This window comes from Paenibacillus hemerocallicola, assembly GCF_006265175.1.
In the GTDB taxonomy this organism is placed as follows: Bacteria; Bacillota; Bacilli; order Paenibacillales; family NBRC-103111; genus Paenibacillus_AB; species Paenibacillus_AB hemerocallicola.
Genome location: NZ_VDCQ01000006.1, coordinates 63745 through 121415 on the forward strand (window position 1 = coordinate 63745; position 57671 = coordinate 121415).

The 57671-nt window shown below is 54.8% G+C and carries 56 protein-coding genes and 1 pseudogene (1 of these 57 running past the window's edge); 41 read left to right on the forward strand and 16 right to left on the reverse strand.

What is annotated here, in order from left to right; translation table 11 throughout:
* Positions 1-255: the end of a dihydroxy-acid dehydratase gene (ilvD, locus tag FE784_RS06145; RefSeq protein WP_139601259.1), read on the forward strand. It extends 1437 nt beyond the left edge of the window; the window shows 255 of its 1692 coding nt (coding positions 1438-1692); its start codon lies off the left edge, out of view; the stop codon is at positions 253-255.
* A 285-nt stretch (positions 256-540) separates the two neighbouring features.
* Positions 541-1356 carry a TetR/AcrR family transcriptional regulator gene (locus FE784_RS06150; protein ID WP_139601260.1) on the forward strand — a complete coding sequence of 272 codons (816 nt, stop codon included), beginning with the start codon at positions 541-543 and terminating at the stop codon, positions 1354-1356.
* Between the two features lie 62 nt (positions 1357-1418).
* Here the strand turns inward: FE784_RS06150 and FE784_RS06155 are convergent, their stop codons facing one another.
* Together FE784_RS06155 and FE784_RS06160 are read right to left on the reverse strand one after the other, a co-directional pair.
* Positions 1419-2204, reverse strand: a complete 786-nt coding sequence (locus tag FE784_RS06155) for an ABC transporter permease (protein ID WP_139601261.1) — start codon at positions 2202-2204, stop codon at positions 1419-1421.
* The gene (locus FE784_RS06160; protein ID WP_139601262.1) at positions 2201-3088 is read right to left on the reverse strand and encodes an ATP-binding cassette domain-containing protein; all 888 of its coding nucleotides are present in this window, start codon (positions 3086-3088) and stop codon (positions 2201-2203) included. Before FE784_RS06160 ends, FE784_RS06155 begins: the two co-directional genes overlap by 4 nt.
* A gap of 379 nt (positions 3089-3467) precedes the next feature.
* Between FE784_RS06160 and FE784_RS06165 the strand changes: the two genes are divergently transcribed.
* The 5 genes from FE784_RS06165 to FE784_RS06185 all read left to right on the forward strand — a co-directional run bounded on the left by FE784_RS06165 (position 3468) and on the right by FE784_RS06185 (position 7653).
* Complete coding sequence (locus tag FE784_RS06165; protein WP_139601263.1) at positions 3468-4436, forward strand: helix-turn-helix transcriptional regulator; 969 nt, start codon at positions 3468-3470, stop codon at positions 4434-4436.
* A gap of 78 nt (positions 4437-4514) precedes the next feature.
* The gene (locus tag FE784_RS06170; RefSeq protein ID WP_139601264.1) at positions 4515-5120 is read left to right on the forward strand and encodes an SRPBCC family protein; all 606 of its coding nucleotides are present in this window, start codon (positions 4515-4517) and stop codon (positions 5118-5120) included.
* A gap of 121 nt (positions 5121-5241) precedes the next feature.
* Positions 5242-5664: a VOC family protein gene (locus FE784_RS06175; RefSeq protein WP_139601265.1), complete on the forward strand. Its 423-nt coding sequence runs from the start codon at positions 5242-5244 to the stop codon at positions 5662-5664.
* 113 nt (positions 5665-5777) lie between these two features.
* Positions 5778-6665: an AraC family transcriptional regulator gene (locus FE784_RS06180; protein WP_176705998.1), complete on the forward strand. Its 888-nt coding sequence runs from the start codon at positions 5778-5780 to the stop codon at positions 6663-6665.
* A 142-nt stretch (positions 6666-6807) separates the two neighbouring features.
* Entirely contained in the window at positions 6808-7653 is an 846-nt protein-coding gene (locus FE784_RS06185; RefSeq protein WP_139601267.1) for a phytanoyl-CoA dioxygenase family protein, read from the forward strand.
* On the opposite strand, the gene FE784_RS06190 is transcribed toward FE784_RS06185, so the two are convergent.
* The 3 genes from FE784_RS06190 to FE784_RS06200 form a co-directional block, all read right to left on the reverse strand.
* Positions 7654-8565 (reverse strand): c-type cytochrome, encoded by a 912-nt coding sequence (locus FE784_RS06190; protein WP_139601268.1) that lies wholly within the window; start codon positions 8563-8565, stop codon positions 7654-7656.
* A 136-nt stretch (positions 8566-8701) separates the two neighbouring features.
* Positions 8702-9283: a hypothetical protein gene (locus tag FE784_RS06195; protein ID WP_139601269.1), complete on the reverse strand. Its 582-nt coding sequence runs from the start codon at positions 9281-9283 to the stop codon at positions 8702-8704.
* 114 nt (positions 9284-9397) lie between these two features.
* Positions 9398-10021, reverse strand: coding sequence for a YktB family protein (locus FE784_RS06200; protein ID WP_139601270.1), 624 nt, complete (start codon positions 10019-10021; stop codon positions 9398-9400).
* Between the two features lie 191 nt (positions 10022-10212).
* On the opposite strand from FE784_RS06200, the gene FE784_RS06205 reads away from it, so the two are divergent.
* Positions 10213-11142, forward strand: a complete 930-nt coding sequence (locus tag FE784_RS06205; RefSeq protein WP_139601271.1) for a stalk domain-containing protein — start codon at positions 10213-10215, stop codon at positions 11140-11142.
* Between the two features lie 12 nt (positions 11143-11154).
* On the opposite strand, the pseudogene FE784_RS06210 reads toward FE784_RS06205, so the two are convergent.
* A pseudogene (locus FE784_RS06210) lies at positions 11155-11342 on the reverse strand (response regulator transcription factor); the annotation flags it as partial.
* A gap of 204 nt (positions 11343-11546) precedes the next feature.
* On the opposite strand from FE784_RS06210, the gene htpG reads away from it, so the two are divergent.
* The 7 genes from htpG to gndA all read left to right on the forward strand — a co-directional run bounded on the left by htpG (position 11547) and on the right by gndA (position 20792).
* On the forward strand, positions 11547-13427 hold the full coding sequence (gene htpG, locus FE784_RS06215) for a molecular chaperone HtpG (protein WP_139601272.1): 1881 nt from the start codon (positions 11547-11549) through the stop codon (positions 13425-13427).
* A gap of 388 nt (positions 13428-13815) precedes the next feature.
* Positions 13816-14412 (forward strand): hypothetical protein, encoded by a 597-nt coding sequence (locus FE784_RS06220; RefSeq protein WP_139601273.1) that lies wholly within the window; start codon positions 13816-13818, stop codon positions 14410-14412.
* Between the two features lie 186 nt (positions 14413-14598).
* Positions 14599-15609, forward strand: coding sequence for a LacI family DNA-binding transcriptional regulator (locus FE784_RS06225; protein WP_139601274.1), 1011 nt, complete (start codon positions 14599-14601; stop codon positions 15607-15609).
* Positions 15610-15636: 27 nt separating this feature from the next.
* Positions 15637-16908, forward strand: coding sequence for a nickel pincer cofactor-dependent isomerase, group 22 (locus tag FE784_RS06230; RefSeq protein WP_139601275.1), 1272 nt, complete (start codon positions 15637-15639; stop codon positions 16906-16908).
* Positions 16905-18467 carry a gluconokinase gene (gntK, locus tag FE784_RS06235; RefSeq protein WP_139601276.1) on the forward strand — a complete coding sequence of 521 codons (1563 nt, stop codon included), beginning with the start codon at positions 16905-16907 and terminating at the stop codon, positions 18465-18467. Before FE784_RS06230 ends, gntK begins: the two co-directional genes overlap by 4 nt.
* A 66-nt stretch (positions 18468-18533) precedes the next feature.
* Positions 18534-19301, forward strand: a complete 768-nt coding sequence (locus FE784_RS06240) for an SDR family oxidoreductase (RefSeq protein WP_139601390.1) — start codon at positions 18534-18536, stop codon at positions 19299-19301.
* A 78-nt stretch (positions 19302-19379) separates the two neighbouring features.
* On the forward strand, positions 19380-20792 hold the full coding sequence (gene gndA / locus FE784_RS06245) for an NADP-dependent phosphogluconate dehydrogenase (RefSeq protein ID WP_139601277.1): 1413 nt from the start codon (positions 19380-19382) through the stop codon (positions 20790-20792).
* A 7-nt stretch (positions 20793-20799) separates the two neighbouring features.
* Here the strand turns inward: gndA and FE784_RS06250 are convergent, their stop codons facing one another.
* A complete protein-coding gene (locus FE784_RS06250; protein WP_139601278.1) occupies positions 20800-21111 on the reverse strand; it encodes a hypothetical protein in 312 nt (103 codons plus the stop codon).
* A 217-nt stretch (positions 21112-21328) separates the two neighbouring features.
* Between FE784_RS06250 and FE784_RS06255 the strand changes: the two genes are divergently transcribed.
* On the forward strand, positions 21329-21835 hold the full coding sequence (locus tag FE784_RS06255; protein ID WP_281287027.1) for a shikimate kinase: 507 nt from the start codon (positions 21329-21331) through the stop codon (positions 21833-21835).
* Positions 21836-22061: 226 nt separating this feature from the next.
* Here the strand turns inward: FE784_RS06255 and FE784_RS06260 are convergent, their stop codons facing one another.
* Positions 22062-22364: a rhodanese-like domain-containing protein gene (locus tag FE784_RS06260; protein WP_139601279.1), complete on the reverse strand. Its 303-nt coding sequence runs from the start codon at positions 22362-22364 to the stop codon at positions 22062-22064.
* A gap of 124 nt (positions 22365-22488) precedes the next feature.
* On the opposite strand from FE784_RS06260, the gene crcB reads away from it, so the two are divergent.
* The 11 genes from crcB to FE784_RS06315 all read left to right on the forward strand — a co-directional run bounded on the left by crcB (position 22489) and on the right by FE784_RS06315 (position 32648).
* Positions 22489-22884, forward strand: coding sequence for a fluoride efflux transporter CrcB (gene crcB / locus FE784_RS06265; RefSeq protein ID WP_139601280.1), 396 nt, complete (start codon positions 22489-22491; stop codon positions 22882-22884).
* Positions 22885-22890: 6 nt separating this feature from the next.
* Positions 22891-23247 (forward strand): fluoride efflux transporter FluC, encoded by a 357-nt coding sequence (locus FE784_RS06270; RefSeq protein ID WP_176706009.1) that lies wholly within the window; start codon positions 22891-22893, stop codon positions 23245-23247.
* A gap of 45 nt (positions 23248-23292) precedes the next feature.
* Positions 23293-24585: a 3-phosphoshikimate 1-carboxyvinyltransferase gene (aroA, locus tag FE784_RS06275; RefSeq protein WP_139601282.1), complete on the forward strand. Its 1293-nt coding sequence runs from the start codon at positions 23293-23295 to the stop codon at positions 24583-24585.
* A gap of 47 nt (positions 24586-24632) precedes the next feature.
* Complete coding sequence (locus FE784_RS06280) at positions 24633-25442, forward strand: C39 family peptidase (RefSeq protein ID WP_139601283.1); 810 nt, start codon at positions 24633-24635, stop codon at positions 25440-25442.
* Between the two features lie 24 nt (positions 25443-25466).
* Positions 25467-25892 (forward strand): CoA-binding protein, encoded by a 426-nt coding sequence (locus FE784_RS06285; protein ID WP_139601284.1) that lies wholly within the window; start codon positions 25467-25469, stop codon positions 25890-25892.
* 134 nt (positions 25893-26026) lie between these two features.
* Positions 26027-26680, forward strand: a complete 654-nt coding sequence (locus FE784_RS06290; RefSeq protein WP_139601285.1) for a hypothetical protein — start codon at positions 26027-26029, stop codon at positions 26678-26680.
* Between the two features lie 68 nt (positions 26681-26748).
* Positions 26749-26976 (forward strand): hypothetical protein, encoded by a 228-nt coding sequence (locus FE784_RS06295; RefSeq protein WP_139601286.1) that lies wholly within the window; start codon positions 26749-26751, stop codon positions 26974-26976.
* Positions 26977-27000: 24 nt separating this feature from the next.
* Positions 27001-27336: a spore coat protein gene (locus tag FE784_RS06300; RefSeq protein ID WP_139601287.1), complete on the forward strand. Its 336-nt coding sequence runs from the start codon at positions 27001-27003 to the stop codon at positions 27334-27336.
* A 95-nt stretch (positions 27337-27431) separates the two neighbouring features.
* A complete protein-coding gene (locus FE784_RS06305) occupies positions 27432-29345 on the forward strand; it encodes a glucose PTS transporter subunit IIA (protein ID WP_139601288.1) in 1914 nt (637 codons plus the stop codon).
* On the forward strand, positions 29338-31062 hold the full coding sequence (ptsP, locus tag FE784_RS06310) for a phosphoenolpyruvate--protein phosphotransferase (protein WP_139601289.1): 1725 nt from the start codon (positions 29338-29340) through the stop codon (positions 31060-31062). Before FE784_RS06305 ends, ptsP begins: the two co-directional genes overlap by 8 nt.
* A 230-nt stretch (positions 31063-31292) precedes the next feature.
* Positions 31293-32648, forward strand: coding sequence for a neutral/alkaline non-lysosomal ceramidase N-terminal domain-containing protein (locus tag FE784_RS06315; RefSeq protein ID WP_139601290.1), 1356 nt, complete (start codon positions 31293-31295; stop codon positions 32646-32648).
* Positions 32649-32736: 88 nt separating this feature from the next.
* Here the strand turns inward: FE784_RS06315 and FE784_RS06320 are convergent, their stop codons facing one another.
* The gene (locus tag FE784_RS06320) at positions 32737-33261 is read right to left on the reverse strand and encodes a type 1 glutamine amidotransferase domain-containing protein (RefSeq protein WP_139601291.1); all 525 of its coding nucleotides are present in this window, start codon (positions 33259-33261) and stop codon (positions 32737-32739) included.
* Between the two features lie 121 nt (positions 33262-33382).
* On the opposite strand from FE784_RS06320, the gene FE784_RS06325 reads away from it, so the two are divergent.
* The 5 genes from FE784_RS06325 to FE784_RS06345 all read left to right on the forward strand — a co-directional run bounded on the left by FE784_RS06325 (position 33383) and on the right by FE784_RS06345 (position 36790).
* Positions 33383-33799, forward strand: coding sequence for a VanZ family protein (locus tag FE784_RS06325; RefSeq protein WP_139601292.1), 417 nt, complete (start codon positions 33383-33385; stop codon positions 33797-33799).
* A gap of 99 nt (positions 33800-33898) precedes the next feature.
* Complete coding sequence (locus tag FE784_RS06330) at positions 33899-34318, forward strand: hypothetical protein (protein WP_139601293.1); 420 nt, start codon at positions 33899-33901, stop codon at positions 34316-34318.
* A 179-nt stretch (positions 34319-34497) separates the two neighbouring features.
* Positions 34498-34857, forward strand: a complete 360-nt coding sequence (gene ytxJ / locus FE784_RS06335) for a bacillithiol system redox-active protein YtxJ (RefSeq protein ID WP_139601294.1) — start codon at positions 34498-34500, stop codon at positions 34855-34857.
* A 102-nt stretch (positions 34858-34959) separates the two neighbouring features.
* Positions 34960-35964: a catabolite control protein A gene (gene ccpA / locus FE784_RS06340; protein ID WP_139601295.1), complete on the forward strand. Its 1005-nt coding sequence runs from the start codon at positions 34960-34962 to the stop codon at positions 35962-35964.
* A gap of 127 nt (positions 35965-36091) precedes the next feature.
* Entirely contained in the window at positions 36092-36790 is a 699-nt protein-coding gene (locus tag FE784_RS06345) for a 5'-methylthioadenosine/adenosylhomocysteine nucleosidase (protein ID WP_139601296.1), read from the forward strand.
* 422 nt (positions 36791-37212) lie between these two features.
* Here the strand turns inward: FE784_RS06345 and FE784_RS06350 are convergent, their stop codons facing one another.
* Together FE784_RS06350 and FE784_RS06355 are read right to left on the reverse strand one after the other, a co-directional pair.
* Complete coding sequence (locus FE784_RS06350) at positions 37213-38394, reverse strand: acetoin utilization protein AcuC (protein WP_139601297.1); 1182 nt, start codon at positions 38392-38394, stop codon at positions 37213-37215.
* A 19-nt stretch (positions 38395-38413) separates the two neighbouring features.
* Positions 38414-39046: a GNAT family N-acetyltransferase gene (locus FE784_RS06355; RefSeq protein ID WP_139601298.1), complete on the reverse strand. Its 633-nt coding sequence runs from the start codon at positions 39044-39046 to the stop codon at positions 38414-38416.
* Positions 39047-39276: 230 nt separating this feature from the next.
* Here FE784_RS06355 and acsA point away from each other — a divergent pair, with 230 nt between their 5' ends.
* Entirely contained in the window at positions 39277-41001 is a 1725-nt protein-coding gene (gene acsA / locus FE784_RS06360; RefSeq protein WP_139601299.1) for an acetate--CoA ligase, read from the forward strand.
* A gap of 81 nt (positions 41002-41082) precedes the next feature.
* On the opposite strand, the gene FE784_RS06365 is transcribed toward acsA, so the two are convergent.
* Positions 41083-44283 carry a transglycosylase domain-containing protein gene (locus FE784_RS06365; protein WP_139601300.1) on the reverse strand — a complete coding sequence of 1067 codons (3201 nt, stop codon included), beginning with the start codon at positions 44281-44283 and terminating at the stop codon, positions 41083-41085.
* Between the two features lie 465 nt (positions 44284-44748).
* Here FE784_RS06365 and tyrS point away from each other — a divergent pair, with 465 nt between their 5' ends.
* On the forward strand, positions 44749-46005 hold the full coding sequence (tyrS, locus tag FE784_RS06370) for a tyrosine--tRNA ligase (protein WP_139601301.1): 1257 nt from the start codon (positions 44749-44751) through the stop codon (positions 46003-46005).
* A 50-nt stretch (positions 46006-46055) separates the two neighbouring features.
* On the opposite strand, the gene rpsD is transcribed toward tyrS, so the two are convergent.
* Positions 46056-46655 (reverse strand): 30S ribosomal protein S4, encoded by a 600-nt coding sequence (gene rpsD / locus FE784_RS06375; protein WP_139601302.1) that lies wholly within the window; start codon positions 46653-46655, stop codon positions 46056-46058.
* A 366-nt stretch (positions 46656-47021) separates the two neighbouring features.
* Here rpsD and FE784_RS06380 point away from each other — a divergent pair, with 366 nt between their 5' ends.
* From FE784_RS06380 to FE784_RS06405, 5 genes are all read left to right on the forward strand, one after another.
* The gene (locus FE784_RS06380; RefSeq protein ID WP_139601303.1) at positions 47022-48929 is read left to right on the forward strand and encodes a GGDEF domain-containing protein; all 1908 of its coding nucleotides are present in this window, start codon (positions 47022-47024) and stop codon (positions 48927-48929) included.
* A gap of 85 nt (positions 48930-49014) precedes the next feature.
* Positions 49015-49896, forward strand: a complete 882-nt coding sequence (locus FE784_RS06385; protein ID WP_139601304.1) for a hypothetical protein — start codon at positions 49015-49017, stop codon at positions 49894-49896.
* Positions 49897-50105: 209 nt separating this feature from the next.
* Positions 50106-50798: a TVP38/TMEM64 family protein gene (locus tag FE784_RS06395; protein WP_139601305.1), complete on the forward strand. Its 693-nt coding sequence runs from the start codon at positions 50106-50108 to the stop codon at positions 50796-50798.
* Between the two features lie 17 nt (positions 50799-50815).
* Positions 50816-51931, forward strand: a complete 1116-nt coding sequence (locus FE784_RS06400; RefSeq protein WP_139601306.1) for an aminopeptidase — start codon at positions 50816-50818, stop codon at positions 51929-51931.
* A gap of 171 nt (positions 51932-52102) precedes the next feature.
* A complete protein-coding gene (locus tag FE784_RS06405) occupies positions 52103-52351 on the forward strand; it encodes an HPr family phosphocarrier protein (RefSeq protein WP_139601307.1) in 249 nt (82 codons plus the stop codon).
* 70 nt (positions 52352-52421) lie between these two features.
* Here the strand turns inward: FE784_RS06405 and ald are convergent, their stop codons facing one another.
* Together ald and FE784_RS06415 are read right to left on the reverse strand one after the other, a co-directional pair.
* Complete coding sequence (gene ald, locus FE784_RS06410) at positions 52422-53531, reverse strand: alanine dehydrogenase (protein ID WP_139601308.1); 1110 nt, start codon at positions 53529-53531, stop codon at positions 52422-52424.
* 100 nt (positions 53532-53631) lie between these two features.
* Positions 53632-54879, reverse strand: a complete 1248-nt coding sequence (locus FE784_RS06415; protein WP_139601309.1) for a PucR family transcriptional regulator — start codon at positions 54877-54879, stop codon at positions 53632-53634.
* A gap of 172 nt (positions 54880-55051) precedes the next feature.
* Here FE784_RS06415 and FE784_RS06420 point away from each other — a divergent pair, with 172 nt between their 5' ends.
* Positions 55052-55345: an Fpa/YlaN family protein gene (locus tag FE784_RS06420; protein WP_139601310.1), complete on the forward strand. Its 294-nt coding sequence runs from the start codon at positions 55052-55054 to the stop codon at positions 55343-55345.
* A gap of 607 nt (positions 55346-55952) precedes the next feature.
* Here the strand turns inward: FE784_RS06420 and cax are convergent.
* Positions 55953-57011 (reverse strand): calcium/proton exchanger, encoded by a 1059-nt coding sequence (gene cax, locus FE784_RS06425; protein WP_139601311.1) that lies wholly within the window; start codon positions 57009-57011, stop codon positions 55953-55955.
* Between the two features lie 183 nt (positions 57012-57194).
* On the opposite strand from cax, the gene FE784_RS06430 reads away from it, so the two are divergent.
* On the forward strand, positions 57195-57575 hold the full coding sequence (locus FE784_RS06430; RefSeq protein ID WP_139601312.1) for an Asp23/Gls24 family envelope stress response protein: 381 nt from the start codon (positions 57195-57197) through the stop codon (positions 57573-57575).
* The last annotated feature ends 96 nt before the right edge of the window (positions 57576-57671 follow it).

Below are 57671 nucleotides of genomic sequence, written 5' to 3' on the forward strand. Positions count from 1 at the left end.
CACGGCTTCGTAGTCGGACACGTTGCGCCGGAAGCGCAAGTGGGCGGACCGATCGCGCTTCTCGACAACGGAGACAGCGTCACGATCGATAGCGAAACCCAGGAAATTTCTTTCCGGGTCACGGAGGAAGAAATGGAGAAGCGAATCCGGGCTTGGAGTCGGCCGCCGTTGAAGGTGACTGCAGGGGTTCTGGCCAAATATGCGCGATTAGTATCGTCCGCCTCCAAAGGCGCCGTTACCGACTTGTTCGAGTAGACCTTTTCGGAGCATGAGGCATAAGGCAGTACAATCATTAGGCAAGTCAAGGAACGTGGCCGAATCGGCTGCGTTTTTTGTTGAAATGGAACATGTATATTCAGCGGAGAGCTTCGCGGTCCTGGCTTATAAACTCCAGCAGGATGTGCATGCGCATGTACTGCGCGTTTTTTCGAACTGTCAGTTATGGTATACTGTTTATCAGGTAAACAGTTTATCGGACGATCATTTTGCGGAGCAGCGACGAAGCATTCAAGGGAGCTAGCTATGGAGGGACATGGAATCATGCAGAACGGCGATCGCCTTGATCACGAGGCGTTGGAAAATTTCCCTAACGGAGCAAAGCTCAGCTGGGGAATAGTGAAACAGCCGAAGAGAGGCCCGAAGGGCGAACTGAGCATCAAAAAAATCGTCGAAGCGGCAATTGCAATAGCCGATAAGGACGGGCTATCCGCTGTCTCGATGAACCGGGTTGCGGGATCGTTGGGATTTACGACCATGTCCCTCTATCGATATATTTCCAGCAAGGACGATCTTATGCTGCTTATGCAGGATGCCGTATGCGAGATGGCGATTCCTCCGGAGAAGGCGGAGCCGGATTGGCGCGAAGAGATGAGGGAGTACGTGAGGGTATGCATTGAAGTTTTTTGCAAGCATCCCTGGTTTGGCGACATTCCGATTATGGGTATTCCGGTAACGCCGAATAATTTGCAGATTGTCGACTGGGTGCTTAGACCCATGCGCAGCTTTCCCCTTAACGATTACGAAAAAATGTCGATTGTCCTTCTGCTGAGCAGCTACTCGCGGTCAACCGGGATGATCCAACGGGACATGCTTCGGGCTATACAGGCGGGAGGAAGTGCGAATACCTTTAGCGGATTGAACTATAGCGCGGCTCTCAAGCACTTGGTCAAACCGGAGCGTTTTCCGAATCTGCATCCGATCGTGATGTCCGGCGCATACACGGGGGAGAATGAGAGCGAGAATACGGTAGGTAATGATTTCGATTTCGGTCTGGAGCGGATTCTTGACGGCATTCAGCATTATCTTGACTTGAAGCAAGCACAACAGTCGGATAAGATAGGAAGATTAGATTTTTGAATTAAAAAGAACAATGGTTCGGCAATTGCCGAACCATTGTTCTTTTTTCTGTATGATTCCGGCTATCGGCGCGCATTCCGATGAAAGGCCATGAAGCTCCAGGCGATGGCGACTAGAAGGATGGCCATACACCAACCGATTGCCCACCAAGCGTTATTATGGATCGATGTACCGGTCAGAAGTCCGCGAATCGTTTCGATGACCGGCGTGATCGGCTGATGATTCGCTACTCCTTGCAGCCAGCTTGGCATCGTGTTCGTCGGGACAAAGGCGCTGGATAGATAGGGGAGGAATAACAAGATGAACCCGTATCCGCTGGCTGCGGACGGACTGCCCGTAACCAAACCAATGGCAGCGAATAGCCAGGTGAATGTAAGAATAAACAGAATAATGACGCCTAAAGCCGCTATCCACTCCAGCGCACTGGCGGTCGGCCGGAAACCGACGAGCAGCGCGAGTCCGATAACGACCGCGGTTGCCAGCAGATTGCGGGCAAGGCTTGCGAAAACATGACCCGTGACAACGCTCATGCTTTGGATCGGCATGGTGCGAAACCGATCGATAATGCCGTTCGTCATGTCTTGAGCGACATCGACCGCCGTGCTGGCAGAACCGAAACCGGCACAGAGCAAAATGATTCCGGGAACGACGTAGTTCACATAGTTGCCGCTCGGATCGATTGCTCCGCCAAATACATAGGTGAAGAGCAGCATGAGCATGACGGGAAGCATAATGGCCATGATCAATGCCTCGGTGTTTCGCAAGCTAAGCCGGATGCTGCGCCCGATAAAGACGGCATTCGTCGTGCCGAAGGAGGCGGTCTTGGACATAGAACCGGGAGTCGTCATGATAAGGATCTCTCCATTTCCTTTGTAGTGAGGGCGAGAAACACGTCATCCATGCTCGGTTTCCGGATGCTTACCCGCAGATCCTGCGGAACCATGGAGGCCAACTCATTAAGCGTTTGTCTGATGTCCAGCATACTTCCCGTGGTCGATACCGTTCGGATCAAGTCGTCGTTTCCGTTTCTTAATTCGATGACTTCGTCACCCACACGCGACTTCAATTCCTTGGCAGTTCCGGTCGCGACGACGTGTCCGTCGTCTATTACAGTGATGATATCGGCCAATTGATCCGCTTCCTCCAAATACTGGGTCGTTAGAAATACGGTGATGCCTTGATCTTTCAGTCGATTGATGATTTCCCACAGGGAGCGCCGGCTAATGGTATCAAGACCCGTCGTCGGTTCATCCAGGAACAGGACAGGCCGACTGGTCACGAGGCTGATGGCGATATCGAGCCGTCGGCGCATTCCGCCCGAATAAGTTTTGACACGTTTCTTGGCCGCGGCATCGAGGTCGAAATAGTGAAGCAGTTCCTCGGTTCGAGCTCGAGATTCCGCAGACGTAAGACCGGAAAGTCTGCAAATCATCCGCAGATTCTCTTCGGCGGTCAGTACGTCGTCGACAGCCGCAAATTGTCCGGTAAGGCTGATGGACCGTTTTACCATGTTCTTGTCGGAAACTACATCGTACCCCGCTACCCTCACGGATCCTTCGTCCGGAGCGACCAACGTGGACAATATGTGGATCAGCGTAGTTTTTCCGGCGCCGTTTGGTCCGAGAAGCGCATAAACCGTGCCCGCTGGAACAGCGAGATCAATACCGTCAAGCACGATCTGCGCGCCGAATCTTTTACGCAGTCCTTTAACTTCAATGGCGAGCTCACCCATGTTTGTCATCCCTCCGTTTCAAAACTGTGTTCTACATAAACAGTATATATAGTACACTGTTATTTCACAACCAAAAAATTGCGAACAAACTAAAATTTTAAAAGTTATTGGTGGATGCCAACGAGACGATTTATCGGGTAACGATCGCTCCCATTATGAGAGGGGGGCGGATTCCTGCAACACGTCCAATTATATTCTTGATCGGCGTGCTGCATGCTTAAGACAACTACAGGCTCGAAAACAAACGAATTCAAATCGCTTTTTTTGATTAAAGTGGGGAATGAAGATTCAACAATGAAAAATGAAAAAAGAGGTTCATCTGTAGTACAATCAGGGTACAAACCTTGGGCTGCACGCGGAAAGGACTGCTTGACAAACGATGGGGAAGGCCGACAATATGCTGGCTATTTTGTGGCTGCTGAAATCGCGAAGAAGAATGACGGCCAAACAGCTGTCGGACGAATTGGAAATCCATATCCGAACGGTGTATCGGTGCATCGATGGGCTGTGCATCAGCGGGGTGCCGATCGTTTCGGAGACGGGTCGCGACGGAGGCTACTATATTCCGGATTCCGTCAAGCTGGAGCCGCTTTTTTTTGATGTCGACGAGCAGAAGGCGCTTCTCCAAGCGGCTGCTTTCGCCAGAGAAGCGAGTTATCCGGACGGAGAAGCGCTCGAACGGGCTGTTTCCAAAATAAAGCGATATACGAATCCGCAGCAGTTGGAACGGTTGGAGCGTCAGGAGACGAGTCTCGAGGTCATCCACCCGTCATCGGATCCGTCGCTGATGTCCGCGCTTGCGCTGATCGAGAACGGTATCGAGCTGCAATCAAGTATCGAAATCGAATACCGGAGCGGATATGACGGCCCCTCCAATGAGCGCACTATAGATCCGTATGGACTCGTCCATTGGAAAAGCAAATGGTACACCGTCGGCTACTGTCGATTGCGCGGCGAAATACGAAGCTTCCGCGTCGATCGGATGAGCCGTATCCGGCTCAAGGATGCCGTGTTCGAGCGGCCGCCGCATTTTTCCGCCCGGGAGTTTTTACTGGGCAGCTTGCTGCCGGGAACGGACGCCGAACAGCAGGATCAGATGATTTCGGTGCTCGTTCAAGGAACCCCCCAGGCATTGGACGATTTATGCCGGCATTGGTTGCTGGGTCATGCTCTCGTAGAGCGGACTGCGGACCGGGCACTTTTCAAGCTGGACGAGCAGCGGCTTTACACGCATACGCCGTATTATTTGCTCTCCTTCGGCGGGAAAATCCGTGTGCTGGAGCCTGAGGAGCTGAAGGCCCATATGATCGACATCACTTCGTCTCTTCTCGATTATTATCGATCGTGAATCGTAAACACTGACCTTCTTTGTCAGTGTTTTTACTTTATAATGAGTGCAAAAGGTTAACGTATAGGAGGAGACGGGTTGGCGGGCGCTATGTTCAAACAAGCGGTGAAAGAGGCTACAGGCGGCACTTGGGAAGAGTGGATCATAGAGCTGGACAAGACGGTGGGACGGCTGTGGTCCCATGAACAAGTCAAGGAGCATATACGCGGACATTATCGGACTTCGGACGAGTGGAGCGAATGGATCGCAATTATGTACGGTCAATTGATGGGCCGAGTACCCGTCGGAGTATCCAAGGATGCCGGCGTACAAATCGGCGTTCGAAAAACGTTGAGCGTAGCGAAAGAGGCGATATGGTCATTCCTTCTCACGCCTGAAGGATTGTCCATGTGGATCGGGGACGTCCCTTCATTTCCGTTGCGGGTAGGTTACGAATACGAATCGAAGGAAGGCGTCTCCGGCAAGATTACGGTGGTCGAGCCATTGCGGAAATTGCGCATGACCTGGAAGCGTCCGGAGTGGGATAAGCCGTCCCGGCTGCAATTGTATGTGTTGTCCACGAATTCCGGAAAAACGACTGTCGCGATCCATCAGGAAATGCTGGAAGACGTCTACATGAGAGAAGTGATGCGGCGGTTCTGGGACGACATGTTGAATCAAATGAAGAAGCGGATGGAGGTCTAGCGATGAACAAATTCAGCCATATCGATCTGAGAGTGAACGATTGGGACATTTGCTTCCCTGAATGGTTATTATTATAATAACGATGATCCAACAAAAATATCCATTAAAAAGGAGATTGCAAATGTCGGTCGACGTTTATTTGAACTTTAATGGAAATTGTCGAGAAGCCGTTACCTATTACGCACAAGTTTTCGGAACGCAAGAGCCCAGATTGATGTCTTTTGGGGACGCGCCGCCCAACCCGGGTTACGAGCTTCCCGAGGAAGCGAAAAGCTTGATCATGCACTCCCGGCTATCCATCTTTGGAAGCAATGTCATGTTTTCCGACGTGTTTCCGGGCATGCCCTTCGTCTTAGGGAACAATATCAGTCTGGCGATCGTAGTAGACGACCTGGACGCTCTCCAATCCGCTTTCGATAAGCTCAGAGAGGGCGGGAATGTCGGCATGGAGCTTCAAGAAACGTTCTGGAGCAAGCGCTACGGCAGCTTGACGGACAAGTTCGGCGTGCAATGGCAATTCAACTTCGGCACGGGTGAATGGTGATCATCCGTTCGGCCTCTTGTAAAAACGGCAGCGATGCCGTTTTTTATCGTTTTGATTGAAAACGTTCTCATATGCCTCATGCCATTTACCGAGCCGACGGGGAGGAGCCGCAAATGAAGTCGGTTTTTGAACAATGGAGCGTCAGTCCGCTCGTGCCGTATATGCGTCAGGCGGACTTTGCGGTGCGATATCCGTATAAGCACGGGGAACGGCGATTGCTCGACTATTTGCTCATCTATGTGCAGGAGGGGAGCTTTCACCTTCATGTGGAAGGTAAGGAATACAAGCTGCGAAACGGAGATTTCGGCCTGGTGCAGCCCGGCGATCTGCATGCGTTCGAAGGGGCGACGAATACGATAACGCCTTTCGCCCATCTGGATTTGTTTTACAACCCGCAGCGTCAGGACAGCTTTCCGACGAAGCCGGGGCAGGTGGCGCTGGGGGATTACGCGCATCTGATGCAGCCCAGGCTAAACGATTACGACGACGTGCAAGTTCCGGTTCAGTTTTATCCGTCGGATGCGACGCATTTTCGCGATACGTTTCTTCGGGCGATCGCCCTATGGATGGAGCAGACGCCACTGGCGCGGCTCGAAGTCCAGCAGTTAATGACGGAGGTTGTGCTCATGCTGCTGCAAAGCTACGGCAAAGGCGGACACGCTCCGGCGGATGCGGGACAATTGAATTGGGTTACATCCTACTGCTCCTTGCGCTTGTCCGAGCGATTGACCGTGGAGCAGCTGGCGCATCAGGCCAAGCTGTCGCCGTCCCGGTTTACGGCTCGATTCCGGCAAACGTTCGGTCAATCCCCCTATCAGTACGTGCTCCGCATGCGCGTGCAGCATGCCAGGGAGTTGCTCGCCGGCTCGACGAGTACGCTGCCGCAAATCGCCGACTTGTGCGGATTTACCGACATCCATCATTTCTCCAAAGCGTTCAAGAAAAGCACAGGCGTAACTCCGGGATCGTACCGCCATGAGCATCAGCGTCAGTCGTACTAAGGCTCGTTCCAGCTTGAAACGCAGTCGGAATGTACAAAAACACGACGGCTTTTCACAAAGAAATACATGTTCGCTCCTGCTACAATCGGATTAGATCGCAGCAGAAATTGCTGCAAATATGCCGAAGCGAGGTCATGAGCGCATGGAGAAGAGCTTACCGACAGGGGCATCCGGAGGCTTGCCCGATCTGAACGACAGCTATGCGGTGGCGCGGGAGCAGGCGGAGAGCTACCGCGAGAACGGACATATCGTACTGCGTCAGGTGGCAAGCGCGCAAGAAATCGCCGCATACCGGCCGGCCATTGCGGACTTTGTGCGCAAGCAAAATACCCATTCGAAGCCGCTGCACGAACGGGATACGTATGGAAAGGCGTTTATCCAGATCGGCAATTTATGGACGAAGGACGATGCGTCGAGAGCATTCGTGCTTGCCCGTAGGTTCGCCCGGATCGCCGCAGACTTGATGGGGGTCGACGGAGTCCGCATCTATCACGATCAGGCGTTGTTCAAGGAGCCGGGCGGCGGACATACGCCATGGCATCAGGATCAAATCTATTGGCCGCTCGATACGCCGAATATGATTACGATGTGGATGCCGCTCGTGCCCGTTTCCGAAGAAGTGGGCTCGATGACGTTCGCATCCGGCTCGCATAAGCTCGGATATATAAGCAAGGCGGTCATCTCGGACGAGTCTCACCGAACGCTTGGAGCGTATATCGAGAGCAAAGGGCTGGAGAAGGCGAACTACGGGGCGCTGTCCGCGGGCGACGCCACCTTCCATGCGGGCTGGACGCTGCACGCGGCTCCCGGCAATCCGACGGAGACGATGCGCGAGGTCATGACGATCATCTATTTCGCGGACGGGGTCAAGGTGGCCGAACCGGATTCCAATGCGAGACGGAACGATCTGGAGGCGTGGTTTCCGGGGCTGAAGCCGGGGGATACGGCGGCCAGCCGCCTGAATCCGCTGGTCTTCTCGCGATATTAATCAAGGAACGATACGATTCAGAACGGCTGCCGCTTCGGCCCGGCTGATCGAATGGTCGGGGCGGAACGTACCGTCCTCGTAGCCGTTGAACAGGCCGGCTTTTACGGCTGCCCGGATCACGCCGCCCGCCCAATGATCGACCGTCACGTCCCGGAAGGAGACAGAGGCGGAGTCTCCGGTATCGAGCACCTCGCTGCGTGTCACGATAGCCGCGATCTCGGCCCGGCTGATCGGTTTGTCCGGACGGAAGCTGGAGTCCGGATATCCGTCGACGATACCGTATTCTATCGCCGTGACGATGTGCGTTTTGTATTTGGATTTGGCGATGTCTTTCCATTCCGCGCCGGAATCGTTGGATAGAAACAGCTGCTTCGCCTTGACCAAATAAGCGACGAATTCGGCTCTTGTAATCGGCTGATCCGGCTTGTACAGCAAGCTGCCGTTAACGGTGTACCCGTCGACGGCTTGTTTGCGTTGCAGAGCCGTTATCGCCGCTTCCGCCCAATGACCGGCTATATCCGAGAAATCGGTCGGGATGCCGTTCAAGGACAATACATATTTGACGATGGCCTCGTATTCCTCTTCGCGAAGCGAACCCGGAGCGTTCTCTGGCATTTTCTCGCTGATGAAGGCGAATGCTCGATCATAAGCGCCGTATCTTTTCTTGAACCGGTCGTTCACAAGCGCGGGATTGCGGCCGATACCCGCTCCGTCCGTCGCGTGGCATGCCATACAGTTTTGCTTGTAAAGCTCCTCTCCGGATAACGCCTCGACGGCCGCAGTCGGATTCGAACCGGTTTGGGCGGAGGATGCCTGATCCTGGGTATAGAGGAGCGAAACCGCCGAGAACGCGGCGATCGAGAGTGCTGCTGACAGCATCCATCTACCGTTTCGGGAAGAAGGGAAACGCATGGAACGTACCGCCTTTCGTGTCGTCGGATAAGGTGGCGACAGTATAGCACGAAAATATGACGTTCTTATGACGGGACGCGCTTAGCGTTATGGCAAGCAAAAAACCGGCCTTGGGAGGCCGGCTTTGGAGGTTGGCTCAAAACGGGAACGCATCGTTATCGGCTTGAGTTTCCTTCGCCTTTTTGTTTTCTTTCCCTTTATGGTCTTTGCCTTTATGTTCCTTGCCTTTGTGGTCTTTGCCTTTATGCCAGTCTTTCCAATCCTTGTTGTTGACCAGCATTTTGATATGCTCGGGCAGTCTTTCCTTAATACGGTCCGCTTTCTCCTGCGTCCATTTGCCCGATTTGACCGCTTCGTCGATTTTTTGCAGGCGAATGGCGAGCAGGCGATTGATCAGATCGGCCTCTTGGATGCCTTTCGTGCCGGCGACTTCGACAATGCTTTTGCCGCCTTCGAGCTGCTTCATCAGCTCGCCCTTGTCGATGCCGATGATCGCGGCCGCGTCCTCGATCAGGAAAAATCCTTTGTGCCGTTCCTTTTCGTCCTTCGCTGCCGAGGACGGTCCCGCATCGGGAACGGTTTGTCTCGCCTCGGGAGATTCAGGGTGGCGCACGGAAGCATGGGCTTGCAGGCCGGGAGCGGAAAAGAAAATAGTCCCCGACATGCCGAGGACGAAGGTGCCGAGTGCGAGCCGCTTGAGCGTATTTCGGGTGTTCATGGAACATCACCTTTCCTTTCATCTATATTCGCCGTTAGTTTGTTCCAAACTTTGGAGAATCATACGGGAAAGGAGGCCTGAGTCCATGGTACGGATACGAACAGGGAATGGCAATCAGAACGCAATGCGATACAAAGGCATCACTTGCTCGAACGTATGTTTGATCGTATCCGCGAATTGTCCGGGATCTTTTACTATCGGGTCATCGCGTCCGATATGGATTCCGCATAGCGCCTCCGTTTTTTTGACCCGTTTCAGCTTGTCGATGACGACGGCGAAGTCGTGTTCGTCCATCTCGCCGTGCGGGGACGATTCGGGCTGCATATGGTCGGTCGACCAGCGGAAGTGTGCGGGAATGGCGCTGCGGATCTCGCTCAGCCGCTCTTCGAGATGACGGGCGAACACCTCTTTATGATCGCTCTCGTAGATGACGGCGAATTGAATGAACAGATGGGTAGACCACATCCCTAATTGAAAATGGGGATGAGCCTTGTAGCCTTTCTTGCTGTTCGCCCAAGCGACCCACGTATCGGCCGGCGGATTGATCGTTCTGCGCGCGTGCTTGGCTACGTGAGGGAACATCGGCTCCCCGCAGTGCGCGGACAGAAACGGGGAAAGCTCCTCGCCGAGAAGGGTCAGCTTCGGCCTGACGAGCCGGATCAACGCTTCCATGCGAGGCTCCAGTCCGGGAATCGCAAATACTTCGAAGTCTTGTCGGGTAAAGGTAGGGAATGTCATAGGAAGCCTCCGGCCTATCAAACTTGTTGTAGCGTACCGTTCACATAAGTTCTACAGTACAGCAAACGGGAATTCGGCGCAAATGTCCGTCTCCTTTCTAGGCGGAATTCGACATGTGAGTTATAATAGAAACTGGAAAAGAATACATATACTCGTCGTCAGGAACGAGAGAGTAGAGAGAGGAGCGGAAGATGGAACGAGCCGGATTGAAAAAAACGATTCTGCTGACGATCGCGATGGGGATCGTCTTTACGGGCGGAGTGTACGCGAAGGATACGCTGGAGAAGGTGGAAGCTTACTTGCGTCCCGATTTCAAGGTCGAGGTCAACGGGAAAAGCGTGAAGGATGCGACCCCGCTCATTTATGAAGGAAACAGCTATTTGCCGTTCCGGTCGATAGGCGAGCTGCTCGGCGCCGTCGTAAGCTGGGACGAGGACAAGAAGATCATCAAGCTGGCTATGCCGGTCCAATCGCAGCCCGGCACGGACAACCCGGCTACAGGGGGCAATACGGGCACAAGCGCCGGTACGGGTACGGGAATAACGGGTACGGGAACTACCGGTACCGGAACCGCTGGAACGGGAACCGGCTCCGGAGCCGTCATCAATCCGCCGAAAGTGGAAGTACCCGAGCAAATTACGCTGGATACGCCTATCCGCTATAACTTCGTTCACGAGAATAAGACGTATCCGACATTGGCCAACCTGTACAAGGGAACCGTCTATTTGCGCTGGAAAGATATCAAGGAAATTCCGATCAACGTCGGCACCCCGCAGCTTACCAAAGAAAAGCTGACCGAAGAGCAGTACGTGCATATCGATTTGGTCAAGCCTTACTGGAACGAGCAAGTGAAGGGCGATTTGCGCGCGTATGCGATTATCGAGGGCGGCGGCACGATTTCCGAAGAGAAGCTGAAGGCGCTGAACGATTATTTCGGCACTTACGAGACCGGCCTTACGATCAAGCCGCTGGAGGGCGAGAACGAATATGCGGTGCTGGCGCAGGGCATAGACAAATGGTTCATGCAATACAGTCTCCGTTTTTGGCAGCAATTCGACGGGAAGTGGAACGTTTCGAGCACCGGCTGGAAGTCTTATCCGAAGGAGACGACGAACCCGTAGCCGGCAATCGCTCTATAGTTTCAAGTAGAAGATCGCAATTTGGGTTCGGTCCCGCAACCTTGATTTGCTCAATATTTCCGTTATGTCATTTTTGATCGTTCCTTCGCTCAAGAACAATTCTTGGGCGATTTTTCTTTATCGGAGAGTCCTTCGGCGATTTTCTCGACAATTTGCCGCTCCGAGGCGGTCAAACCGTAATCGGCCAAAGTTTTGTCGACGGCGCCAGGATGTTTGCTTTTTTTGATCGGCGCACATTTTCCGTATAGTGGCAGTATTGACATCAAAAACGAGGAATGATATAAAAAAAGAAGCTGGCACTCGCGAGTAGAGAGTGCTAACCGCTATCGTACAAAGAAGATCAATCGTTGACTGACCGAAGTTCCATATCGAAAGGGGAAATACGAGTGGAGAAAAAACAGTTTCAGGCCGAATCCAAACGATTATTGGAAATGATGATCAACTCGATTTATACGCAGCGCGAAATCTTTCTCAGAGAGCTGATCTCCAATGCCAGCGACGCGATCGACAAAATTTATTACTTGGCGCTTACCGACGACAAGCTCGTGTTCGACAAAGACAGCTATTACATCAAAGTCGTTGCCGACAAAGCGAACCGGACGCTGACGATCCGGGATACCGGAATCGGCATGTCCAAGGAAGAGCTGGAAAACAATCTCGGGATCATCGCGAAGAGCGGCTCGCTCGCCTTCAAGAAAGAGAACGAGTCGAAGGACGGCCACGACATTATCGGTCAGTTCGGCGTAGGCTTCTATTCCGCATTCATGGTCGCCGATGTCGTAACGGTCACCAGCAAAGCGTTGCGCGGCGACAGCGCGTACAAATGGGAATCGACGGGCGCGGACGGGTACACGATCGAGCCTTGCGAGAAAGATTCGGTCGGCACCGAAATCGTATTGAAAATCAAAGAAAACACGGAAGACGATAACTACGACGAGTTTCTCGAGGAATACCGGCTCAAGGCGATCATCAAAAAATATTCCGACTTCATCCGCTATCCGATCAAGATGGACGTTGTGGGCAAAAGGCTGAAGGAAGGCAGCGACGACGAATTCGAGGATTACGAAGAGGAACAGCGCGTCAACAGCATGGTGCCGATCTGGCGCAAAAATAAAAGCGAGCTGACGGCCGACGATTACGACAATTTTTACGCGGAGAAGCATTACGGCTTCGACAAGCCGTTGAAGCATATCCATATCAGCGCGGACGGAACGGTCGTCTACCAGGCGATACTGTATATCCCGGAGAGCATACCTTTCGACTATTATTCCAAGGAGTTCGAGAAAGGCTTGGAGCTGTACGCCAACGGCGTACTGATCATGAACAAATGCGCCGACCTGCTGCCCGACTATTTCAGCTTCGTGAAAGGAATGGTCGATTCGGAGAGCTTGTCGCTGAACATATCCCGCGAAATGCTGCAGCACGACCGGCAGCTGAAGCTGATCGCCAAGAACATCGCCAGCAAAATCAAAAGCCAACTGCAAAGCCTGCTGAAGGATGAGCGGGAAAAGTACGAGCAGTTCTATAAATCGTTCGGACGTCAATTGAAGTTCGGGGTATACAGCGACTACGGCGCCCACAAGGACTTGCTGCAGGATTTGCTGATGTTCTACTCCTCCAAGGAGAAGAAGCTCGTTACGCTGGACGAATACGTGTCGAGAATGCCGGAGGACCAAAAATACATTTACTACGCATCCGGCGAATCGAACGAGCGGATCGAGAAGCTTCCTCAGACGGAGCTCGTATCCGACAAAGGCTACGAAATCCTGTACTTTACCGACGATATCGACGAATTCGCGATCAAAATGGTCATGAGCTACAAGGATAAGGAATTCAAATCCGTATCCAGCGGCGATCTGGGCATCGAAGCGAGCGATGACAAAGAAAACGCCGAATCGGATAATACCGATAATAAAGAGCTTTTCGACCATATGAAGAGCTTGCTGTCGGGTAAAGTGTCGAACGTCAAGGCGTCCAAAAGGCTGAAATCGCATCCCGTCTGTCTCTCCACGGAAGGCGAAGTTACGATCGAGATGGAGAAAATTTTGAAGGCGATGCCGAACAACCCGGACGTGAAGGCGGAGAAGGTGCTGGAAATCAACGTCAACCATGCGGTGTTCCAATCGTTGAAGGATTCTTACGCGCAAGATAAGGACAAGCTGAATTTGTATACGGCTCTCTTGTACAACCAGGCTCTCTTGATCGAAGGGTTGCCGATTCAAGATCCGGTCGAGTTTACGAACGATATTTGCAAAATCATGGTGTAAAACGGAAGCCTCGGGCCGATCCTTTCAGGATCGGCTTTTTCTTGCCCGTTATTATTCGGTGCAACGCCGGCGATAATGGGTATTTATATAACACGGCAGTGGGAGGATGCGGGCCGGAGAGGCAGGGGAGCCGGAAAGTCGGGATTTACGTTTTTTTCGGATTCGCGTTAAAAAATAATCAATAATCCAAGTTGCTAAATCATATGATCCATAATAAGATAGTAGTAAGCAGTCGAGTTGTCTGAACATTCTGTCAAAGAGCCCGACTCTTCTTGGACGGCAAACAGGCATTATTCGTACCATCGGATCGCCTCGAAGGGGAATAGAACTCTGGAAACGTGGAAGTTGAGCGACAAAGGTGCTAGTGTCAATCAGGGAGGGGATTGCCGTGAATAAAAGTTATGAAGTGGAATATTGCAACCTGGAGTTGCGTTTTGACCGCCGGCAAATCCGCAACTTTATCAAGTCGCTTATTCAAGAAGGTTACTCCTTGTATTGGAACGAAAACGAGCAGCAGTTCGTCATTTCGATCCGCACCGGGCGCAAGCTGATCAAATTGAAATTTCAACGGATCGGCGACCGCTACAAAATCGTCGGCGATTATTCGTTCAAGGACGAGAAGCTGTCCGAGCTGATGGAGAAAATGATAGGCGATACGCGCGGCCACGCCATCGTGAAACGGTTCCGCGAGCGTCAAATCGTCATCGAGAACATTATGTTCGGCGAAATTATCCGCATGGTGGAAATATCGGGAGTCGAGCACAAGGTGTTGTTTCAGAAAGAACCGGTCGTAACGCTGGACGAAATGGTTCAGGCCTTCAAATCGAAACGCGCGGAGGAACGTGCCGCGGTGCTGCGGCTGGAGTTGGACTATGAGCTTGCTTCCCTGCACGATGCGATGGAAGCCGGGGATGAGGAGAAATCGGCGCAATGCAAAGAGCGATTGAAGGATATGCGCAGCGAGATGCTGCAGCTGGAAATGTGAAATGAACATTAGCCCAAGGGCTTTCGCCGGCAACCGGCATCGAAAGCATAAATGGAATACGTAGCAACCGTCTCCGGTACCGCAAGGGCCTAGGGGGACGGTTGTTTTCGCTTTGCGGGGAGGCTTCATTTCATCTTGTTAACGTGTGCATTGTATGCTATGATCAAGGCGACAAGAGGTGGTAGGATGACGGTAACGATCAAGGATATCGCCCGGATGGCCGGCGTGTCGCACACGACCGTCTCGCGGGCGCTGAACGACAGTCCGCTTATTCACGAGGACACGAAGCGGAAAATACGGGCAATCGCGGCTCGGCTCGATTATACGCCGAATTATAGCGCCAAAAGCCTCGTACTGGCGCGATCGTACCATATCGGGTTGTTTTTTTCGACGCTGTCGAAAGGAACGTCTTCCAACTTTTTTCACGAGACGGTCAAAGGCGTCCACAGCACGGTCAATTCGAAATATCACCTGATCGTAAACGCCATTGACGATTATGACGGCAATTTCGCGACCGTGACGCGCAAAACGTTCGACGGCGTCATCGTCATGAGCCAGAGCGACAACGACGAGTCGTTTATCCGTTATGTGGCGGACAGAAGCATCCCGCTCGTCGTATTAAACCGCAATGCCGAGCACTTGTCGCCGGTCCATGTTCTCGCCGACGACCGGGCGGGCGTGTATCGCGTAGTCGAACATATGATCATGCAGGGCCATAACCGTATCGCGATTATCGAAGGGAAACAGTCGTTCAAATCGTCGCAGGCGCGGAAGGACGGCTATTTGCAAGCATTGCGGCAGTATGGCATCGGAACCGACGACAAGCTTCATACGGTCGGGGGATATACGCTGGAAGGCGGTTACCGGGCCATGAAGGAGTTGCTCCGGCTTACGCCGCTGCCGACCGCCGTATTTTGCTCCAGCGACGAGATGGCCGTCGGGGCGATGAAGGCGATTGCCGACAGCGGGCTGAGCGTGCCCGGGGACATCTCCGTCGCCGGGTTCGACGACGACATTTTCTCGGCGTTTTTGTCGCCTGCGCTGACTACGGTGAAGCGGCCGGTAGAGACGATCAGCCGGATCGGCGCGGAGAAGCTGCTCCGCGAGATCGAGCGGGGATCGCCCTCGAAGGAAACGCTCTTCGTGGAAACCGAGCTGGTCGTTCGCGAATCGGTCAGGCAAATTGGAAGGGCATGAAAGCATAAGAAGGAGGCCATTACGAAGATGAGCATTTTACGGACATTGTTGGACGACATTCCGATACCGCAGATGGTGCGTATTCGGCAAAAGTTTGACGCCGCCAAGGTGGAGGATTATATAGGAATACTCCGCCAGGAGCTGCGGAAGCCGGGCGCGATCGATACGGTCAAGAAAGGTCAGCGCGTTGCCGTCGCCGTAGGAAGCCGCGGGGTCGCTCATATCGCCGAGTTCACGCGGACGACGATAGAGGCGATCAAGGACGCCGGCGCGGAGCCGTTTATCGTGCCGTGCATGGGCAGCCACGGAGGCGCTACCGCGGCGGGACAAATCGATGTGCTTCATCATCTCGGGGTGACCGAAGAGGCGATGGGCGCTCCGATCCTGTCCTCGATGGAAGTGGTCAAAATCGACGAGATGGCGAACGGTCTTCCCGTATATGTGGACAAATACGCCTACGAAGCGGATGCGATCGTCGTCATTAACCGTGTCAAGCCGCATACCGCCTTCCGCGGCCGGATCGAGAGCGGCATCATGAAAATGATCGCGATCGGGCTCGGCAAGCAGAAGGGCGCGGAGGCGTGCCACCAGCTCGGCTTCAAATATATGGCCGAGAACGTTCCCGCGATGGCCAACCTCATGCTGAAGAAGCTTCCGATTTTGTTCGGCGTCGCCCTCGTCGAGAACGCATACGACGAGACGTGCCGCGTGGAAGTGCTGCCGGCCGGGGATATCGAACGGCGCGAAGAGCAGCTGTTGATCGAGGCGAAGTCCCGTCTGCCGAAAATTTTGTTCGACCAGATCGACGTGCTCGTCATCGATTATATCGGCAAAAACATTAGCGGAGACGGCATGGATCCGAACATTACGGGCCGCTATCCGACGGAGTACGCCCATGGAGGGCCTGACGTGTCGAAGATGATCGTGCTGGACCTTACGCCGGAAACGAAAGGGAATGCGAACGGCGTCGGCACAGCCGACTTTACGACGCAGCGGCTGGCCGACAAAACCGATTGGCCGGCTACCTACGCCAACGGACTCACTTCGACGGTGTGCGCTCCGACGAAGCAGGCCACGACGCTGGAGAACGATTACTACGCCATTAAAGCGGCCGTGAAAACTTGCAACATTCTCGATTACACGACGTGCAAGCTTGTCCGCATCCGCGACACGCTGCATCTCGGCGAGATCGAAATATCCGTCAATCTGCTCGAGGAAGCGCGGAACCACCCGGATATCGAAGTCTTGACCGAGCCGTACGATCTGAAGTTCGACGATGAGGGGTATTTGCCGAAATGACCGACCTATTCAGAGCCAAAAAGTACGTTGTCGCCGCCGATCTCGGCACGACCAGCACGAAGACGCTCGTGATCGATCGGGACGGCCGCGTGCTCGCTTCCAACTCGATCGAATATCCGCTGTACACGCCTACTCCGGACAGAGCGGAGCAGAACCCTCTGGAAATTTTCGCGGCAGTCGTCCGCGGAATCCGCGACGTCGTCGCGAAAGCCGGAATAGCCGGCTCCGAAGTGCTATGCGTCTCGTTCAGCTCGGCGATGCACAGCCTGATCGCGGTCGACCGCGAGCTGAACCCGCTGACGCCCTGTATTACGTGGGCGGATAACCGCAGCGTCGACTACGTGGCTCCGCTCAAGAACGAGTGGAACGGCTTGGAGATTTACCGCAATACGGGGACGCCGATCCATCCGATGTCGCCGCTCCTGAAGCTGATCTGGCTGAACCGGCATGAGCCGGAGCTTGTAGGCCGGACTTACAAATTTATCGGGATCAAGGAATTCGTATTTGCGAAGCTGTTCGGCCAATTCGTCATCGACTATTCGCTCGCGAGCGCCACCGGCTTGTTCAACCTGCGCAAGCTGGATTGGGACGAGGAAGCGCTTCGCGTTGCCGGAGTGTCGAAGGAGAAGCTCTCCGAACCGGTCTCCACGACGCATATCATGCAGGGATTGACTTCCGCCTACAGCTCGGAGATGGGGCTGCCGTCGGATACTCCGTTCGTCGTCGGCGCGTCCGACGGGGTGCTGGCCAATTTGGGCACCGGCGCCTTCGAGCCGGGCGTGTACGCGGTCTCGATCGGGACGAGCGGAGCGGTACGCGGCACGGTGAACGAACCGTTGACCGATCCCCAGGGAAGGCTGTTCTGCTACTCGCTGAAAGAGGATTTCTGGGTTGTCGGCGGTGCGATCAATAACGGAGGCATCATGTTCCGCTGGGTACGCGACCAGCTCGCCACGCAGGAGGCGGAGGAAGGGCGCCGCCGCGGCATGGACCCTTACGATTACTTGACGGAGCTGGCGGAGCAGGTCGCGCCGGGCTCGGACGGCCTACTTTTCCTGCCGCTGCTGGCGGGGGAACGGGCTCCTTACTGGAACGCCAACGCGCGGGGCGTTTTCTTCGGTCTGTCCTTGTTCCATGAGAAGAAGCATATGATTCGCGCCGTTCTGGAAGGGGTCGTCTATCGAATCCATTCGGTCGCGCTCGCGCTCGAGGAATTGGGCGGACAGACGAAAGAAATTCGCGCTTCCGGCGGCTTCGCCCGTTCTCCGTTCTGGCGTCAAATTATGGCCGACACGCTCGGCACGCCGGTTACGGTGCCGGATTCGATCGAAAGCTCCGGTCTCGGGGCTGCGCAGCTCGGCTTGCTGGCATTGGGTGAAATCCGGGATTTCTCCTCGATTCACGATTGGGTGCGCTCGACCGTGCGTCACGAGCCGAATGCCGCGAACCATGCGGTGTACCGCGAGCTGACTTCGATTTACAGCTCCGTTTATCATCAGTTGAAAGACCAGTTCGACGCCATTGCGGCGTTCCAAAAAAAGCATGTCGGCGGAATTTGACGGGCAATATCGATGCGGTGCCCGCACCTTCATCCGCAAAGACGGCTCGGGGAGGAATTTGAAATGATGAATCTGTTTGATTTGACGGGAAAAACGGCGGTTATTATCGGCGGCAACAGCACGTTGGGCGGTTCGATGGCGGTAGCTCTCGGAGGACATGGCGCGGACGTGGCGATCGTCGGCCGCAATATGGAGAAATGCGAGCAAGTGGTCAAGCAGATCGAAGAAGTCGGGGGCAAAGCGAAAAGCTTCAGCGCGGATGCGACGAACACCGAAGATTTGCGCCGGGTGCTTGCCGAAGTGCTCGATTGGACCGGTCGCGTCGACGTTCTGATGAATTGCCCCGGCAAAAACAGCGCGACTCCTTTCTTCGACATTACGATGGAAGAATGGGATTCGATCATGGACGTCAATTTGAAGGGCGTCGTGCTGGCATGCCAAGTATTCGGCAAATATATGGTGGAGAAAGGCGAAGGCGGCAGCATTATCAACATTTCGTCGGTTTCGTCCGAGCCGCCGTTGTCGAGAGTGTTTACGTATTCCGCTTCCAAAGCGGCTGTCAACAACTTGACGAAAAATTTGGCCCGCGAGTTCGCTCCGAGCAAGGTCCGCGTCAACGCCATCATCCCCGGCTTTTTCCCGGCCGAGCAAAACCGCAAAATTTTATCGCCCGAACGCACGGTCTCGATCATGACGCATACGCCGATGAACCGGTTCGGCGAAGCGCACGAATTGCAGGGCGCTGCCGTATATTTGGCTTCCGAGAAAGCGTCCGGCTTCGTTACCGGATCCCTGCTGCGGGTGGACGGCGGATTTGGGTCTATGACAATTTGATGCAAATGGGATAGAATAGTATAGTGTTTGCACGAAACTTTAGGCTTACATAATTCCGGATAAGGGTGGTAGAAATCCATGTCGAAACAACAAATCGGCGTCGTGGGCTTGGCCGTAATGGGCAAAAATCTGGCGCTCAATATCGAAAGCCGCGGCTTTACGGTATCGGTATTCAACCGTTCCCGCGAGAAAACGGACGATCTGATCGCAAACGAAGCGAAGGGCAAAAACCTGGTGCCGACTTACACGGCCGAAGAATTCGTCCAATCTCTCGAGCGTCCGCGCAAAATATTGCTGATGGTCATGGCCGGCAAACCGACGGACGATACGATCAACCAGCTGCTCCCTCTGCTCGAGGAAGGCGATATTTTGATCGACGGCGGCAATGCCTATTTCCCCGACACCCAACGCCGGAACAAAGAGCTGGAAGCTCGCGGCATCCGTTTCATCGGGACTGGCGTATCGGGCGGCGAAGAAGGCGCGCTGAAAGGTCCGTCGATTATGCCGGGCGGACAAGAGGACGCTTATAAGCTCGTAGAACCGATTTTGACGGCCATTTCCGCCAAAGTGAACGGCGACCCTTGCTGCACGTATATCGGACCGGACGGTGCCGGCCACTACGTGAAAATGGTGCATAACGGCATCGAGTACGGCGACATGCAGCTTATCTGCGAAGCGTACCAGCTGCTGAGGGACGTTCTGGGCTTGAGCACGCAAGAGCTGCACGAAATTTTCGCGGAATGGAACAAGGGCGAGCTGGACAGCTACCTGATCGAGATTACGGCCGACATCTTCACGAAGGTCGACCCGGATACGGGCAAGCCGATGGTCGACGTCATTCTCGACAAAGCGGGCCAAAAGGGTACCGGAAAATGGACAAGCCAAAGCGCGCTCGACCTCGGCGTTCCGCTCTCCATCATTACGGAATCCGTATTCGCGCGCATGCTGTCGGCTATCAAGGACGAGCGTGTGCAGGCGAGCAAGCTGCTGAAAGGTCCGCAAAACGTGCCGGCCGCTCCGGACAAGGCCGCCTTCATCGAAGCGGTACGCAAAGCGCTGTACGCCAGCAAAATTTGCTCGTACGCGCAGGGCTTCGCGCAAATGCGCGCCGCATCCGACGAATACGGCTGGAATTTGAGCTACGGCAACATCGCGATGATCTTCCGCGGCGGCTGCATTATCCGCGCGGGCTTCCTGCAAAACATCAAGGACGCGTACGATCGCGAGCCCGGCTTGAAAAACCTGCTGCTCGATCCGTACTTCAAGGAAGTCGTGGAGTCTTACCAGGACGCGTGGAGACAAGTCGTCTCCGTCGCGGTTTCGCGGGGAATTCCGGCGCCTTGCTTCGCGTCAGCATTGGCTTATTACGACAGCTACCGGTCGGAGCGGCTTCCGGCCAACCTGCTTCAAGCGCAAAGGGACTATTTCGGCGCGCATACGTTCCAACGGACGGATAAAGAGGGCACGTTCCATTTCCACTGGATGGACTGAACTTAACTCAACGCCTTGGCGATGCCGGATCGGATGTCAGCCCGTAAGTCGCTTCGATTAGCGAGCTGCGCAGGCGGTCCGCCTCATTGACGCAGCTCGGTCTGCGCTGGAGGAGCATCGTGGCGGCTTCGGCGAAATGCTGGAAGTTTTTCAACAAGCGTGGCTGCGGCAGATCCAGCAATCTCGGATCTTGCTCGGCCACCTTTTTTTTGACGAATTCCAGTACCCAGACGACGTCGTCCTTGCACAACGGATGATTCGGACTCAAAATTTGTTCCAGGCGGCGATCGGGCGGCTTCGGGAATACGGCGGGTTGCATGGGATAAGCTCATCTCCTTTTGGGACGGATAAGGGTCTATTATTAATGATTACTATAGTGCTTGGAAATTATTCGCAATCTTTCGTTCAAATCCGGAATCCCGTCTCCGATTTGTCGGATTTGCAAACGGCCGGAGGCTTCCTTTTCGGGAGAGGGCCCGTTATGATAGGATAGAATTCGTATACATATATCGGAAGCGGGAAGGGGCGAATTTGACGTGTTTAACGTCGTATTGGTCGGATTTATGGGGACCGGAAAATCGACTGTGGCGTCCGTCCTCGCGGAACGGCTCGGCTGGAGCAAGATCGATTTGGATACCTGTATTGAAGAAGCGGAAGGAAAGACGATTCCCGAAGTGTTCGCCGAAAAGGGAGAGCCTTATTTCCGCGAAGTGGAAACCGCCGCGCTAAGGCGCGAGCTGGAAGGACGGACCGGCCAAATCGTGGCTACCGGCGGAGGAGCCGTTTTGGCGGAGGAAAACCGCGCAATCATGCTGGACAACGGTCTGGTCGTCGCATTGACGGCCGATGCCGAGACGATCATCAGCAGGGTGAAGGACGATCCGAACCGGCCTCTGCTGCGAGGCAATGCCGAGAAATCCGTACCCGAGCTGCTGGAGAGACGCAAACACGCCTATGATTTTGCCCATGTCCGCATCGATACGTCGGACAAGACGGCAGAGCAAATAGCGGATGCCATTGTCGCGCGGTTGCAGGCGGATTGATCCTTTCAGCGGGCTCCATACGAATGTGTACGGGATGGGACTTTCAAACGATGCAAAAAAGATATCGTCGTAACTCAACGAAAACGATCGATCTACCGATACATATTATAGTCAGTGCATCCCGGATTGTGCGTATGTCTGCGGAGCGGCGTAGCGTGTATGTGGGCGTAACGCTTAAGTAAAGGCAAGCTAATCTTGCCATCAAAAAAGCCGTAAGGTCATAGCCTTACAGCTTCTCCCAGGCGAGCATGCCGCCCGACATGTTTTTCAAGCCGGCGAAGCCGAGCGAGTTCAAATAATCGCAAGCGCGTCCGCTCCGGTTGCCGCTGCGGCATACGAGCACGATTTCGGCAGTACGCTCGATTTCTTCATGCCGTTCGGGAAGCTGGCCCAGCGGAATGTGCTTGGCGCCGGGGATTATGCCTGAAGCAACCTCCTCGTCCTCGCGCACGTCGATGACGTTTAATCGTTCGCCGCCTGCGAGTCGACGCTTCACTTCGGCGGGATCGATCGTGATGATCTCACTCATGAATGGACCTCCTTAAATGGATCAGTAAAAAACGTCGGATCGAGAAATAATCACATCTATCATAGGAGAACGATAACGGGAAGTCAATTTTCTCCCCGGCTCGGTCTCCAACGGAGGGAGCAGCATGATCTACATCTATGTCGGCATTGCCGGCGTGCTGGGCGCCTTGTGCCGATATGCCGCAGGCTTGGCGGCCAATCACCTCGCTGCCGCTTTATGGCTTCCCGTCGCCACGCTGCTGTGCAATTATTCCGGCAGCTTCGCGCTCGGCTGGCTATCCTCCGGCGGAGCGGCGCGCATGCGTTTGTCCGATACCGGACGCATAGCCGTTACGAGCGGTTTTGTCGGATCGTACACTACGTTCTCCTCGTTCAGCGCGGAAACGGTTCATCTGCTTCAGTCGGGAGAGATCGTCGCAGCTCTTTCATACGTCATGATCAGCCTGTGGGGCGGTCTGCTGCTTGCGTGGCTGGGCATCAAGATCGGCGAGAGAAAAGCAGCCGAAGGCGGTGTCGTCTAAATGTGGATGAACGTTGCCCTGGTCGGGGCCGGAGGCTTTGCAGGCGCGGTACTCCGGTATTACATCTCCAAAAAGATGGCGGAGCGATTCCAAACCGACTTCCCGTATGGTACACTGACAATTAACCTGACCGGTTCGTTCTTACTCGGACTGCTTATCGGGGCCAATCCGGGAGCCGCAGTTCTGCTGCTGGCCGGAACAGGATTTATGGGGGCGTTCACGACCTTTTCCACCTTGAAGCTGGAAAGCTTGACGCTTGCGAGGAAATCGCTCTTCGGGGCTTTTATCGGATACTTGGGCGCAACCTATACGCTAGGCATTGTACTCGCGTATGTCGGCTATTACATCGGTCGGGCACTGTGATCAGCCTATATTGCCCTTACATAGCAAAAGGAGAGATGGAGAAAGATGAAAGCGATTGTGAGACAGACGACGGCTTTGAAAGGGGAAATCAACGCCCTTTCCTCCAAAAACTATACGACTCGTTATATGCTCGTAGGCGCGCTTGCGGACGGCACGAGCACGATCCGTTTCCCGGCCCACAGCGAAGACAGCGACGCGATGCGCCGTTGCATTCGCGACCTGGGCGCAGAGCTGATCGAGAATGGCGATACGATGACGATACGCGGCTTCGGCCGTCATCCGCTGCCGGTCAAGGAATTGAACGTAGGCAATGCCGGTGCGGTGCTGCGGTTTCTCATGTCGGTAGCCGCCTTTTGTCCGGAGCTGACGTTCGTCAATACATATCCCGATTCGCTCGGCAAACGTCCGCACGACGATCTGATTACGGCGCTGGGGCAAATGAATGTGGGCGTCGAGCATAACAACGGCAAGCTTCCCATCACGATCAAGGGCGGTCATCCGAAGGGAGGACGCATCCAAGTATCGGGCAATGTCAGCTCCCAATATTTGAGCTCCCTGTTGTTCATGACGCCGCTGCTCGACGAAGACAGCGAAATCGAAGTGCTGCACGATCTGAAGTCGAAGGTGGTCGTCGGGCAAACGCTTGAAGTAATCGGCCAAGCCGGGATCCGCATAGAGGCAAGCCCGGATCTTATGCATTATCGGGTGCCCGGGCGGCAACGCTATGAAGCGAAGGAGTACGTCGTCCAAGGCGATTATCCCGGATCGGCGGCCGTGCTGGCTGCTGCTGCCGTAACGCAATCCGACGTTCGCGTGCTGCGTCTCGAGGAGACGAGCAAGCAAGGCGAACGCGCCGTAATCGATGTGCTCCGCGCAATGAACGTACCTTTGACGCACGAGAACGGCATCGTCCATGTGAAAGGCAACGGCAAGCTGAAGGCGGTCGAATTCGACGGCGACCATTTTACCGACGCCGTACTGGCGATGGTGGCGGCAGCCGTGTTTGCCGAAGGGACTTCGAGATTTTACAATGTGGAAAATTTGCGCTACAAGGAATGCGACCGGATTACCGATTATTTGAACGAGCTGCGCAAGGCGGGAGCGGACGTAGAAGAGAAGCAGAGCGAAATTATCGTCCACGGCAAGCCGGAAGGCGTGGAAGGCGGCGTCGAAATCGATGCCCATTTCGACCATCGCGTCATCATGGCGCTAACCGTCGTCGGACTGCGTTCGAAGCTGGGACTCACGATCAAGGACGCCCATCACGTGGCGAAATCTTACCCGCAATATTTCGACCATTTGAAATCGATCGGCGCCCAAGTCGAGCTGGTCGACTAAGTTGCGCGGTAGCTCCAACTACAACGAAGCGAATGAGATGGTAGGTAATGACGTTCGTATTGACTCTTGCTAAATATTTGTTTACCTTGTTTCTCATTGTCGGGCTGCTGTTCTCTAGCGGCGTGTTCAGCGTGCTGCTGTATGCCAAAGTGACGGGCAAAGACATTTTCCTGGAATCTCCCGCCGCGGCAACGGTTCTCGCGGAAGCGGCGAACGGAATGAATGGCAGCGCTCCGGAAGTCAAGGAACCGGTCAAGCCGAAACCGCCATCGGCCATGATTGACGCTCCAGCTGTGAAACAGCTTCCCGAGCTGCCCCCCGGCTGCGAAATCGTCAGTCTGACGATGCTACTCAATTTTTACGGTGTGAACAAGAGCAAGATGGAGCTTGTCGACGAAATGGTCAAAGATCCGACCCCGGCCAAATGGCAGAAGGGCGCAATCGTCTACTGGGGGAATCCTTACAGCGGCTATGTAGGGGATGTGACGGGCAAGTCTCGCGGCTTCGGCATCTATCATACCGGGCTGTTTCCGACGCTGCAGGCGAACGTGCCGACGGCGGTCGATTTGACCGGTTCCGAATTCGATGCGATCGAACGGCAAATTGCCGACGGCAAACCCGTCATCGTCTGGACGACGATCGATTTTGCCATACCGAAAAAATGGGTGACGTGGGATACGCCGATCGGTCCGATCGAAACGACTTTTATGGAGCATGCCGTCCTGCTCGTCGGGTATGACGAGCAGCATGTGTATGTGAACGATCCGCTCAGCGGCAAAAAAGCGCACAAGCTGAACAAAGAGCAATTTTTGGCTACTTGGGACGCCATGGGCAAGCAGGCGCTGTCTTATCGATAAACTTTTGTCAGGAGGCTGAATGATATGGGATTTGAAAACCCTTCGCGCGACCAAATCAAGGAGCTGCTTCAGCAAACGAAAACGATTGCGGTGGTCGGCTTGTCAGACAAACCGGACCGGACGTCCTACATGGTATCCCAGGCGATGCAATCGAAAGGGTATCGGATTATACCGGTCAATCCGAACGTGGATTCCGTGCTTGGCGAGAAAAGCTACGCATCGCTTGCGGATATCGACGAGCAGGTCGATATCGTCAACGTATTCCGCCGCAGCGAGGATACGGTCCCGGTTGCGCAGGAAACGCTTCGCATGAAGCACAAACCCAAAGCGTTCTGGCTGCAGCAAGGCATTTTTAACGATCAAGCGGCTTCCCTGGTACAGGCGGAAGGAATTCAAGCGATCATGGACCGCTGCATCAAAGTAGAGGATTCGATTTTGCTGCCGAAATAAGTAAATGTATTCCAGCGATAAAAATCGAAAAAACCGAAGACAATAGTAAAGGCTTCAGTGATGGGATGCCGCCAGTTTAAGATGTGGACCCGTTTCTGAAGACTTTCTATTTTCCAAGGGAGGATTCACACTCAATGTATAATCAACAAAACCCCGCTTTCGGCACTACGTTCGCTGGCTCGGCCCAATTCCGCGGCCAACAGCAACAACAGCAGTACCAACCGGTAGGAATGGTACAATCCCAATACTCGCAAAATCAAAACCAATCGAACGCGTGGGCAGGTCAAGCTCAAAACGCCAACAGCTTCCATACGGCAAACTACCGCGGCAACCAAGCGGGCCATGACAACTACCTCCGTGCCGATTCGCAAAATCCTTCCCAATTCGGCGCCGGCTCGATCGCATCGTCGTATGGCATCACCGGACAACAATACGGCGGGGCCAATACATTCCAAAACACGAACACCTTCCACTCGGCTAATTACCGCGGCAACCAAACGGGTCATGACGCCTACCTGCGTTCCGACTCGCAAAGCCCGTCACAATCCGGCATCGGCTTTAGCGGCACGATGCAAAGCCAATATCAACCGCAAACCAACTACCAAATCCAAAATCAAAATCAAAACCAATCGAACGCGTGGGCAGGTCAAGCCCAAAATGCCAACAGCTTCCATACGGCCAACTATCGGGGCAACCAAGCGGGCCACGATAGCTATCTGCGCGCCGATTCCACTCAACCCAGCTCCTCGTTCTCCGGCATCTCCGGAAACAGCGGCTATCGTTTCTAAGCTATGCGGGCGGACCGATTGGTCCGCTCTTCTCTCATATCGACTTTGGAACGGAGGCTAACGACACGATGCAAACGCAGCAGCAGAACACGAATATGACGGCCGACCGCAATTTGCTATCGGATAAGGAATTGCACTATTTGAAAGACTTCTTGTCTTGGGAGCTGCTGGCCGTGAAGAAATGCAAGGATGCCGCGGACGCCTGCACCGATCCGCAAATCCGCCAGCTGATTGAGCAGACGGGGCAAAAGCATATCGCCCACTATGATTCGATACTAGCGTCTCTGCAAGGTTAAATACAAGCGAAGGAAGGGATCGACATGGCGACCCAAATCGCGGTACCCCAATCCGGTCAGCTGCCTCAGGTCAAGGGGCCGGAGTTCAACGATCGCGACCGGATCAACGACATCCTATCGTATGAAAAATATTTGACGTCCGGCTATAATACCGGCCTGAACGAAATGCAAAATCCGCAGCTGCGCCAAAAAATCGGCGCCATTTTGCAGGATGCGCACCTTGCCCAATTTCAGCTGTTCGATTTGATGTTCCAGAAGGGCTGGTACAAAATGAAAGCCGCGGAAACACAGGAGATCACTCAGGCGCATCAGCAATTCACGGATTATAAAACGCAATTTCCGGCGTTTACGTACCACTGAAGACGTTTCGCCCTGTCCGGGAGCGGACAGGGCGATTTCGTTTTGACAAAATAAGGTGGAGGCTTTACGATGGATGAGATAAGGGGGGAAGAGGTTTGAACTGGACGGGCAATTTGCAGCAATTTGGCCGATCGCTCATGATTCCGACAATAGCGCTGCCCGCGGCAGCCATTTTGCTTTTTCTGGGCAATTTGCCGTGGTATTGGATCGGCATGGAGCCATTCGGCGAAATATTGAATTATACGGGCACCGCGATTTTCACTTACTTGCCCTTCCTTTTCTCGATCGGCGTAGCGCTTGGGTTGACGCAAAACGCGGGGATTGCCGGAATGGCCGCTCTGCTCGGCTATTTTATTTTCTTTTCGTTAACGAAAACCTATATGGGCACCTTTTTCGAGCTGGGAGTTGCCGGAGGCGTGCTGCTCGGCGTGCTGGCCGCGTTTTCTTACCATCGGTTCAAATCGATTCGACTGCCGGAGTACATACAGTTTTTCGGCGGGCCGCGTTTCGTGCCGCTGTTTATGAGCTTTGCCTCGATTTTGTTTTCGACGATCGTCATTCAGGTCGGACCAACCGTCAAATCGGTCATGGACCGGTTCGGCGAATGGATTTTGACGCACGGCGAAGTCGGGACCTTCGTCTATGGCGTAGCTTACCGGCTGTTGGTGCCTTTCGGCCTTCATCATATATTGAACAACGTAGTCTGGTTCCAGATCGGGCCCTACATGCGCGAGGACGGCCATGTCGTGTATGGCGACCTGCCCCGATTCTTTGCCGGCGATCCGGATGCCGGCATATTTATGGCCGGCTTGTATCCGATCATGATGTTCGCCCTTCCCGCCGTCGCCTTCGCGATCATTCACGAAGCCCGTGAAGACTTGAAGCCGAAGGTGAAGGCAACCTTCCTGACGGCCGCGCTCGCTTCGTTTCTAACGGGCGTTACCGAGCCTATCGAATTCGCTTTCCTCTTCGTGGCGCCGTACTTGTTCGTCGTACATGCGCTGTTGTCCGGAGTAGCGATGTGGATCGCGTATGAAATGGATATCCATCACGGCTTCTCGTTCTCGGCCGGCGCAATCGACTATGTCATCAACGAGCATCTGGCTACGAACGGGCTGCTGCTTCTGCCGATCGGCCTAGTTTTCGCCGCCGTCTATTACGTACTGTTCCGTTGGGCGATCCGTCGGTTTCAGCTTCCTACGCCCGGGCGCGAGGAAGGCTCTTCGCTCGAGGAATGGGCCGGCGACGTCCGATACAGGGCGCCGCTCATTTTGCAGGCGCTGGGCGGCAAAAACAATGTCAATCAGATCGAAGCATGCATTACCCGCCTTAGACTTACGCTTGCGAACGACAAACAGATGGATATCAATGCGTTGAAACATTTGGGGGCGGCCGGGGTGATCCGGCTTGGGGGAGGCAATGTGCAGGTGGTTTTCGGGACGTTTTCCGAGCTCATCCGGGAAGAGATCGTTAGAGTGATGCAGAAAGAAATCATTCAGGTGCATTTCCATGCGCCGGTGCAAGGAAACATGATTCCGATCGAGGAAGTGCCCGACGCCATATTCGCCCAGAAGATCGTCGGCAACGGAGTAGCCTTTTACCCGGAGCGAGGGGAGCTGCTTGCTCCCGTATCGGGTAAAGTGGTGCACGTTCATCCGTCCATGCATGCGATAGGCTTGAAAACAGAGGAAGGGCTCGAGGTGCTGCTGCATATCGGCATCGATACGTCCCAATTGACGGGGAAATGGTTTAACGCCGCCGTGAAGGAAGGCGACGATGTCGCCGTAGGGCAGCTGCTCATCCGGTTCGATCTGCAAAAAATCAAGAAACATGCCAAATCGTTGGCTACCCCGATGGTTATTACGAATCCGAACGCGGTCAAATCGTGGGCATTCGCTCCGTTTTCGCATGTCAAGAAAGGTCAAGCGTCCGTCATGTCGGTCATCATGAAGGAACCGGGCGACGGCCAGGACGCCAAGCTCTCGGGAGGTGACCCGTCACATGGTTAAAGGCAACGGAGGAGCGGTCGGCATCGCCATCGGGAAAGCGTTCGTCCTCCCCGATTGGGAGTGGGAGCTATCCGACAGCGCGGTCGACGTGAACGACATGGCTTTCGAATTCGAACGGCTGCACGAAGGGGTGCGCATATCCAAGACGGAGCTGCAGCAGATCAAGCAGGAGATTGCCGAAGTGCTCGGGGTCGAGGAGTCGAATATATTCGACGCCCACTTGGCTATTCTGGAAGATCCGGTGTTCATGAACGAAGTGGCGGGCATTATCCAGCGGCAGTATAAGGCTGCCGAGGTAGCGGTTAAAGAGGTGGTCGACAAGTTCGTCAATATGTTCGATCTGCTCGACGACGAATATATGAAGGAACGGGCGCTCGACATCAAAGATGTGGGCACCAGGCTGCTGAAGCATTTGCTCGGCGCCTTCGAGGAGACGAAGCCACCGGAAGACCAGCCGTTCGTCATCGTAGCCAGGGAACTGACCCCTTCGCAGCTGGCGCACCTCGATTCGTCCCAGCTGCTCGGCATCGTTACCGCTACGGGAGGCAAAACGTCCCATACGGCGATTATGGCAAGAGCGATGGGCATCCCGTTCGTCTTCGGCATTGACGGCGGAGTGCAGACGGGAGATATGCTGGTCGTCGACGGCGAATCGGGGGACGTGTATGTGAACCCGGACGAACCGATCGTCGAAACGTACCGGGAACGCAGACAACGGCTGGCGGTGCATCGTGAGAGGCTGCAGACGATCGTCGACATTCCTTCGGTGACGAAAGACGGGCGCGAAGTGAACTTGTCGGCCAACATCGCTTCGCTTCAAGAGCTCGAACAGGCTCTGAAGCAAGGGGCCAAGGGCGTCGGCTTGTTCCGCACGGAAATGCTCTATATGGACGGGACGACCTGGCCGAAGGAGAACGAACAGTTCGAGGTGTACCGATCAGCGGCGCAAAAGCTGCAGGGCAAGCCTTTGATCATCCGCACGCTGGATATCGGCGGCGACAAGCAATTGGACTATATCTCGCTTCCGGAGGAAGAGAATCCGGTTCTCGGCTATCGGGGCATCCGCATCTCGATCGACCGACGGGATATGTTCAAGACGCAGCTGAAGGCCATTTTAAGAGCGAGCGAGTACGGAAATATCAAAATACTGCTGCCGATGATATCCTCCGTGGAGGAGGTCCGCAGAGCTCGTGAAGTGCTGGAGCTGGCCATGCAGGAGCTGCGTGCGTCTAACGTTCCATTCAACGGGCATGTGCCCGTAGGCATTATGATCGAGGTTCCCGCGGCGGTGGCGATCGCGGATATGCTCGCTCAGGAAGTGCAGTTTTTCAGCATCGGCACGAACGATCTGGTCCAGTACGTTCTGGCGGTAGACCGGATGAACGAGAAGATTTCGCACTTATACGAGCCATACCATCCGGCCGTTCTCCGCATGCTGAAGCTAACGGTAGAGGCGGCAAGCCGGCAAGGCATATCCGTCAGCGTATGCGGGGAGTTGGCCGGTGACGCCGATGCGCTGCCGATCTGGCTCGGTTTGGGCGTTCACGAATTGAGCATGGCCGGACAGTCGATTCTGGACGTGAAAAGCCGATTGATCGACAGCTCGGAACTAAACGGCAAGCAATTGCTGGAACGATTGCTCGCCTGTCGCACGAGCGCCGAGATGAAGGCGCTGCTCCATAGCGGAGGATCGGATGCATCGCGTACGGCGGAGTAGGCGGTCGTATCGGCTATAAAATATAAAAAGTGCCGGGCGCAGACAAAAGCTGCCGCCGGCACTTTTTTGCCTTGCCGTTTTGTGATGTGCATAATTTCAAGACAAGTTATATACAAGTACTTACAACACTCGGATAATCGTGCTATGATGTGGATGAAAACGCCTGCTCGCTTGTAAGGCTACCCCTATTCCGGGGCGGTCAAATTAGGCGGATAAGGAGACTGAATGAGATGAAATTTTGCTGCGTCAGCGAGAATATGACTCCGGAGGTTCCGATTTTTATGCACGGTTTCGGCGCCAGACAACTCAAGAGCGCCGGAATCCATGACCCGCTTTATGTGAAAGCCGCCATGCTGACGGCGAACAAAACGCTGCTTATCCTGACTATCGACGCTCTCGGCTCGGACCGAAGCTTCGTCGCCGGCATCAAGGACGCCTTGAAGGAGGCGTTCGGCCTGGAGTACGACGAAGTGCTGATCAATTTCTCGCACACGCATCATTCCGTTTTTTTGACAGGCCTTGACTCGTCCAGTCGGCGGGGCGGCTATAGTATCGCCCAAGACGGCTGGAAGGACAATGACGAAGAGCTCGACTACAGCGCAGACGAATCGTTGTTTCGCCGGATACGCGACATGATCGTGCAGATGACGGATTACTGTCGCGGCAACTTGATCGAAGGGGAGCTTTCGCTCGGGCGAGGACGCTCGGATTTCGCCGTCAGCCGGCGCAGGCCGGACGGGGACGGGGTCGCGTGGCGCCCTTATTACGAAGGCGAGATCGATAAAGATTTATTCGTTCTGAAGCTGACGGACCGGACGGGGGCGGTCAAGGGCATTTTGTACAATTACGGCTGCCATTCGACGGCGATGGGGCCGGACAATATGCTGCTCTCGAACGATTTCGCCGGGAAAACGTCCCGAGTGCTGGAAATCGCTTACCCGGAAGCTTGCGCCTTGTTCTTGCAGGGCTGCGCAGGAGAGCTGAAGCCGTTGAAAAGCGCCGACGGGGACAAATTCCGCAGTTTGTCGATCGCGGAGATGGAAGAGGCCGGGGCGGATTTGGCGGCGGATGTCGTGTCTGTCCTGGAGAACGCGGCATTCAGAACGATCGACGGTCCGTTTCGGACGAAGCTGGTCGATCCTCTGCTGTACACCGAGCAGACGGATGCTTCGTTTTATGACGATATGGCGAACGATCCCGGATCCAATGCGTTTTACCGCAGCGCGGCGAAGCGTACGATGCGGGCGATTCATGACGGTACGGTGAAGGATCGTCTTCCGCACTATATCAGCCTATGGCATCTGGACGATCAGACCCGCCTCGTGGCGATGGAGGGCGAAGTATCGACCGAATATTCGCTTCTGATCAAGAAATGGTTCGGGCCGTTGACCACGATGACGCTGGGGTATACGAACGGCGTATACTGCTACGTGCCGACACGCAAAATGATCGGAGAGGGAGGGTACGAGGCGAACTGCAATTTCTTCTTTAATTTGAGAGGGCCATTCGTACCGGAGATCGAGGACATTATTCTTGGCCAAATTGTTCAGGCCGAAATGGCATTGAGGGAAAAGCCGGCAAAGTGACGGTTTTGCCCGGTATGAATATGAAAGCCCCCGAGCAGGCGCGCGAATCGCCTGAATCGGGGGCTTTTCAAGTTCTCCGGCTCTCCGGTTATCGGGAAGCCAGTACGTCGCAGAACGCTTTCGCGTACGGCGGAAGGTCCGGCGGACGGCGGGAGGAGACCAGGTTTCCGTCGACTACTACCGCTTCGTCCAGCCAGACCGCGCCCGCATTTTCCATATCGTCGCGGATGCCCGGCGTCGAGGTCACTTTGCGGCCTTGTAAAATTTTGGCGGATACGAGCACCCAGCCCGCATGGCAAATTTGGCCGATCGGCTTGCCCGCCGCATCCAGCTCGCGAACGAGCTGCAGCACCTTCGGGTAACGGCGCAGCTTGTCCGGCGCCCAGCCCCCCGGAACGAGCAGCCCGTCGCAGGCGGCAGCGTCCATTTCGTCGAACGAGATGTCCGCGGCCGCAGGCACCCCGTATTTGCCGGTATAGGTTTTGCCTTTCTCCGGACCGGCGAGCAGGACGACGGCGCCCTCCTCCCGCGTTCTGTAGATCGGGTACCAAAGCTCCAGGTCCTCGAATTCCTCGTCTACCAAACATATGACTTGCTTGCCATCCAATCTCATGATTCATCCCTCCATATCGAACATTGTATCATATAACTATTGTAATTTTTAAACGATGCGTCATAATTAATTAAGCTATGGCAATGCATCGATTACCGGGCAAGAGGCGAGGGAGACGCATATGAACCGATTATTACGCTGGCTGCCGGCTATCGTCTGGATGGCGGTCATCTTTTATTTGTCGCATCAGACGGCGGGCGACTTGGGCACGCTGCTGCCTTTTTTCCAAAAATGGTTTCCATGGATGACTTCCTTCGACTGGGGCCATTTCTTCGTTTATTTCGTGCTGGCGATCGCTTTTTATTGGGCGCTGCTGCCGAAGTCGCGCACCTGGGCGGGGAAATCGCTGGTCGTTTTGCTGTGCGTGCTGTACGGAGTGACGGACGAATACCATCAAAGCTTCGTGCCGGGCCGCGCTCCGGACATACTGGACCTGCGAAATGACGCGATAGGAGCGGCGCTCGCGATGATTGCGCTTTCGATTCCGGCTCTGGACCGTCTGCTTCAGAGAACCGTCCCGCCTAGCAAAAAATACTAGTCAAGCGCGTGAAGGAAATTGCGATACAAAATCGAATATTGATGTATCAAATACCGCTCATGGACAGCAGGACCCGGCCGGGAAGGAGTGCTTTTTGCAGTGCAAAAGTCATGCAGCTGCGGTGCGACGATGAACATTCGGTTGCGTACCGTCATTTTTCAAAACAAAGTGGAGATCGAGAACGTCCCGATTTATTCGTGCGACGATTGTCAGCGGTCGGAGGTATATCCCCCTGTCAAATCGGAGCTGACCGGGTACATTCGTTCCCTGGGGACGAGCCCGGCGTCGGGGAACGTTCTCTTCAATGACATATCGGAATTGGCGCATTTGCTCTATAAAGTTACGAGCAAGGAAAACAAGCACAGCCCCGTCGTCGCGATCATTGAAGACCGGATCAACGAGCTGCTCGATCTGCTCCTGCTGGCCCAGTCTTTGGAGGACGCCGCGTGGATGGAGGACGTGCGCCATCGGCTGAAACAAATTACGAACCATATGACGGCTACATATCGTCTTTCTTGAACCGGATTCGATATCATTTGCGGCAATGATCCCGACGACGATGCTGTTCGCAAAATCGGTTCGTAACCGGTTGTCCGCTTGTTGCGTACACCAAGCCAACGCAAGTTGGCTTTTTTGGCTTATTTTTGGTAGTATAAACGATAAGATAGCTTCAGACGAGATGCGCGAGGTGCGGACGAATGGAAATCATTGAACTGGAATCTCCGAAACAATGGCTGAATCTGCTCGAATCCAGCTCCGAGACGCCCGTGCTCGTGTTCAAGCACAGCACGAGCTGCCCGGTTAGCGCCGAAGCCTATGAGCAATGGTTGAAATATGTGCATAAAGATGCCAATCCCGATATCGAATATGCTCTCGTCCATGTAATCGAATCGCGTCCGGTATCGAATTTGATCGCAGAATCGATCAATGTAAAGCACGAGTCGCCGCAGGCTTTGTTCGTCCGGGGGCGCAAGGCCGTATGGCATGCGTCGCACTGGAGAATTACCGAATCGATGCTGCGCGAAAGGCTGAATTCGGATTCTGTAACCGAAATGTAACCGTGTTTTCATTGCGAAAAGGGCTATTTTGTCGTATGATGGATGCAAATGACGAGAAAACGTTTCCTTTCGTTTTTACACTGAGTATTGGAGTAGATCATAGTGACCGTAACGATTTATGATGTGGCCCGCGAAGCAGGCGTATCGATGGCGACCGTATCGCGGGTTGTGAACAACAACCCGAACGTAAAGCCGCAGACAAGAAAAAAAGTATTCGAAGCGATCGAACGGCTCGGGTACCGTCCGAATGCCGTGGCTAGAGGACTGGCAAGCAAGAAAACGACGACCGTAGGCGTCGTTATTCCCGATATATCGAATTCGATCTTCTCCGAAGTGGCTCGCGGAATCGAAGATATCGCGAACATGTATCATTACAACATCATCTTGTGCAACGCCGACAAAAAGAAGGAAAAAGAAATCCGCGTCATCAATACGCTGCTCGAAAAACAGGTGGACGGGCTGCTGTTCATGGGCGGAACCGTGACAGACGACCACGTACAGGCGTTCAAGACCTCCAGCGTACCGATCGTTCTGTGCGGAACGACGGATGATAAGGATCAGATTCCTTCGGTCGATATCGACCATGAAGCGGCGGCTCACGATGCCGTCAAGCTGTTAATCGGACAAGGCCACAGCAAAATCGGCATGATCAGCGGGACGCTCCACGATCCGGCGAACGGGTATGCGCGTTACCAAGGCTACAAGAAAGCATTGGAGGAAGCGGGTATCGAGGTGACGGAGGAGCTGGTGCGCATCGGCAATTACCGGTACGAATCCGGCTACGACGTCATGAAATACTTCCTCGGACTGTCCGACCGACCGTCCGCGATATTCGCGGCTACCGACGAAATGGCGATCGGCGCGATCCACGCGATTCAGGACGAAGGCTTGAGAGTGCCGGACGATATTTCCGTCATTAGCGTAGACAATATCCGGATGGCTTCGATGGTTCGTCCGCAGCTCACAACGGTTGCCCAGCCGATGTACGATATCGGCGCCGTCTCGATGCGATTGTTGACCAAGCTGATGAACAAGGAAAACGTGGACATGTCCAAAGTGCTCCTTCCGCACGAAGTGATTCAACGCAAATCCGTGGCTCATGTATAATGAGCCTCTTTTTTTGCCCGAAATGGGTGAAAGGCAAACTTCACTTTTGGGGTATCTTTATCGGGGGCTCCCCCGAAAGTAATCGGAATACACTGCGAAGTAAAACTTCACTTTTGGGGGAATCGTTATGTTTACTAAAATCGGCTTGATCGGGGCGATGGCCGAAGAGATCGAGAGAATCGAAGAGCGTCTCGATAACGAAACCGTTACCGTGAAGGCGGGGATCGCTTTCAAGGAAGGATTGTTTTACGGCAAATCGGTCGTTCTGTGCAAATCCGGGGTCGGAAAAGTAAATGCGGCGGTATGCACGCAAATATTGCTCGACCTGTTCGGCGTCGACGCCATCATTTTTACCGGCGTTGCCGGAGCGCTCGATCCGTCTCTCGATATCGGGGATATCGTCATCTCGACGGACTGCCAGCAGCACGATATGGACGCCTCGCCCCTTGGCTTTGCCAGAGGGACCATTCCGTTTGCCGAGACGTCCGTCTTCCCCGCAGACCCGGCGCTGGTCGCTTTGGCCGCAGAAGCAAGCGCGAGCTTGGCGCAAGGGCATACGGTACAAGGACGGGTATTGTCCGGCGACCAGTTTATCGCCGATCGCGATACGGTCAAGCTGCTCCATGAGCAGTTGGGCGGCGCCTGCACGGAAATGGAAGGCTCGGCGGTTGCGCAAGTGTGCGCGATGAACGGCACGCCTTTTGTTATCATCCGCTCGATGTCGGACAAAGCTGACGGCTCGGCTCACGTCAATTTCTCCGAATTCGCCGTACAGTCGGCCGACCGTTCTTATCGCATCGTCGAGCATATGGTCCGAGCGATGTAGATAAGCCGGGCTCGCTAAAAACTTATAGAAGTATATGCATCGCATGAACGGTGGAGGCTTGCCGCCTTTGAAGGCTCGCGAGACCGCGAATCCATAAAAATAGCGGAACTGGCGTGTGTTATTGACCCGAATACCGGTGACGATAGCAAAATAACGGAAACCCGCTCCGCTATTCCGCTGTTCAATACCCATTTTCACCCCGACAGCTCGAAATAGCGGAAGCCTGTGCCGTTATATTCAGGAGTGCAGCGAAATTCGGTGCAATAACGGAATACAATACCGCTATCATGGCGAAGGGCTGCTCACGCCTCAACACAAAAAAGCCTCCGGGTTTTATGCGGATTATGCTGCCGTCAAAAAAACGCAGTCTCCCTACGAGGAGCTGCGCTTTTTTTTGTCGAGGAAGAGGGACTGCGTCGCGATCACTTTGGCACATACATAAGTGCAATTTCCCGTGTGCGCCGGTTTTTCTCGGTAATTTCGTCCCGCCTCGGAATCGGCGTCCATTGCTCCACGGAGTCTAGCCACGTGTGCGGAAGCTCCAGCGGGCTCCTCTTTGTCCACTCGTCCAGCCACGTCTTGGGCAGCGGCAAGCTCGGCTCGCGGGACAGACGGTCCATGAGCGGATGTTCGGTCATCGTCAGCCATAGGAAGCTCCAGGCGCGAGGGACGACCCGCCAAATGTCGTAGCCGCCGCCGCCCAAAGCGACCCAGCGTCCTTGGCAGTACTGGTGCGCGAGACGGTGAATCGTGCCCGGCATCTCGACATAGATGCGGGTGCTGCAGTGAACATGGGCGAGCGGATCCAAGGCGTGGGCGTCGCAGCCGTGCTGGCTCACGATAACGTCCGGCTTGAAAAAACGGACGACACGCTCCATCGCCTCGTCGAAGCCCTCCATCCACGAATCGTCCTCGGTATACGGCTCTACCGGGACATTGACGCACATGCCGTAGCCGTCGCCATCGCCCCGTTCGTTTACGGCGCCCGTGCCGGGAAACAAATATTTGCCGGTCTCATGGAACGAAAGCGTGCATACGTTCGGATCATGATAGAACGACCATTGCACGCCGTCGCCGTGATGCACGTCCGTGTCCACATACAACACTTTGGCATCGTATCGTTCGCGGATGTAAGCGATTGCTACCGAGGCGTCGTTATAAATGCAGAAGCCCGCGCCTTTGTTCGGCATCGCATGATGAAGTCCGCCGCCAAGATGGAGCGCATGGTCGGCGAGACCGGACATGACGATTTCCGCGGCTTCGATCGAGCCGCCGACGACTTGGCTTGTCACATCATGCATGTTCGCGAAGTAGGGGGTGTCCTCGGTATCGAGGCCGAACCGTTCGGCCTCCCTGATCGCTTTGTCGGTCGGGACCGGCTCGCTGAGCGCTTTTACCTCGTTTACGTATTCCGGCGTATGCACGAGCAATAACTGCTCGTCCAGCGCTTTACGGGGTTTGCGGAATTGCGATTGCTGCAGCGCCCCTGCCTTTTCGAGCAGATCGCGGGTCATGAGCAGCCGCTCCGGATCGAACGGATGCGTATCGTTAAAGCGGTATTGCAGCTCGTCCTCGTGAAAGACGTACACCGCGTTTTTGCTCATAAGGCAGTCCTCCGTTTTTTCAATACATAAACCTTTGGTGAAACCGGATCGTATCGAACTTTTCCACAGAGGAAAGCGGAACTTCCTTGCCGATGCGCACCATCAGACAGTTCGCCGGGTGCGAGCAAATTTCCGGATCGTCCGTGGCGAACCAGACCATGTCTACCGATTTCATCAGCTTCTCCATCATTTTGCGGTAGTCCCATACGTTGGACAAGCTGCCCTTCAAATCCCAATGCCAATAATATTCGGTCGTAAACACGATCATATTTTCCAATTGCTCTTCCAAGAAGGCGAGCTGAATCATTTTTTTGCCGAGCCCGATGGAACGGTAATCGTCCGCTACCTCTATCGCGCCAAGCTCCAATAAATCGATCATGTTGCCCTCGGACCAGCGCTCCATTTCGTCAGGGTAATGGAACGTTACGTATCCGACGATCGTAGAGCCGTCGCGGGTCAATATGATGCGTCCTTCGGGCAGCTCGGATATTTCCACAAGCGCCACGTGCTGCTCGTTCGGGCGCCGGAACGCGTCCAGGTCGGGATGCATGCCCAGCGATCGCAGATGATCAGGCGGTACGGGCCCTTCGACTAGCAGTGTTTTGCCTTCGAATTCGATTTCTTTCGAGTGATATCGTTTACGGTGCTCCATGAACTGGCTTCTCCTTTCCGGATGCGGTCGTTCTATTGAAAAGCCCCTATGCTACTTATATCAGATTAGACGGCCGATGAAAAGCAATGTGCGGCCAATTTGGATATGGTATAATGGCATTGCCACAAAACTTTCATCCTTATCATGCATTTCGAACAGCTGTGCGAGCTCATAATGTCGGAAGACCTTGTGAAAGCGTTTCATATGTCGGAGTTATCAGGAGGAAAAGGATGAATAACGAGCAAGCGGAAATCATCAAGGCTACTGCAACGGATGCTAACCTGAGAAGCTATGAGGAAGCCCGCAGCGGCTTCGACTGGACCGAGGTGGAGAAGCATTTTTCGTGGCATGCGACGGGCAAAGTCAATATGGCCTACGAGGCGATCGATCGTCACGCGGAGGCCGGGCTGCGCGACAAAGTTGCGCTCTACTACAGCGATGCCACGCGCGACGAAGCCGTTACGTACGGGAAAATGAAAACGAGTTCGAACAAATTCGGCAATGTGCTGCGCCGGCTCGGGGTGAAGAAGGGTGATCGCGTCTTTATCTTCATGCCTCGTACACCGGAGCTGTACGCCGCCCTGCTCGGCACGATCAAAATCGGAGCCATCGTGGGTCCGCTGTTCGAGGCGTTTATGGAGCAGGCTGTGCGCGACCGGCTGGAAGATAGCCAGGCCGTAGCGATCGTGACGACGCCGGAGCTGTTGCCGCGCGTACCCGTGAAGGATCTCCCGCATTTGAAGCACGTCATTTTAGTCGGCGATAATATCCAAGCGGGTCCTGGGCAAGTCGATTTCAAAGGCGAAATGGCGCAAGCGTCCGACGAGTTGGCGATCGAGTGGGTTGATCGCGAAGACGGTCTGATTCTCCACTATACATCCGGCTCTACGGGCAAGCCGAAAGGCGTATTCCATGTACACAATGCAATGATCCAACATTACTATACAGGCAAAATCGTGCTGGATTTGAAGCCGGGCGACGTATACTGGTGCACCGCCGACCCGGGCTGGGTGACCGGGACGAGCTACGGAGTATTCGCGCCATGGCTGAACGGAGCGACGAATGTAGTACGGGGCGGACGATTCAAGCCGCAGGATTGGTACTCCACGATCGAGAAAAACAAAGTGACCGTATGGTACAGTGCGCCGACCTCGTTCCGAATGCTGATGAGCGCGGGTGACGAGACGGTCGAGCAGTTCGATCTGTCCAGCCTGCGACACGTTCTAAGCGTCGGGGAACCGCTCAATCCGGAAGTCGTTCGCTGGGGATTGAAGGTATACAACCAACGGATCCACGATACGTGGTGGATGACGGAAACGGGCGGCCAGTTGATTTGCAACTACCCGAGCATGGATATACGGCCCGGCTCCATGGGCAAGCCGATACCGGGGACGGAAGCCGCCATCTTGGACGATAACGGCAATGTGCTGCCACCGAATAGGATGGGCAACTTGGCGATAAAGACGCCTTGGCCATCGATGATGCGCAAAATTTGGAATAACCCGGCGAAATACGAGGAATATTTCCGCTTGACGGGCTGGTACGTCTCCGGAGACTCCGCTTATATGGACGAGGACGGTTATTTCTGGTTTCAGGGCCGCGTAGACGATGTCATCAATACGTCGGGGGAACGCGTCGGGCCGTTCGAGGTCGAGAGCAAGCTGGTCGAGCATCCGGCGGTTGCGGAAGCGGGCGTCATTGGCAAGCCGGACCCTTTGCGCGGCGAAATTATTAAAGCGTTCATTTCGCTGAGGGTCGGGTTCGAGCCGAGCGACGAACTGAAGGCGGACATCGCCAAGTTCGTCAAGGAAGGGCTGGCCGCGCATGCGGCTCCGCGCGAAATCGAGTTCAAGGATAAGCTGCCGAAGACGCGCAGCGGCAAAATTATGCGGCGCGTTCTCAAGGCATGGGAGCTGGGCTTGCCGACCGGGGACTTATCGACGATTGAGGATTAGAACGTTGCGCGGATAGGAAGCGGCGGCGGAAAATAAGAACAGCGCTTTGCCTCGTAAGAGGCAAGCGCTGTTCTTTGTGTTTTACGGTTTTTTGCTCTTGAACTCCACGGACGGCGAAGGCTTCGATTCGCCCGCGTCATTGACCGCGACGACCCGATACCAGCCGTCGTAGACGATCGCGTAGTAGTTCAATTTATTAGAATCGCTGGATTGCAGTTTTTTGTACGTGCCTTGCTCTTTATCGCTGTAGAAGACGTCGTACCGTTTGATGTTTTCCGTCTTCGGATTGGCCGACCAGCTGATCTCGATGCTGGCGCCAGACGTTTTGACCGCGACGTTTTTCGGCGTGGTCGGAGGCGTCTTGCTCACCGTCTTGTCTCCGGTCTTACCGTCATCCGGCTTGCCGGTTCCGGTGGTTCCGTTCCCCGTTCCGCCGTTCGCGCCGGTGCCGCCGCCGTTTTGCCCGTTCGGAACGCCGAGCTGATCGAGCGGGGAAGAGATGTCGATGGAGCCTCCGTCGGACAGCACGGCCTTGCTGGGCTTCGATTCTTTGCCAGCGACGTCGACAGCCGTAATGTAATAGCCTGTCGTACGCTGCGGGCTGCCGATATCGGTGAACAGCAGGTCGTGCCCGCTCAGTACCACTTTTCCGGAAACCCGTTGGAAGCCGCCCAGTCCGGTATCCGATTTGTACAACCGATAGCCGACGATATCCGCGCTTCCCGCTTCCTGGAACGTGATCTCCGTCTTGTCGCCGGAACGCTTCAGCGTTATCCCTCCCGGCGGGTTCGGCACTTGCCCGTCGTCCGCCCGCGGGTCCACCTCGTAGGCGGCGTCGTTCTCGTAGTCGAGCGGATAATAGTGCGAGATGTTCGGCCGGTTGTTTGCGGGAAGCTGCGGCAAAATGGCCTCGATTTCCTTGATGATCTCGGAGATCGGCCGTTCGCGCTTCACCACCGTCTTCTCCTGTACCATATCCGGCGGGGTGCCCGGCTGCGGTACGTATACTTTGCCGTTGTACGACACGTATTTTTGCTTGATCAAAACCTGGTCTTCCTCGGTCGGGAGGAACTTCTTGTTGAAAATGTCCGTTATCGTTTTGCCGGCGGCCTTCGTTTGCTCGTTCGGCAGCTTGCCCGAGTACGCCGATACGGCCATGCTGACAATATTGGCCGGTTTCTCGAATTCTTTGGTCGGCATCAGCTCGGGGCGCTTCTCCACTACGGCGTTCATCACTTTCGACCATATTTTCAATGCGCGCTGCGTGCCGCAGCCCAGCTCGCCGTTTTTGTCGCAGCCCGATTTTTTCAGCGTATGCTTCTGCTGGTCGTATCCGGCCCATACCCCGACGGTAATATCCGGCGAGTAGCCGACAAACCAAGCGTCTCCGTCATTTTGGGTGGAGCCCGTTTTGCCGGCGATCGGCACTTGCTTGTAATATTTAAAATCTTTTTTCAAAATCGTCGCGGTTCCGGAGCTTACGACCGTCTTCATCATGTCGGTGATGAGATAGGCGGTTTCCTCCGAATAGACGGTTGTCGGCTTCAATTCATGCTCGTATACCGTATTGCCGTCCGTATCGGTAATTTTGCGGATCAGAAACGTGTCGGTAAAGACGCCTTTATTCGGAATGGAGCTGTACGCGTTCGTCAATTCTTCTACCGAGACGCCCTTGGACAACCCGCCTATAACGCCGGTTTGGGCATTGTAGTCGCTTTTCTCGAGCGTCGTAATCCCGAGCTTCTTGGCGAAGTCCCAAGCGGCGTTTATCCCGACTATGTTGAGAAACACCTTGATGGCCGGAATATTGTAGGACTGGTTCAGCGCCTGTCTGGCCGTTACGAGCCCGTGGAAGTCGTTGTCCCAGTTTTCCGGCAAATGAAATCCTTTCGAGCCGTCCTTCAGAATGACCGGTACGTCGTCGATAATCGTACCGGGAGATATCGCGCCGCTCTCGATAGCCGGAATATAGGCGGCGATCGGCTTCATCGTCGATCCCGGCTGACGGGTCATTTGGGTGGCCAGGTTCATCTGCTCTTTGTAAAAGTCGCGGCCTTCGATCATCCCGAGAATGGCGCCGGTCTTGTTGTCCAGGGCGATAGCGGCGATCTGCTCGACCCCTTTGTCTTTATCGTCTGGCGTGAAATTGTCGGGGTTGTCGGAAATGGCGTGCATTTCATCGTACAACGTTTTGTCGATCGTCGTGTAAATGTGATAGCCTTTGCGCAGCAAATCCTCATGGGCTTGCTTGATCGCCTGGGCATACGTTTCCTGAGCCTGCTTCGTATCTTTTTGGAGGTTGGGGTTGGCCAAATTGGCCAATATGTCCGCCGACTGCCGTTCTACCTCAAGCATCAGATAAGGGTATGTATTGTACGCCTTCTGTTCCGATTTGGCGAGAGAGCTTTTGAGATCGAAGGCGAGCGCCTCGTCGTACTGCGACTGGGTAATGACGCCTTCCTCGAGCATCCTCTTCAGGACAAGCTTCGTCCGTTCGACCGCGTTGGCGAAGCCTTTCTCGTCAAGCTCGCCGCGGCTCGTAAAGGCGGAATATTTGGACGGCAGCTGCGGCAAACCGGCCAAGTAGGCGGCTTGAGCCACATTCAGCTGATTCAGGTCGTCGATGTTGAAAATCCCTTTGGACGCGGCCTTGATCCCGTATAGATTGTATCCGGTCGAACCGTTGCCGTATGGAATTTTGTTCAAGTAGGCGAGCAGAATCTGGTCTTTGGACAGCAGCCGTTCCAGACGGAGCGCCAACAAGATTTCCTTGAACTTCCGGTTGTCGTTGCGGTCCAGTGTCAAAAATACGCGGCGGGCGACCTGCTGGGTAATGGTGCTGCCCCCGGTCTGCACGTCGGCATTGGTGATCCTCTGGGTCACCGCACGGGTGAGAGCTTTCAGATTGACGCCATAATGACTGTAAAATTCATGGTCCTCGATAGCCAACACGGCGTTTTTCACCAAATCGGGCAGCTCGTGAATCCCGATCGGACGGCGGTCTTCCTCCGAGCGTAGCTGACCTATGGGAATGTCGTCGTTGAAGTAGACGAAGCCGGTAATGGCATTTTCGTTAATTTTATCGACGATTTCGTTTTGCGGACGAACCGGATCGTCCTTGACAAGCGCGCTCACGTAGCCGAATGCGGCTCCCGCTCCCAAAAAACCGACAATGACCGCGGTGGCGAACATCCATTTGAGGGTGGTCAGGAGCACCCGTCCCGCTGTTCTCCATTTGCTGCGGCCGGCGGCGGCAGGCTGGTTCGATAAGTCATTGGTCATTCCTCGATCCTCCTTAGGCATAACAGGCTTATTATACCACATATTTATCCGTTTGACTTTGTTCGGGAAGTTATGATATAACTGTTGAAACTAATCGAAAACGGTCAAAGCAAAGATGGACTGCTCTCCTCGGCGAGAGGGGAGCAAGTAGACGGGTGGAACCGCGCATTACAGAGAACCGGCGTTCGCTGAAAGCCGGGATGCGTCCATTGTCGAAGTACGGTCCGGAGCCGCGGAAAGGGAAGCGCACAGACTGCGCCAAGTTTCCGCCGGGTTTATCCCGTTATCATGCCGAGTGAAAGCGGCAGTCTATGCGTACAGTCCTTTACCGGGCCATACAGCATTCGGACGGTCTTGCTTTAATTAGGGTGGTACCGCGGGTGAAGTCTTCCCGTCCCTTTGTGGACGTGGAGGCTTTTTTTGTCGTTTCGCGGGGTTCGCACACATAAGGGGAGGTTCATGACAATGGAAGCATGGGAACGTTTGACGGAAGAGCAGCAAAGAGAGGCGGTCCGCCAATGGGAGACGATACGCCGCGGCTCGGTGGAAATCGTGCCGGAGGAGGAGCTGAAGGAAAGCATCGCGCGGTCGCTGATCACGGGCGTACCGCTCAAGGTCAAGCTGGGGATGGATCCGTCGGCGCCGGATCTGCACGTAGGACATACGGTCGTGCTGCGCAAGCTTCGTCAATTCCAAGATCTCGGGCACGAGGTGCAGCTGATCATCGGTGATTTCACCGGACGGATCGGAGACCCGACAGGCAAGTCGGAGACGCGCAAGCAGCTTTCCGAGGACGATGTGAAACGGAATGCGGAAACGTACCAGAAACAAATTTTCAAACTGCTGAATCCGCGGCAGACGACCGTTTATTACAACTCCCAGTGGCTGAACAAGCTTCATTTTGCCGATGTCGTCCAACTGGCCTCCAAGGTGACGGTCGCCCGCATTCTGGAGCGCGACGACTTCACGAAGCGTTATACGAACGGGCAGCCGATCGGAGTCCATGAATTTTTTTACCCGCTCATGCAGGGCTACGACTCGGTCGAGCTGGAGAGCGACGTGGAGCTGGGCGGTACGGATCAGAAGTTTAATGTGCTGATGGGGCGCACGCTGCAGAAGGAATACGGCAAACGTCAGCAGGCGGCCATTATTCTTCCGCTCATCGAAGGACTCGACGGCGTTCAGAAAATGAGCAAAAGCCTCGGCAATTACATCGGCATCGATGAGTTGCCCAACGAAATTTACGGAAAAGCGATGTCCGTTCCGGACGAGCTGATGATGAAATATTACGAGCTCGCGACCGATTTGTCCGAAGAGGAGCTTGCGGGCTTGAAGACGGGACTGGCCGACGGGAGCGTGCATCCCCGGGACGCCAAGATGAAGCTGGCGTTTACTTTCGTGCGCATGTACCACGGGGAAGCGGCAGCCGAGGAAGCGGAGCGGCATTTCGTAACGGTATTCCAGCAAAGGGCGCTTCCGGACGATCTGGAGGAGGTCCGGCTTTCCGGAACGGAGCTCGAGAACGGCACGATCCGGATCGTTCATCTGCTCGTCGCCTTAGGTCTGCAGGAATCGAACGGGGAGGCGAAGCGCAGCGTGGCGCAGGGCGCCGTGAAGCATAATGAGCGGAAGCTAGCGGATCCGAATGCCGCCATTGCGGTAGCGGACGGGGATGTCATTCAAGTAGGCAAACGGAAATTCGCCAAAATCAAACTGGTCTAAAACGAAATCCCCCGGGCAGAAGCCCGGGGGAGATGCGTGTCGGCAATAAATTAACGGCTGTAAAACTCGACGATTTGCTTTTCGTCGATTTCTTGCGGAAGCTCGGAACGCTCCGGAAGACGGATGTACTTGCCTTCCATCGAAGAATCGGTGAACTCGAGGTAGTTCGGCAAGAAGTTGCGGTTTGCCAATGCGTCCTTAATGGAAGACAGGGCGCGGCTTCTTTCGCGAAGGCCGAGTACGTCGCCCGTGTTGACCGTGTAAGAAGGGATATCCACTTTTTTACCGTTAACCGTTACGTGGCCGTGAGCGACGAGCTGACGGGCGCCGGCGCGGGAGTTGGCCAAGCCGAGACGGTATACGAGGTTGTCCAGACGGCTTTCGAGCAGAATCATGAAGTTTTCGCCGGAAATCCCTTGCATATTCGAAGCTTTGTCGAACAGGTTGCGGAATTGCTTCTCGCCCAAGCCGTACATGTGGCGAAGCTTTTGTTTTTCTTGCAGCTGGATGCCGTAGCCGCTCAGCTTCTTGCGTTGTCCCGGACCGTGTTGTCCCGGAGGAAATGCGCGTTTCAATTCTTTGCCCGTACCGCTCAGGGAAACGCCGAGGCGGCGGCTCAATTTAAATTTGGGACCTGTATAGCGTGCCATGTATAAGTTGCTCCTTTATCCGATAGTGTTTCATTGCTCAAGTAGGCGGCGGAATAGGGGAGACGTTCCGACGCGGTAAACGTTGCGAAACGGGCAAATGCCCTTTGTTTCCCGACAGACAGTTCAGCCGCTGGTCCGTCGGTAACGCATACCGTGAGGGTCGCATCGTGCGTCGCCAATTAAACAAACACCTTGTTCCACTCGACTACTTATTTTATAAGAAGACTATAGTCAATGTCAAGCTAATTGAAGCATATAAACGATATTCGGCTGACGGCTTTAGCAAAACTTTATGGAAATTTTAATGCAACGGCATTGCCAATCTAGTATGATAGGAGTATTGACGTTTCATAAAAGGGGTTTGCCATGGTAGGAATGCCACATCAGGACCGACTGGCAGCAACAATGTCGGATGCTTTCCGCACGTTCGTGACCGAGATGCAGAAGCGTATGCCCGGACGAACGGATGTTTACGCGCTTTTCGATTCTGACGGCGGCTACAGGCTCCATTACACGCACGACCCTGTCCATTCCGTTTCGGCGCCTGCGCATCCCGTTACGGCCGAGACGTTTCAAGCAGAACCGTTTACAACCGCCTTCACCGCAAGCAGACGCGACCGATCGTTCCGGACGGCCGCCCTGCACTGGCCGCCCCTGCACCCGGAAGCCCATTTTTACGCTGTGGCTATACTCCCCGTTTTTTCCGACGACAACGAACTTATCGCCTATTTGGTCCGTCTGACTGACAATGAACCCATGGAAACGGAAACGACCGCCTTCATGCAGCTGGCCGGTATCGCGCTCACCGCCTGTATCCGAACGGAAACGGCCGAGCATGCCAGTCGCGAATTGCGCGTCCGAATCGATGAGCAGGAGAGAAGGGCGTCACGAAAAGAGGCGCAATACGCTTTGGCGATGCAGATCCATTTGCACAACGATGCCGACCAGGTGTTGACGGAGCTGATGCGCATTTTGGAGCTTCTGCTGCCGGGCCGGTTGTTTGAAATCTATTTGTCGCATGATCAATATTGCTCCATCGCCTCGGTGAAGCCGCTTCAATTCCGGCAGTCGGACGAGGACAGCCGGTTTCGCGCATTTACCGAAGCCCGACTGGTCGTCGGGACCGATGAGGAGGGAAAGCCGTTGGAGGCGGTATTTCCTTTGCGCGGCAATCAGGGCGTATACGGCGTACTTCGCTTGGCGATCGCGGACGGTATGCAGCCGGAAGCCGAAACGATGCACAGCATCACGATGCTGGCGGATACGGCGGGCAGCGCCTTCGAGAACGCGAGGCTGTACGAGCAGTCGAACCGCCTCGTCGGCGAGCTTCGGCTTATTAACGAAATTACGCAGCGCTTGAACCAAAGCTTGAAGCTGCATGATATATACCATTTCGCTTCCACCGAACTGCGCAATATTTTCGATGCGGATTTCTCGTGCATTTTGGAGCTGGAGAAGGGAAGCTCCGAATTGATCGTGCGGGCGAGCGAGCCGGCTTCGTTTTTCAGCGAACACTATGCGGTCGACTACGGGTTCTCGGGACGCGTCATCGCTACGAAGGAGCCGGTCATCATATCCGATTATCATGCCGACAGCAAAGTCCGATCGGTATGGATGGAATCGACGAATTCCCGATCTTTGCTGGCATGTCCCATTATGGTCGAAGGCGGCGTGGTGGGCGTCATTTTAGTCGCGCATCGCAGGGCGAACTACTTTTCGTACGATAATTACAAGCTGCTGCAGACGTTGTCGGGCCATATCGGCCTGGCGGTCTCGAATGCGAGCCTGCATGCCGAAGTCCGCAAGATGGTGCAAACCGACCGGCTCACGGGGCTGTACGCGAGGCATTATCTCGACGATCAGATCGGCTCGTTCCAGAAGAAAGACTATTGCGGCTCGCTGATCGTGGTCGATATCGACGATTTCAAAAAAGTGAACGACACTCACGGCCATCAGGTCGGCGACCGCGTGCTCATCCACGTCAGCTCGATCGTCCGCTCGTGCATCCGCGAAGGCGATATCGCATCCCGCTGGGGCGGGGAGGAGCTGGCCGTTTATTTGTCGCAAGCGACGAAGGAGCAGGCGATGCACGTGGCCGAGCGTATACGCCGGAGAGTGCTGACGGAAACGTCGCCGAAGGTTTCGGTGTCGTGCGGCGTATCGGATTGGAACTGGGAAGACGAGAAGATCAGCGTGGAATCGCTGTTTTACCGGGCGGACATGGCTCTGTATAAGGCAAAGCATTCCGGCAAAAACCGGATTTGCATAGGTTGAGCGGCAATCGACGGAAACGCATAACAATCCATTCCGGGGAAACGATAATCAGGAACGATGAGCTTCGCTGCCCAGGAGGGATTCCATGCCTAACAAACGAAATCGGGGCCGGTTTCGGCGATTCGCATTCGCGGCGACCGCACTCGGAGCGTTCGCCGTCCTTGCTGCGGCTTGCTCGCTGGCCGGAATGCAGACCGAGCCGAACGAGATGTTGAAGCAGACCATATCCGGATTGTCCGGAACGGACGATTTTCTGTTCGAGGGAACGACCAGCGTTTCGGTCGGCGGCCTTCCGCTGCAGGAAGGAATTACTTTTCAAGGAGTCGTTACCGGACATAATCGGCTATCCATGACGTTTGACCGCAGCGGAGGCGGCGGAGCCGCCATGCTTGGAACGGACCGGGAGCGGACGGAGGCTCCGATCGTGTTCAGCCGCAAGGAAAACGAGTGGGTATTGGCGGAAGCCGATTCGGAAGAAAGCGCCAATATGCTGCTGCCGTGGAGCCCGCTCTACAAGCTCGAACAGCTCAATACGATGGATAAGCAGGTAGCGGGCGTTCGGGATGACGCGGAGAACCGCCTGACCGTACTGACCGTTACGCCTGCCGCCACGGAAACGACCGAAGCGGTCAGAAAGCAGTTAAGCCGGCAAGCGGGTGTCCTCGATACGGACAAGAAGCTTGCAGATTTGAGAGCGAAGCACGGCTTGTCGGAGCGCGAAGCCGCCCGGATGAAGGACGAGCTGGATCAAAACGTGCAAAAGACGAAGCGTCTGCTCGAGGAGGCGAACGGTTCGCTTCAGGCGAGCTCCGTATACCGCATCTGGGTCGATCGAGTCAATCGGCTGCCGCAAAAAATGCAGGTCGAGACGGAAATGACGTACAACGCGGACGGCCGGACGAAACGGGAAACGACCCGGATCGATTACCGGTTTACCGGCTACCGTCATCGAACGAACGGTACTTGACACACTGCGAAACGGACGTGCTCTGCACCCCGGGGAGCTTATTTCGTTTCCATTTACAATGCCCGAATCCGTGATACAATTAGAAAAGCCTCCGATCGATGCCTTGGCGGGGAATCCGGTGAGGGCGGGGCTTTTTCGCTTTTTTTGGGTAAGCAAGCTTGCTTCGGTACGATGGGAAAGCATGGGGAAACTAGGGAGGGCGGTTCGGATTGAACAACATTCGTCTCGGTTGGAAATTCAGCATTCCGCTGGCCTTGTTCGGGGCTACGCTCTACCTCGTACTGTTTACCGAAGCCGGGAGGGAGCTGCGTCACGGCAATGTGGAGCAGTTGGCCGACTTGCTGCATTCCTTCGGGATTTTTGCGGTTATAGCGGGAATGATGGCGATCTTTTTCCAGACGTGGTTCCCGTTTATTCCGTTCGTGCTGATTGCCGGCGCCAACGCTTACGTGTTCGGCTTGTACGGCGGCTTTGCCATCAATTATGTAATGTCCTGCGTCTCGGCGGCGGCGGCCTTCGTCATCGCCCGGTATGTCGCTCACGACTATGTGGAGGCGAAGCTGTCGAAATATGCGTCCGTTCAGTCGTTTAACCGGAAGATGGAGCTTGACGGCTTCTTCTACACGCTGATCGGCCGGTTGATGCCGATCGTCCCGTCTTCGCTGATCAACTTCGGCGCGGGAGTTTCGAAAATCCGCTTCCGTCCGTTTTTTGCCGCGACGGTCATCGGCAAGCTGCCGATCGTGCTACTGGAGACGCTGATCGGACACGATTTGCTCCGATTCCAAGAGCATAAGGGCCGATTCATGATCGTACTGATGCTGTTCGTTCTGCTGCTATGGCTGGGACATAGGCTGAAACACAAATGGACCGGCAAGCATGACGATATCGATCCCATCTAAAGGAGATGATTCCGCTTATGAGAGATCCCCGTCTGCAAACGTTGGCCGCCAACCTGGTAGGCTATTCCGTGGACGTGAAGCCGGGAGAAAAAGTGCTGATCGAGATGATCGGCTCCGAGAGGGAGATTGTCCGCTGCCTCGTAGAGCAGGTGCACGCCAAAGGCGGATTCCCGTATGTCCTGTACGAAGACCGTGCCGTACTGAGCTCCATGCTCCAATCGATCACGAAGGAGCAGCTGGAGCATTGGGCGGAGATGGATTTGCGCCGCATGGAGCAGATGGATTGCTACATAGCCGTCCGTTCGGGGGAAAATGTGAACGAAATGTCGGACGTCCCGAACGACAAGCACGATATGTACAAAAGCATATATTACAGACCGATTCATTTGGAGCGGAGGGTCAAGAAGACGAAGTGGGTCGTTCTCCGCTACCCGAACCCGTCGATGGCCCAGTCGGCCAATATGAGCACGCGCGCGTTCGAAGACTTTTACTTCGACGTCTGCAATCTGGACTACCGGAAAATGGACGCGGCGATGGATCCGCTGGCCGATTTGATGAGACGCACCGACAAAGTGCGCATCGTCAGTCCCGGCACCGACTTGTCGTTCTCGATCAAAGGAATCGGCGCAAAAAAATGCGCTGGCCTCCGCAATATTCCGGACGGGGAAGTGTTTTCTTGCCCGGTGCGGGATTCCGTGAACGGGGTGCTGTCGTACAATACGCCGAGCGTCAACTCGGGCATTACGTTCGAGAACGTCCGTTTCCGGTTCGAGAACGGGAAAATCGTAGAGGCTGCCGCGAACGATACGAAACGGCTGAACGAACTGCTGGATACCGACGAGGGCGCCCGATATATCGGCGAATTCAGTCTCGGCTTCAACCCGCATATTTTGCATCCGATGAAGGATACGCTGTTCGACGAGAAAATCGACGGCAGCCTGCATTTCACTCCCGGGCAAGCGTACGAGGAATGCGACAACGGCAATCGGTCGTCGGTTCATTGGGATTTGGTGCTGATCCAACGGCCCGAATACGGCGGAGGAGAAGTGTATTTCGACGATGTCCTCATCCGCAAGGACGGACGGTTCGTCATCCCGGAGCTGGAAGGTCTCAATCCGGAGCGTTTGAAGTAAATTACGGTCCCAGCAGCAATTTCAGGTAAAAAGGTCATTGCGCGAATACTTGTTCCACGATAAGATAGAAGCATGCAAGAACGGGTGCGTACCGAAGTTCTCACTCAATACGCAGACGTTCCTAAATACGGAAGCCGGACTTGTGCCGCTTCTTTTTGGAGGGATTGTGTCATGACTAGCGCAAGCAACGCGGCAATTGTTGAAGTATCGCAAACGGCCAACAAATTCAGATCTTCCATCGTTCTCCAATACGAGAACAAGTTCATCGACGTCAAGAGCATTCTCGGCCTGTTTACGACTTTGCTCGATTCGGGCACTTACGATTTGCACGTACATGGTCCCGACGCCGAGGAAGCGACGAAGGCAATGGTAGACGTGTTCCAAAAACATAGCTTGAGCGTAAACGTGGTAAGCGAGTAAGAGCCGCAGCGCCACCAGAAAAAGGCTGTCCGGACGTATGCCGGACAGCCTTTTTCTATTGTGCGGCACATTAAACCGCTTGCTCGACGGGAACGAATGCATAGCCGAGATCTTTGGCTACGGCAGGGTGCGTGATGGCTCCCCGCAGCGTGTTGACGCCGCTCAGGAGAGCTTCGTTGCGCGAGAGTGCCAAAATGCCGTAATTGGCGATTTCAAGCGCATACGGCAGCGTAGCGTTGGTCAGAGCCATCGTGGAGGTGCGAGGCACCGCTCCCGGCATATTGGCGACGGCATAGTGGACGACTCCGAATTTTTCATAGGTAGGACTGTCGTGCGTCGTCAGCCGGTCGACCGTTTCGAAGATGCCGCCCTGATCGATGGCGACGTCAATAATGACGGACCCCGGCGACATCGAACGGACCGAGCTTTCCGGGACGAGCTTCGGCGCTTTGGCCCCGGGAATAAGGACCGCCCCGATGACGAGATCGGATTCGGCCACCGCTTCCGCGATATGAAGCGGATTGGACATCAACGTATGGATTTGAGTGCCGAATATGTCGTCCAGCTGGCGCAGCCGCTCCGCGCTCATGTCGATAATCGTCACATCGGCGCCCAGCCCTATCGCAATCTTCGCCGCGTTCGTGCCGACTACGCCGCCGCCGATGATCGTCACCTTGCCGCGCTTCACGCCGGGCACGCCGCCGAGAAGAATCCCTTTGCCGCCTTTCGGGCGTTCCAGAAATTGGGCGCCGATTTGGGCCGCCATCCGGCCCGCCACTTCGCTCATCGGAGTGAGCAGGGGAAGGGTGCGGTTCACTTGAACGGTCTCGTAAGCAATGGCGGTCACGCCTTTGTCTGTGAGCGCTTTCGCCAGCTCCGGCTCGGCTGCCAGGTGCAAGTACGTGAACAAAATCAACCCCGGTCTGAAATAAGCGTATTCCGCGGACAACGGCTCCTTCACCTTCATGACCATGTCCGATCGTTCCCAAACCTCGGCTGGCCCCGCGCATAGTAAAGCTCCGGCCGCCGCGTAATCCTCGTCGCGAAATCCGCTTCCGGCACCGGCGTTCGCTTCTACCCGGACCTCGTGTCCGGCTTTGACCATAGCCATCACGCCGGCAGGCGTAATCGCTACCCGGTTTTCGTTGTTTTTGATTTCTTTCGGTATTCCGATTCTCATCTTCTCCAGCCCCCACGCTCGTTTGATACAAGTATACGTGTGTACGAGCCGTCCGGCTTCGTCCCCGAGCGAGAAAAAAAGAGACCGGGCTTGTGAAAAATCACAAATACCCCGGGCTCCCGCTCCATTTGTCCGTCTTCAAGTCCAGAAACAAAGTGATTCTCTGGTCGATATTCGTAAAATCGATCGCTCCGATGTCCGCAATCCGCTTCAGCCGGTAAGACAGCGTATTCGTATGCACGTGCAAAAGATCTGCGGCATCCTTCGCGTTTCCCCCGGTCGCAAGAAAGATTTCCAACGTTTCGAGCAGATTGGCGTGATGCTCGCGGTCATACGCTCTCAATCGCCGCAGGCTCGGATTTTCGTACCGGTGAAGCCGTTTTTGCTCGAGAAAATAAGGAAGATAGCGATAATAGCCCAGCTCGTGATAATGGACGATCGTTCCGGTTTCGGCCGGAAATTGCGCTTTGATTTGCAGCACGGTCAACGCTTCGCGATAGCTTTGCTCGACCGCTGTGATCTCCTCGTATACGGCGCCGATGCCCGCTTCTAGCGGCGAGCTGCCGAAACGGTCTTCGATTTGCTGGAAAAAAGCGGAGACGAAATCCGCGGCGTCCGCAGAAAAACGCGCCGAGTTCGCGCTTGCCACGAGCACGATCAGCTGGTTGCCGGATATGACATGGAAGATCGGCCGTACCCGCTGCGTCGTCGTGACCATGTAATGAATTTGCTGCTGCAGGGTATCGTTCACTTCGGACCGGAATTGGAAGACGACGACGCAAAACGTCTCGGGCAGCCGGATACCGAGCGACTCGGCTTTGGCGCGGGCATGGGGCTGCGTTTTGTGGTGGCCGGTCAGAAGCTCCCAGAAATAGTCGCGGCGCTCCTCGTCCTCTTTGCGTCTTTGCGTCTGCAGGCGCAGCAGCTTGATCTTCGCCGCGCCGGCCGCCAGCTTCAGTTGGAGCAGGGCGTTATCGTCCAACGGGCGGTACACCTCGAGCGCCCATATGTATCCGAGGACTTGATTGTCTTTGCGTATCGCGACCGCGACGCGGTCACCCAGCCCGACTTCGCCGATCGATTTCACCCGGATCGGCTCTTCCGTTTCCATCAGGCGGGGGATGACGCCGTCTTTCCAAAGGCTGCCTATCACATTCTCGGGTACCCGCCTGCCGATAATCGTGGCGATTCGGGCCGCGTCGGTTTGAAGATCGTGCTTGCTGTAGGCGAGCAGACGGTGGTTGGCGTCTTCGATCGTAACCGCTGCCTGGAGCACTTCGCCGATCGTATCGGCCAAAGCCTCCAAATGATCGAAGCTCCGGTTGAAAGGATTCGTTTCCGCGTTCATCCGCGCGCTCCTCACTATGTATGGGGTTCGATCTTATTGTAGCGATTGGCCCAATCGGATTCAATCTCGAAAAATAGGGATGTACATTTTCATATCGCTTGTGTAATCGTCGATTTTCGTCTATCATATGCATATAGAGGCTGGATGAGCTTTGCGCAAAGGGGGAAACGGTATGTCTTCATCGGACGTCATGGTAAGCTTGCACCAAAAAGCGTTGACGCTTCTTCAAGAAGATGCGGACAACATCGAGAAGCTGATTCAAATTCAGATGGAATCGTTAACGAATCGCAGATGCCCTCTTTACGAAGAGGTATTGGATACACAAATGTACGGGCTCTCCCGGGAAATCGACTTCGCCGCTCGCGCGGGACTCATATCCGAGGTTGTCGGCAAGAGCATTTTGAGCGAGCTGGAGCGCAAGCTCGCCGTATTGCACGAGGCGTTGGCGAAAAGCAAAGGCGAGTAGCTCTTCTGGAGCCGCTCGTTTTTTTTTTGCCTCATGCATAAGAGTAGCCGTTCCTCCGAATCGGGTTATTCCGTTCGCGGAAATAAAAAGGAACTTCATTCCACTCCCCCAATTCATGGCATTTGCTGCACGATGGGAGAAGAGCGGTGAAGTTCCTTTTTTTTCTACCGATAGCATTATCCGCATACGGAACTATATGCCTCGCATGGGGTGAAGAAGTCCGTCTGCACTTCCGGTTGCGGGACCGCGAATCCGGCAACCCGTGAATCCGGCAACCCGCGAATCCAACAAATAGCGGAACAGTCGTATGTTATGCGCTCGAAAATCGATCTCGATCACAAAATAACGGAAATCCACTCCGATATTCCGCTGTTTACGATCATTTTCACCCCGAAGGATCGAAATAACGGAAGTCTGTTCCGTTATCTTCAAGCGTGTCACGGAGTTCGGGACCATAGCGGAATATAGTTCCTCTATTTACGAGAACACGCTGCACTCGCTTCATCAAGAGGCTACCACATTGTGTGCGGATCATGCTGTCGCAGTTTTTGCCGCAAACTTGTTATGATGGCGGACTGGGGGACGCAGCTGCTGCCTCGAGCCGAGCCTACACCAGGAAGAACGCGATACCCAAAATGATATAGACGACCAGAAGCAGTACGCCCTCGTACCAGTTCGTCGAGCCGTCCTGGGAGATCGATTTGGCAATGACGGCAGATACGCCGATAGCCGCCAACTCGTAGGTCGTGAATACGATGTTCATCGTGTTGCCCATGAAGTAACTGACAATGACCAGCACCGGCGCGACGAACAAGGCGATTTGCAGACTGCTGCCGATGGCGATTTCGACGGCGGCGCCGATTTTGTTTTTCATGGCCAGGAAGACGGCGGCGCTATGCTCTGCCGCATTGCCGATAATGGCGATCAGAAATGCGCCGACGAACAGCTCGGACAAGCCGAACTTGTGCGTGAACTCTTCGAGCGTCCCGACCAGCCATTCGCTGATGAAAGCAACCATGACGGTGGCGAGCACCAAGAACAAGATGGACTTTCTTTTGCTCCAGTTCATCTCGTGCGCATTGGCGTCCTCGTCGCCCGCAGCGGTGTCGCTCAGCTCATCCTTATGAGTAATCATCGAGAAGAGAAGCCAGAGCGCGTATGCCACGATCAGGATAATGGCGACGGTTATGCTAAGCTCGTCCGTTTCTTTGGAGGTGAAGCTTCTGGCGAAGAGCGCCGGAATGAACAGGGCGACGACGGCCAGCAGCATCATGGAAGCATTATAGCCGGCCAGCTTGACGTTGAAGTTCTGCACCTTGAATTTCAGTCCGCCCAACAGGACGCTGAGTCCGAGAACGAGCAGCATATTGCCGATGATCGAGCCGGTGATGCTTGCTTTGACCATATCGTGCAAGCCGTCTTTGACCAGGAATATGGCGATGATCAGCTCGGCCGCATTTCCGAACGTGGCGTTCAGAAATCCGCCTACGCGCTGGCCGGCGTAGTGAGCTACGCTTTCCGTCGCCTTGCCCATGAAGCCTGCCGCGAAGATGACCGCAATGCAGCACAGGAAAAACTGCAGCGTGCCGGACATTCCGCTATAGTGGGCAACGGCGCTGAGCGCGAAGCTGGCGATCAAAATGGCGTAAAACAGCTTTTGTTTCATATCCCATACTCCTTCCGACTTCTACAAGTGTTCCTTATTGTTCCAAATCCTATTCTACTATATAGGAAATTTTCGCGAATGCATAGAAGTACCTAACGTTTTCCGACACGGTTTCCGGTTCGGTTGCGAACGGGCCCGTGAACAAGGTACAATGGAAATATTCGTATACAAGGAGTGAGACAAATGTCCGCTGACATTCAAACGGGGATGATCCGCATTTCCGATGACGTCGTAGCCACGATCGCCGGACTGGCCGCACTTGAAACTCCGGGAATCGCCGCCATGTCGGGAGGCATTTCGGAAGGACTAGCCAAACGGCTTAGCGGGAAAAACGTACAGAAGGGCGTGTCCGTCGAAGTCGGACAGCTGGAGGCGGCGATCGATTTGCGAGTAATCGTCAACTTCGGTTCGAAAATACAAGAGGTATGCCGCCACCTGCAGGAAAACGTGAAGGAAGCCGTGGAAAACATGACGGGGCTGAACGTCGTTGAAGTCAACGTGAAGGTCGAAGGCGTCGCGTTCAAGGAAGAGGAAGCAGAGGAAACGGCCATCCGAATCAAGTGAATAATGGAGCGGTGCTTAGGCGCCGCTTTTTTGTTTGCGTAAAAAAGGTCCGCTGCGCGGCCGGATGGCCTCCGCGCTCCAGTAAACCATTGTTTT

Excerpts from the sequence above, each read along its gene's own strand:
- FE784_RS06150 (WP_139601260.1), top strand. The coding sequence starts at position 541 with ATGCAGAACGGCGATCGCCTTGATCACGAGGCGTTGGAAAATTTCCCT.
- FE784_RS06155 (WP_139601261.1), bottom strand. The coding sequence starts at position 2,204 with ATGACGACTCCCGGTTCTATGTCCAAGACCGCCTCCTTCGGCACGACG.
- FE784_RS06160 (WP_139601262.1), bottom strand. The coding sequence starts at position 3,088 with ATGGGTGAGCTCGCCATTGAAGTTAAAGGACTGCGTAAAAGATTCGGC.
- FE784_RS06165 (WP_139601263.1), top strand. The coding sequence starts at position 3,468 with ATGGGGAAGGCCGACAATATGCTGGCTATTTTGTGGCTGCTGAAATCG.
- FE784_RS06175 (WP_139601265.1), top strand. The coding sequence starts at position 5,242 with ATGTCGGTCGACGTTTATTTGAACTTTAATGGAAATTGTCGAGAAGCC.
- FE784_RS06180 (WP_176705998.1), top strand. The coding sequence starts at position 5,778 with ATGAAGTCGGTTTTTGAACAATGGAGCGTCAGTCCGCTCGTGCCGTAT.
- FE784_RS06185 (WP_139601267.1), top strand. The coding sequence starts at position 6,808 with ATGGAGAAGAGCTTACCGACAGGGGCATCCGGAGGCTTGCCCGATCTG.
- FE784_RS06190 (WP_139601268.1), bottom strand. The coding sequence starts at position 8,565 with ATGCGTTTCCCTTCTTCCCGAAACGGTAGATGGATGCTGTCAGCAGCA.
- FE784_RS06195 (WP_139601269.1), bottom strand. The coding sequence starts at position 9,283 with ATGAACACCCGAAATACGCTCAAGCGGCTCGCACTCGGCACCTTCGTC.
- FE784_RS06200 (WP_139601270.1), bottom strand. The coding sequence starts at position 10,021 with ATGACATTCCCTACCTTTACCCGACAAGACTTCGAAGTATTTGCGATT.
- FE784_RS06205 (WP_139601271.1), top strand. The coding sequence starts at position 10,213 with ATGGAACGAGCCGGATTGAAAAAAACGATTCTGCTGACGATCGCGATG.
- FE784_RS06225 (WP_139601274.1), top strand. The coding sequence starts at position 14,599 with ATGACGGTAACGATCAAGGATATCGCCCGGATGGCCGGCGTGTCGCAC.
- FE784_RS06230 (WP_139601275.1), top strand. The coding sequence starts at position 15,637 with ATGAGCATTTTACGGACATTGTTGGACGACATTCCGATACCGCAGATG.
- gntK (WP_139601276.1), top strand. The coding sequence starts at position 16,905 with ATGACCGACCTATTCAGAGCCAAAAAGTACGTTGTCGCCGCCGATCTC.
- FE784_RS06240 (WP_139601390.1), top strand. The coding sequence starts at position 18,534 with ATGAATCTGTTTGATTTGACGGGAAAAACGGCGGTTATTATCGGCGGC.
- gndA (WP_139601277.1), top strand. The coding sequence starts at position 19,380 with ATGTCGAAACAACAAATCGGCGTCGTGGGCTTGGCCGTAATGGGCAAA.
- FE784_RS06250 (WP_139601278.1), bottom strand. The coding sequence starts at position 21,111 with ATGCAACCCGCCGTATTCCCGAAGCCGCCCGATCGCCGCCTGGAACAA.
- FE784_RS06260 (WP_139601279.1), bottom strand. The coding sequence starts at position 22,364 with ATGAGTGAGATCATCACGATCGATCCCGCCGAAGTGAAGCGTCGACTC.
- crcB (WP_139601280.1), top strand. The coding sequence starts at position 22,489 with ATGATCTACATCTATGTCGGCATTGCCGGCGTGCTGGGCGCCTTGTGC.
- FE784_RS06270 (WP_176706009.1), top strand. The coding sequence starts at position 22,891 with ATGAACGTTGCCCTGGTCGGGGCCGGAGGCTTTGCAGGCGCGGTACTC.
- aroA (WP_139601282.1), top strand. The coding sequence starts at position 23,293 with ATGAAAGCGATTGTGAGACAGACGACGGCTTTGAAAGGGGAAATCAAC.
- FE784_RS06280 (WP_139601283.1), top strand. The coding sequence starts at position 24,633 with ATGACGTTCGTATTGACTCTTGCTAAATATTTGTTTACCTTGTTTCTC.
- FE784_RS06285 (WP_139601284.1), top strand. The coding sequence starts at position 25,467 with ATGGGATTTGAAAACCCTTCGCGCGACCAAATCAAGGAGCTGCTTCAG.
- FE784_RS06290 (WP_139601285.1), top strand. The coding sequence starts at position 26,027 with ATGTATAATCAACAAAACCCCGCTTTCGGCACTACGTTCGCTGGCTCG.
- FE784_RS06295 (WP_139601286.1), top strand. The coding sequence starts at position 26,749 with ATGCAAACGCAGCAGCAGAACACGAATATGACGGCCGACCGCAATTTG.
- FE784_RS06300 (WP_139601287.1), top strand. The coding sequence starts at position 27,001 with ATGGCGACCCAAATCGCGGTACCCCAATCCGGTCAGCTGCCTCAGGTC.
- ptsP (WP_139601289.1), top strand. The coding sequence starts at position 29,338 with ATGGTTAAAGGCAACGGAGGAGCGGTCGGCATCGCCATCGGGAAAGCG.
- FE784_RS06315 (WP_139601290.1), top strand. The coding sequence starts at position 31,293 with ATGAAATTTTGCTGCGTCAGCGAGAATATGACTCCGGAGGTTCCGATT.
- FE784_RS06320 (WP_139601291.1), bottom strand. The coding sequence starts at position 33,261 with ATGAGATTGGATGGCAAGCAAGTCATATGTTTGGTAGACGAGGAATTC.
- FE784_RS06325 (WP_139601292.1), top strand. The coding sequence starts at position 33,383 with ATGAACCGATTATTACGCTGGCTGCCGGCTATCGTCTGGATGGCGGTC.
- ytxJ (WP_139601294.1), top strand. The coding sequence starts at position 34,498 with ATGGAAATCATTGAACTGGAATCTCCGAAACAATGGCTGAATCTGCTC.
- FE784_RS06345 (WP_139601296.1), top strand. The coding sequence starts at position 36,092 with ATGTTTACTAAAATCGGCTTGATCGGGGCGATGGCCGAAGAGATCGAG.
- FE784_RS06350 (WP_139601297.1), bottom strand. The coding sequence starts at position 38,394 with ATGAGCAAAAACGCGGTGTACGTCTTTCACGAGGACGAGCTGCAATAC.
- FE784_RS06355 (WP_139601298.1), bottom strand. The coding sequence starts at position 39,046 with ATGGAGCACCGTAAACGATATCACTCGAAAGAAATCGAATTCGAAGGC.
- acsA (WP_139601299.1), top strand. The coding sequence starts at position 39,277 with ATGAATAACGAGCAAGCGGAAATCATCAAGGCTACTGCAACGGATGCT.
- FE784_RS06365 (WP_139601300.1), bottom strand. The coding sequence starts at position 44,283 with ATGACCAATGACTTATCGAACCAGCCTGCCGCCGCCGGCCGCAGCAAA.
- tyrS (WP_139601301.1), top strand. The coding sequence starts at position 44,749 with ATGGAAGCATGGGAACGTTTGACGGAAGAGCAGCAAAGAGAGGCGGTC.
- rpsD (WP_139601302.1), bottom strand. The coding sequence starts at position 46,655 with ATGGCACGCTATACAGGTCCCAAATTTAAATTGAGCCGCCGCCTCGGC.
- FE784_RS06380 (WP_139601303.1), top strand. The coding sequence starts at position 47,022 with ATGGTAGGAATGCCACATCAGGACCGACTGGCAGCAACAATGTCGGAT.
- FE784_RS06385 (WP_139601304.1), top strand. The coding sequence starts at position 49,015 with ATGCCTAACAAACGAAATCGGGGCCGGTTTCGGCGATTCGCATTCGCG.
- FE784_RS06400 (WP_139601306.1), top strand. The coding sequence starts at position 50,816 with ATGAGAGATCCCCGTCTGCAAACGTTGGCCGCCAACCTGGTAGGCTAT.
- FE784_RS06405 (WP_139601307.1), top strand. The coding sequence starts at position 52,103 with ATGACTAGCGCAAGCAACGCGGCAATTGTTGAAGTATCGCAAACGGCC.
- ald (WP_139601308.1), bottom strand. The coding sequence starts at position 53,531 with ATGAGAATCGGAATACCGAAAGAAATCAAAAACAACGAAAACCGGGTA.
- FE784_RS06415 (WP_139601309.1), bottom strand. The coding sequence starts at position 54,879 with ATGAACGCGGAAACGAATCCTTTCAACCGGAGCTTCGATCATTTGGAG.
- FE784_RS06420 (WP_139601310.1), top strand. The coding sequence starts at position 55,052 with ATGTCTTCATCGGACGTCATGGTAAGCTTGCACCAAAAAGCGTTGACG.
- cax (WP_139601311.1), bottom strand. The coding sequence starts at position 57,011 with ATGAAACAAAAGCTGTTTTACGCCATTTTGATCGCCAGCTTCGCGCTC.
- FE784_RS06430 (WP_139601312.1), top strand. The coding sequence starts at position 57,195 with ATGTCCGCTGACATTCAAACGGGGATGATCCGCATTTCCGATGACGTC.